The sequence below is a fragment of the Pseudomonas laurylsulfativorans genome (genome assembly GCF_002906155.1).
Classification (GTDB): Bacteria; Pseudomonadota; Gammaproteobacteria; order Pseudomonadales; family Pseudomonadaceae; genus Aquipseudomonas; species Aquipseudomonas laurylsulfativorans.
The window spans coordinates 224109-280414 of sequence record NZ_MUJK01000005.1 but is presented as its reverse complement, the minus strand read 5'-3'; the positions used below and the strand labels follow the sequence as shown (position 1 = coordinate 280414).

Sequence of the window (56306 nt, the reverse complement as noted above, 5' to 3'; positions counted from 1 at the left end):
CATGCAGTTGGGACAACTCGTCGATGGCAAAAGCGCGTGGCGTGTACATGGAGATATTTTCCTTGGCGAATGTCTGCATCCTAGGCAGGCTATTGGTCTGTTGTAAGAGCCATTAACGACCAATTTCATAGGTCCATTGCCATGACGGATACGCCGCTTTCCTTGTCGTTCAACCCGGCCGGTATCGAACTCGATCGTCGTCAGGGGCTGAGCCGTCAGCTCTATCAGGCTTTGCGCCTTCGCGTCCTCGACGGGCGATTGGCCAGTGGTACGCGCCTGCCGGCCAGTCGTGACCTGGCCGCGGCGCTGGCGATTTCCCGTAACAGCGTGGTGCGCGCCTATGATCAGCTGTATGCCGAAGGCTTCATTGAGGGGCGCGTCGGGGATGGCACTTATGTCGCGCAACTGCCTCAGGCAGCGTTGCCGGCAAAAAAACTATCCACAAAAGTATCCACAGGCTTTTCAACAGGGTTATCCACAGCTTTATCCACAAATCGGCTCGATTTACCTGTGGATCCATCCAGCAAAGTTATCCACAGCGACCCGTTGGCACGGGTCAAAAACAACCATTTACCCAGCCCGCCGAGTGGACCGCCCCGGGCATTTCGGGTCGGTGTTCCGGCGTTCGATCTGTTTCCATTCGAGGTCTGGGCCAAGCTGAATGCGGCTTTCTGGCGCAAACCGGATTTGCAGCAGCTGTGCTATGGCGACCCGGCCGGCGATGCGCGCTTGCGCGGGATGATCGCCGCGTATTTGCGCAGTTCCCGTGGCATGCAGTGCACGGCTGAGCAAATTGTGATCACCAGTGGCGCGCAGCAGGGGATCAGCCTTTGTGCACAGTTGCTAGTGGAGCCGGGCGACGGCGTGGCGATCGAGAATCCGGGGTATCGGGCGGCCGGCCATGCGTTCGCCGTGGCGGGTGCACGGCTGCATGGGGTGGCGGTGGACAGCGAGGGCATCGATTGCAGTGAACTGGCAAAGCTCAGTGATTGTCGGCTGACCTACGTCACGCCGTCACACCAGTATCCCACTGGCGTGGTCATGAGTCTGGCTCGACGCCTGGAGTTGTTGGCCTGGGCAGAACGCACCCAGGGCTGGATCGTCGAGGATGATTACGATGGCGAGTACCGCTACAGCGGCGCACCGCTGGCGCCCTTGGCGGCATTGGATCGGCAAGGCCGGGTGCTTTACGTCGGCACGTTTGGCAAGGTGGCGTTTCCAGCATTGCGCCTGGGTTACCTGGTGTTGCCTGCGGGTCTGGTGGAAGCCTTTGCCCAGCGTCGTGCAGTGGATGTCCGACATTCGGAAGTCAGCACCCAAGCAGTGATGGCCGAGTTCATGGCGGCGGGACACTTCCAGCGGCATATTCGCCGGATGCGCCGTGCGGCGCTGAGTCGGCGTAATACCCTGCTCAATGGCTGGCCGCTGGACATGCCTGGCGTCGGCCCATTACCCACAGTCGCGGCCGGGCTGCACATGACCGTGCCGATCGATAGTGTGGCGCGTGAGCAAGAACTGATCGAATTGGCACGTGGCGTCGATGTCGAGATCAATGGTTTGAGCAGTTATTGGCTGCCGGACTCCACCACCCCGGTCGATCAACGCGCCGGGCTGGTGCTGGGCTTTGCGGCAGTGCCTGAGAAATCGATCGAGGCGGCACTGGAGCGATTACGCTCGGTGTGGCGTGCTCGCTGAAGTGGGCGGGTGATCAACCCGTCCGAGTTCACACATCAGGGGTGTGAACTCGGGTTACCGGGTGCTCAGTCCTCGCCATTTTCCTTTTTGACGTTAGAGGCTTTTGAAAAGAACAGTGAATTGGCCAGTTGCGGGCTAATTTCGCTGCGATAGATGGCGATCACCTGGCTGCTGGAGGCCGAACGCAGGTCGGATGCGCCGGCCATCAACCGTTGATCACGCAGTTTCAGGTGGGCGGCGGTAAACGCCTCGACGGGCGTGCCGGGGCCGGTGTAGTGGAAATGCGCGTACCACAACGGTTGCCCGGTGCCTCGCTCGCGAATCTCGTATTCCTCCAGATAATCCTTACGCGGGCCTTTGAGTCGGCGTCGCTCACCGCTGCGCACGATATCGATTTCATTTTTGCTCGACAGCCATTCGACGCGGGCAGCGGTGGGTGGTTGTTGCTTGATCATCTCGACCCGGATCCGGTAGCCCTCGGCATACAGTCGATCACGTGCCACGTTCAAGTCAGCACCCAGTGTTGTCGTGGTGTCGGTTGTATTCGACGCGGTCAGGGTCTGCTCGAGCATCTTCGCGCTTCTGTCGAGCTGTTCGGCTTTTTGCTGAAATAACTCTTCGATTTCCACCGGGATACGGCCCGTTTTTTTCGCGCTCGCTTCGGTTTGCCGAATGAAGTTGTCCACGCCGTCGAGCAGTGTCTGGCCTTGCGCGATTTGGCTGTCGAGGTCAGGCGCCTGGACAGTCGGGCGGCGGCGTCTGGGGGGCACGCGTTCAACCCAGACGCCGGGTGTTTTTTCGTGAAAGGTGGCGATCACTTTGCCGGTCAAGGGCGATTTCACATCCAGCAAGACCGGTTGTCCCGATGCCGAGGGGCGTAATTCACCAACGACCGTGCCCTTGAAGCGCGTCTTGACGACCCGTTTGCGCGATGCCGGCGCGGGCTTTGAAGGCCCGGGGCGGGGTTCCACCGGTCGTTGTTCACGCAGCAATTGCGCCAGATTGGCTTCGGTGTCCTGCTGGAATTCGCTGATTCGCGAACGTAGGTGTTTGAACGGTTGCTCCAGAACCGCTTCGTTGTGGTTGAGGCTGAAGTCTTCGAAGGATTGCTCGATAGCGGCAAACTGTTCGAGCATGCCGTTGAGGCCTTCGATGCGTTCGCCCGCCGCCCATGTACTGTCTTGCAGCATCAGCTCTTGCGAGGTCTGGATAACCAGGTTGGTGGTGTCGAGCAGGCGCTCGAATGCGCTCCGGGCATCGTTCAGCGCGGCACTGTTACCTTCTTTCAGACAGACGTCGCGGGCCAGCGAAACCTGAAGCGCCTTGAGATCGCTAAGGCTGAAAGCGGGCAGTTTTGTCCGGTAGGTGCCCGCCACTTCCGCAGCGCCTCTACCGAGTCGGCTCAACTCATGGAACCGCGATTGGGCGAATTCGATCTTGCCGATCATGCCCTCGGTCAGGTCGACCATTTTCTGGTAAGTCGCGCGGTCACCGGTGCTACTTGCCGTTTCTTCGGCATCGAGCAACGTCAGGGTTTCCCTCAAGGATTGAGCGAAGGTCGCTTGACGCTGATCGAGCCATGTCTGGTTGAAGAACAACTGAGTGCCGATCATCTCGACCATGGCGCTGCGGTAGTTGGGCACGGTGTCGAGCAGGTTCAACGATTTCAGCTGCTCGATGGGCAGGGCGTATTCCTGGGTGCGGCGATCGAGCTTCTCGAGGAACTGCGTTTGCGCGGCAGGCAGTGACTCGTCGCTGGCCGATTTCATGGCGTTGTGAGCGTCGGTCAGTTCTGTACGTGCCCGTTCGCGTTCGCGATCAAACTCGACCAGTTGCCGTTTGAGGTTGGCAATGCGCTCGCGGTTCTGCTGTTTGAGTGCCTTGCGCCGACTCGACAGACCGCCGCCGCGCAGGCGCAGTCGGGTGTCGACGAACCATTCGCCCCGTTGATTGCTGATCAGTGCCGGGCCGGTGCGCGCCGGTTGCTGACGGGAGTCGATGATTGACACTTCGCCCGTGTCCTCGACGGCCACCTCGAACCAGCGTTCGCCCACCGGCGCGTAACAGGTGTTTTCCTTTCGATAGAGGTGGTGATAGATACCGTTGCCACTGTCGGGCGCTGTGAGCGGTTCGGGTGGCGTGACAGTGAAGCGATCCAGGGTTTGGGTCAGGTCCAGGGCCGCGTCGGTGGTCACTGACTGGCGATGTTGCTCCGCAGGGTGCTCGCCGAGGATGTCGGGCAATTGCACCACGGTCACGGGTTGCAGGGCCGGTTTTTCCGGGTGCTCAAGCGCGGTTGCCATCGGTTTTTCCCGGACCCTGCGCACAGGTGGGTTGCGCGTGCTGGCGTGATGGGCAAGCACCATGGCCAGGGTCAGCAGCAGATCGGTCATGGCTGATGTCTGCTGCTGGTGGTCGCCACTGTCGGGCGCGTCGAGGGTTTGCTGCAAGTCATCCAGTACTTGCCAGATCCACGCGGCCGTCCCGACGGTTCTACCGAGAAAGGGCAATGCGGCATTGAGCAGCGTCCAGGCTGCGCGCTTGTAGCTCGCCCAACGATTTTGCGCGTTGGACAACGATTGCCGTTGTGCCAGTTCAATCAGTGCATTGACGTTGGCCTTGTACAGGGTGGCCAGATAATTGCCGCTGAGGACCCGCTGGCCAAGGGAAATCGGGCCGCTCATTTGCAGGGACGTCAGCGGATCGGCCAGCAGTTGAGAAATGCTCCAGACCGAAGGTCGGTCGCCGGTGAACGCATAGTTGGCGTAGTTGGCGCGGGCGTCGTCAGGCAGCCAGGCGAGTACGGATTGGCGCAACGTCGGCGAGTGTTTGATGGCGTAGATCAGGTTGGCGGGCGTCGGATATTGGCTCAGCGGCTGCTCCAGCATTGGCCGGTAAAGCAAGCACGGCCCCTTGTCCATCTGCCGGGGCCCGATGACGAACATGTTGGTCACTTCATCGGTGGCTCCTCCGATGCGCCAGCCGGGCCTGAAGGCCAGTGGGCGAATCACGATTTCCTGGCCATCCACCCAGCGATTGGCGTCGAGCACCTGGACCACGGCGGCGACATAGCGATAACCCGTTTCATCGATGCCGTTCTGCTTGCGAATCTTCAACTGCAAGGCCAGCAGCGGCAACTCGACGCGCAAATGACTGGTGAACAGGTTCTGGCGCCGCAGGCTTGCAATAGGATCGGCAAGCAGCTCGCGCTTGATCAGTGCCGGGTAGTTCTGGCCGATGTCGACGCGGGCGATCAGCGCCTCCAGATAGCTCACTGTCATCCATTGCGGCAGCGCGGCGGCGCTGACACTGCGCACGGATTTGTTGCCCTGCGGCAGGGCAATCAGGTTTTGCAGCGCCAGGTCGACCAGGCTCAGGGTGGTGCGCTCGGGCTCCACCAGAGGCACAAAGCTGCCCCAGACCACCACGCTGTCGACCACGATCTCGATGTCCGCCAGGTTCAGTTGTGTGGCGTCGGCATGCTGCTGGAGCATGGCCTCGCGCAGTTGATCCAGCGCAAACTCGCGGATCGGCTTGACCCCGTCCTGAAAGGATTTGCCGGCGTTCTGATTGCGCACCGTCACCAGATCCATCAGATGACGACTGTAAGCGGTGAGATCGCTGGAAGACGCATCGGCCATCCAGTCTGGCAGCGATTGCTCGACCCGATTGAATCGCGAGGATGATTGCTTGCCTGTCGGGTCGAGCTCGCTGGTCGTACGGCTGATGTGTGGCGCCAGGTCCGGGTTTGCCGCCGCGGGTTCGTTGGCCAGCGCACCGATTGCGTCGGCTTGCAGGGCGATCAGGTTGCACGCCAGGCGGTCGAAGTAATTGCCCAGGGGTTCGATCAGGCGCCAATGCAGAACGTTGCCCGGTACACGCCCATCGGTGTCCGCCAGCAACGACGCGCCCAGCTCCTGCAGGGAGTCGAACGCCTGGAAGCCACGGGTGATGGTGTGAGTGAGGATCAGGGTCCGGGTACCCAGTGTTCCGATCAGTACCGCCATGTCGAGGATGTTGACGTGAGTCGAGGCAGCATCGCTCAGGGCGTCCAGGTCGATCAGGCAGGCGCGCGACTGATAGGGGTCATGCGAACGGCGGGCGCTTTTGTCCGGGTAGGCGAAAAGCTTGCCGGCCATGGCGTGCTGGTCACTGTCCCAGTCGGGGTTGGCCTCGATGTTCCACAGGTCACGCAAGGATTTGGACAGTTCCTGCCAGCGCGGCGCCGAGGCGCGGGTGAACTGATTCCAGTAATCGACCTGCTGTTCTTGGAACGCGACAAACAGCAACGGTGCCAACTCGTTGAGCAGGCGCCCGATGGCGTCGATGCTGACGGGCAGTTGCGTCGGTGTCTGTTCCCGGGGTTGAAGGGTGAGGTAGTGCTCGCCATCGAGGTAGGTCACGGGTGTTTCCGCTACGCCATGGCGCACCAGCGCATCTGTCAGCGACTCGAAATGCCGTGGCCCAGGTTCGACGTGCCCATCGTGCGAGGTCCAGGTCGGCGTCACCACCATGGCCAGTCGAGGGTCGATCTGCACATTCGGGTACAGCGCTTTCAGGGCAGGTTGCAGCGCATGGGTGGCGACTTCCCTGATCGAGGGGCCGGTTACCAATTGGGTGAGCAGGGCGTCCTGGTCGTCGGAAAGGCGATGTAGAACAGGAGGGCTGGTGATATAGGGCATGGTCACATCCTTTGTGAGGGCAGCAGGCACCGTGGAAGGGTCGATGCGCGATCCGTTGCAAGGTAGTGACGGGCGAGGTGGCACTGGCGGTAAATAATTATCGCGGGCAAAAAAAAGACCTGCGCAAGCGCAGGTCCTGGTGACGACGGCAGCGAGGCGGGTGTCAGGTACCGGACTTGATCTTGGTCCAGGCACGGGTCCGTGCACGTTCTGCATCACGCGGCAGCGGTTGCAGGGTGTAGAGCGTGCTCATCGCCGTATCGGTCGGGTACAGGTTCGGGTTGTTGCGAATCGCCGGGTCGACCCGTTCCGTCGCGTCCTTGTTCGGGTTCGGATAGCCCACGAAGTCGCTGACCGGCGCAATCACCTGAGGCTGCAGCAGGTAGTTGATGAAGGTGTAGGCGTCTTCGGTGTTTTTCGCACCCTTCGGAATCGCCAGCATGTCGAACCAGATTGGCGCGCCTTCCTTCGGTAAACGCATGTCGACGATCACACCGTTCTTGGCTTCCTTGGCGCGATTGGCGGCTTGCGAGAAGCTGCCGGAATAACCGACTGCGACGCAGATGTCACCGTTGGCGATGTCGGCCATGTACTTCGACGAATGGAAATAGGTCACGTACGGGCGGATCTTCATCAACAATGCTTCAGCCTTGTCGTAGTCCGCAGGCTTCTTGCTGTTGGGGTCCAGGCCGAGGTGTTGCAGGGCCAGCGGCAGGATTTCCGACGGCGAGTCGAGCAGGGCGACGCCGCACTGCTTGAGCTTGCTGATGTTCTCTTCCTTGAAGATCAAATCCCAACTGTCTACCGGCGCATCGGCACCGAGGGCGGCCTTGACCTTGTCCGGGTTGAAGCCGATCAGGATGGTGCCGTACATGTAGGGCACGGCGAATTTGTTGCCTGGATCGTTGGCCTCGATCAGCTTCATCAGCTTGGGGTCGAGGTGATTCCAGTTCGGCAACTTACTGCGATCCAGGGGCTGGAACACCCCGGCTTCGATCTGCTTGGCGAGGAACACGTTGGACGGCACCACGACGTCGTAGCCGGAGTTGCCGGTCAACAACTTGGCCTCCAGGGCTTCGTTGGTGTCGAAGATGTCGTAGACCAGTTTGGTCAGGGTGTTCTGCGCCTTGAAGTCTTCCAGGGCTTTGGGGGTGATGTAGTCGAACCAGTTGTAGACGCGCAACGTTCGTTCTTCGGCGTGTGCAACACTGCTGAGCACCGTGGCGCACAGCGCAGGCACGACTAAACGCTTAAGACTTTTCATGCTTCTACTTCCTCATCAAGCGCTTTCGAAACCTTCGAGAACGTTCACGGCATTGATGCCGATTTCTTCGACCGCGTAACCACCTTCCATGACGAACAGCGTCGGTACGCCGAGGCCGGCAATGCGCTTGCCCATGGCCAGGTAATCCGGGCTGTCGAGTTTGAATTGCGAGATCGGATCGTCCTTGAAGGTGTCGACGCCCAAAGACACGACGACGATGTCGGCGCCATAGCTTTCGATTTCTTTGCAGGCCTGTTCCAGCGCTGCACTCCAGGTGTCCCAGCCTGAACCGGCGGGCAACGGATAGTTGAAGTTGAAGCCTTCACCGGCGCCTTCGCCCAGCTCATCTTCGTAGCCGAGGAAGAACGGGAACTCGGCTTCCGGATGACCGTGGATCGAGGTGAACAGCACGTCGCTGCGCTCATAGAAAATCGATTGAGTGCCGTTGCCGTGGTGGTAGTCGACGTCGAGGATCGCGACCTTCTTGTGGCCCTGATCAAGGAACGCCTGGGCGGCGATGGCGGCGTTGTTGAGGTAGCAATAACCGCCCATCAAGTCGCTGGCGGCATGGTGTCCCGGTGGGCGGCATAGAGCGAATGCACTGCGGGCACCGCGCTGGATTTCAGCTTGGGCGGTTAGCGCAACTTGTGCTGCGCTGTACGCCGCTTGCCAGGTGCCGGCGGTGATCGGGGCGCCGCCGTCGAAACTGTAGTAGCCGAGCTGGCCGTGCAGGCTGGTGGGTTTGATGCGGCGCAGGGTGCGAGCCGGCCAGGTGTAGGGCAGCAAGTCGCCGTCGGTATTGAACTCGGTCCAACGGGCCCAGGCGCCTTTGAAGAAGTCGAGATAGTCGCGGCTGTGGATGCGCTCGATTGGCCCGAGGCCGAAATCCTTCGGCGCTTCGACGGGACCGAGGTTCTGTTTTTGCACCCGTGAAAGTACGTGGTCGGCACGCGAAGGCATTTCGAAGCAGGGCTTGAGTTGCCCGTCTATCAATTCGCAACGGCCGTGGTGCAGGTGGTGATCGTCCGAGTAGATCGTCAGCATTTCTTGTTCTCCGCAGGCTGATTCGGTTGAACACAGTCTTGCGGTGTAGACGGATTTGGAGAACGGCAGGAAAGGCCAAAAGGGGATCTATATGGCCAAAACATTTGACCGAAATTCGCCCCTTCAAGTTGCGGTAGACCGGCCATGACATGTCCTAAGGTCTAAACTGACTCGGCGCCACACCACTCCAGCGCACAAACGCATGGCGAAAACTCGCGGTCTCGCTGAAGCCCAGCGCCTCGGCGATTTGATAGATCGGCAGTTGATCTTCGCAGAGCATTTGCTTGGCCTGTTCGAAACGCAGTTCGTCGAGCAGCTCTTGGTAGCTGCAGCCCATGTCCTTGAGGTGTCGGCGCAACGTGCGCGCCGAGCAATTCATCTGTTCAGCCAAACCCTCCAGCCCGGGCGCGGCGTTCAATTGCGCGCTGAGCAACTGTCGAATTCGACCCAGCCAGGCCTGGCGACCAGTGAACTCAAGGTTCTGCTTGCGGCAACGTTCGGCCATGGCTTGATGGGTGATCACATCGGCCAGCGGTAATGGCTGGTCCAGCCAGCGTTTGTCGAAGGCGAAGGCATTGTTGCTCGCGCCGAAGTGCAGCGGGCAGTTGAAGTGTTCGGCGTAGCTCGTTTCGTAGTCGGGCGCGGCATGTTCGAAGCGCGCGCCGAGCAAGGGCAGGGGGTGGCCGAGCAGGTCGTCGCAAGTGATTTTCAGCGATACGAGGCAGAACTCGGCGTTGAACACTGCCATGGCTGGACTCTCGCGGTAATCGGCGGCGGCGAACCAGATGCGCTCGCCATCGTCTTCCAGGCTCAGTTCGAAAAGTGTTCCCAGCAGCGCCGGATACCGCATTGCCAGACGCAAAGCGTCACCGAAGGTGGCACTGGTGAGCAGGGCGTAACCGAGTATGCCGTAGCAGGAAACATGCATCCGCCGGCCCAGTTCCAGGCCGATGTCGTGCTTGAGGGCGACGGCGTTGGCACAGACCTGCATTTCCTGATTGGTGGTGATGCGTGTGTCGGCACGGTTCAGATCCGCCGCACTGATGCCGCTTCCGGTCAGCAGCGCCTCGCTGGACAAGCCTTTAGCCTTAAAGGCATCGAGCACCAGGGAGACCGCGTTGAGCGTGGTGAGGTGGGAGTGGAGCATAGGGACTTCCAGCCTTGGGGGTACTGGAATTGGGAGCAAGTAGTGTGCCGGGTGAAGGACTTGTGGGAGCGAGCTTGCTCGCGATAGCGGTTGTTCATTCAACATTTGCGTCGACTGACCTGACGCCATCGCGAGCAAGCTCGCTCCCACAGGTTTGGTGTTTTGTCAGTTCAGCTCGCCACACAGGTCGAGTTCGACCAGGCGCCGCACCTCGGCGACATCAAGCCCTGCACCCAACAACCCATGCAATTTGCCGAACGCCGCTTCACGGGTCATGCCGCCACCGGACAACACGCCGACACCGCGCAAGCGACTGCCGGCTTCATAGACGTCCAGTTCAACCCCGCCTTCGTGGCACTGCGTCACCGCCACCACTACAACGCCGTTATCCCGCGCACGGCCGAGGCTGGCGAGGAACTCAGGGTTGTCGCTCGGGCCGGTGCCGCTGCCGTAACACTCCAACACCAGACCCTGAATGCCACTGTCGAGCAAGCCATCGAGGATCCCGGCGCTGATGCCTGGAAACAGCGGCAGCACAGCGACATTCGCCAATTGTTTAGGTTGGTTGTAATTCAGTTGCGTTGGAATCGAGGTCGCTTTCACGCCACCGCCCTGACGCTCCAGGCGCTTGAACGGATGCCGACCAAAACTGCGTACCTTCGCGCAACGGGTCGGGTCGAGCAATTCGCCGTGGAAGTACAGATGCACACCCGGCGCCAGGCCTTGGCCCAGGGCAACCAGCGCGCCTCCAAGGTTTTCCCAGGCATCGCTATCGGTCACGCCGGCCGGCAGCATAGAGCCGGTAAAACACACGCGGGCATGCAGCCCCAACAGCTGAAAACTCATCGCTGCCGCGCTATAGGCCAGCGTGTCGGTGCCATGCAGGATCAGCACGCTATCGCAGCCCTGAACATCCACCGCATCGACCACCGCTTCGCGCAGTTGCTGCCAATACATCGGAGTCATGTTGGCGCTGTCGATCAGCGGCGACATCTCGCGGAAACGCCACTGCGGCACCACCAACTCGGGTTGGCTGTGCAGATACTCACGCATCCGCGCTTCGAAACCGGACGCCGGGGCCAGGCCATGGGCGCTGGCCTGCATGCCGATGGTGCCGCCGGTGTAGAGCACCATGACGTGCTGGGCTGCAGGGTAGGTCGAGGAATTCATGGGAATCTCCGAAATCGATGACTTCCTTGTGGGAGCGAGCCTGCTCGCGATAGCGGTGTGTCAGTCGACATCAATATTGAATGTCAGTCCGCATTCGCGAGCAGGCTCGCTCCCACATGGGATTGCCGCACTTTAACCGATCAGCGTTGCGCTGCGGTCACGCCTTGCGGCTCGGCTTGCACCTGCACGGCAGCCGGCGGATTGGCCGGCCATGCCTGGCGATCCAGGTCCAGGTCCGGGAACTTGGCGGAGTCGAACACCGGGGTCTTGATGCCTGCGGCGCGTTGGTCATCGTAGTCACGCAGGATGCGCATGCCGACCTTGAACAGCAGGAACAGCGCGATCAGGTTGACGAATGCGAGCATGGTCATGGTGATGTCGGCGAAGGCAAATACGGTGCCGAGGTTTTCGATGGCGCCCCAGAAAATCAGCACCAGCACCAGCGCGCGATAGCCGATCAGCGCCTTGCGGTTTTCGCCGATCAAAAAGCGCAGGTTGCTCTCGCCCAGGTAGTAGTTGTAGAGGATCGAGGTGAACACGAACAACGCCAGCGCCACGGAGATGAACATCCGGCCCCAGTCACCGACCACGGCGGCCAGCGAGTTCTGGGTCAGGGCAATGCCGTCGCCTTCGAAGCCCGGGGTGTAGAAGCCGGAGAGCAGGATCAGCAACGCGGTGCAGGTGCAGATCACGAAAGTATCGAGGAATACGCTGAACGCCTGAACCACACCTTGTGCCACCGGGTGCTCGACCGCCGCTACGGCCGCCACGTTCGGCGCACTGCCCAGACCCGCTTCGTTGGCGAACACGCCGCGCTTCACGCCCATCACAATGGCGCTGCCGATCAGGCCGCCGAAGGCCTGGTCCAGACCGAACGCGCTCTTGACGATGGTCATCAGCATGCCCGGTACGTGATCGAATTGCAGCACGATCACGTAGAGGGTCACGCCGATGTACACCAGGGTTTTGACCGGCACCAACAGGTCGGCGACCTTGGCGATACGCTTGATCCCGCCGATGAACACCAGGCCCAGCAACACGGCCAGGCCGATGCCGGTGTACGTGGTGTCGAGGCCGAACGCGTTGTTCAGCGAGTGCGTCACGGCGTGGGCTTGCAGGCCGTTGAAGGCGAAGCCGAAGGTCACAAGCAACAGGAACGCCATCAACATGCCCAGCCAGCGTTTTTGCAGGCCGTGCTGGATGTAATAGGACGGGCCGCCACGGAAGGTGCCGTCGGAGTCGGTGCGTTTGTAGAGCTGGCCGAGGGAGCATTCGAAGAAGCTGCTGGACATGCCGACCAATGCGGTCACCCACATCCAGAACACGGCACCGGGGCCGCCAAGCGTCACGGCAATGCCGACGCCGGCGATGTTGCCCGCACCGACGCGGCCGGCGAGGCTGAGCATCAGGGCCTGGAACGAACTGAGTTGCCCGGCGCTGCTTTTGAGGCTGTCGCGGAATACCGCGAACATGTGGAAGAAGTGACGCAATTGAACGAAACGCGAGCGGATCGTGAAGTAGCTACCGAGCCCGACAATGAGCACGATCAGTACTTTCCCTGAGAGGAAGTCGTTAATGACTTCGAGCATGGATTATTCCTCGCTGTTTTTTTATGTAGGCAAATGCTGGCCGGACAGACACATCGAGTTACACCAGCTGGCGCATGGCACAACAGGCGGGTCGAAGTTCGTCCCGGTTTCATATCGCGGGTTTGTTATTAGTTCGGGTTTCGCATGGGTTGTGGCCTCGCTACCGACGACCGCTCACGCGAAGAGGGGCGGCACTATACCGATGAGTGTGCCGTCCGTCTGCACGGTCGTGGTGCATTCGGGGAAGCGAAGCCTTTGAAGCGCCTGATATTTTTGTTGTCAGGCTATGTGGGAGCTGCTCCTGGTGGGAGCGGGCTCGCTCGCGAAAGCGGTGTGTCAGACACATCTTTGTTGAATGTGCCGCTGCCTTCGCGAGCAAGCCCGCCTCAACATTGGTCAGTCCCCAGACATACGGTGTTCACTGGCAAACAGTTAAAAAAAAGGGCCTGGAGCGTAATCTCCAAGCCCTCAAAAGGTGAGAGGTGTCTAGTCCCTCGACCTGGTGAGCAGTGCTACAAGTGACGCGTCGGGTTATGCCTTCAGAGGCACCAGGCGCGGAGCAATCATGTTTTCCGGGCGCAGGATGTCGGCGAGCATGGCTTCGTCGAGCAGACCTTCTTCGCGCACCAGTTCCAGCACGCCGCGGCCGCTTTCAAGGGCGAGGCCGGCGATGCGGGTGGCATTTTTGTAGCCGATGTACGGGTTCAACGCGGTGACCAGGCCGATCGAGTGCTCGACCAGTTCACGGCAGCGTGCTTCGTTGGCGGTGATGCCGACGATGCAGTGCTCGCGCAGCATGTCCATGGCGCGTTGCAGCAGGCGGATCGAGTCGAAGATCTTGAAAGCGATCAGCGGCTCCATCACGTTCAATTGCAACTGGCCGCCTTCGGCCGCGATGGTCAGCGCCAGGTCGTTACCAATGATCTGGAACGCCACCTGGTTAACGGCTTCCGGAATAACCGGGTTGACCTTGCCTGGCATGATCGAGCTGCCTGGCTGACGTGCCGGCAGGTTGATCTCGTTGATGCCGGTGCGTGGGCCGCTGGACAGCAGGCGCAGGTCGTTGCAGATCTTCGACAGCTTGACCGCGGTACGCTTGAGCATGCCGGAGAACAGTACGAACGCGCCCATGTCGGAGGTGGCTTCAATCAGGTCGGCGGCCGGTACCAGCGGTTGACCGCTGATCACTGCCAGACGCTGAACGGCCAGGTGCTGGTAACGCGGGTCGGCGTTGATGCCGGTGCCGATCGCGGTGCCACCCAGGTTCACTTCAGTCAGGACTTCCGGTGCCAGAGTCTTCAGGCGTGCCAGGTCTTCGCCCAGAGTAGTGGCGAACGCACGGAATTCTTGACCCAGGGTCATCGGAACGGCGTCTTGCAGCTGGGTGCGGCCCATCTTCAGGACGTGGTTGAATTCTTCACCCTTGGCCGCGAATGCCTGAATCAGGCTATCGAGGCTGGCGAGCAAGGCGTCGTGACCGAGCAACAGACCCAGACGGATCGCCGTCGGGTAGGCGTCGTTGGTCGACTGCGCCATGTTCACGTCGTCGTTCGGGTGCAGGTACTGGTATTCGCCTTTCTGGTGACCCATGGCCTCCAGTGCGATGTTGGCGATGACTTCGTTGGCATTCATGTTGGTCGAAGTGCCAGCGCCGCCTTGAATCATGTCCACCACGAACTCTTCGTGGAAGTCGCCGCGGATCAAACGTGCACAGGCTTCGCTGATGGCAGCGTGCTTGGCTTCGCTCAGGTGACCCAGCTCACGGTTGGCGTCAGCAGCGGCCTGTTTGACCATGGCCAGGCCGACAACCAGTTTCGGGTAGTGCGAAATCGGAACGCCCGAAAGGCGGAAGTTATTCACCGCTCGCAGGGTCTGGATGCCGTAATACGCTTGAGCGGGTACTTCGAGGGCGCCAAGCAGGTCGTTTTCTGTGCGGAATGATGCAGCGGAGGACATGATAGAAATCATCTCAATATGGACCCGGTCTGTGCCGGAACGTTGTGAATGCTAGGCTTGTGCAGAATTTTGGGCCAATGCTGTTAAACACTAGGCTATGCACATTCGGCATAATGCCCGTGTGACGCCGGCCTGACGGCGAGCGTGTGACCTAAATTGGTGCGTGTCCGGGAGGACGTGATGAATCTGGAAAGCAAATGGCTGGAGGACTTCAGTGCCCTGGCCGCCACCCGCAGCTTCTCCCAGGCAGCGGAACGACGCTTTGTGACGCAGCCGGCGTTCAGCCGGCGAATCCGCAGCCTGGAGGCGGCACTGGGGCTGACGCTGGTCAACCGCTCGCGCACACCGATCGAACTGACGGCGGCGGGACAATTGTTTCTGGTCACGGCACGCACTGTGGTCGAGCAGCTCGGCGAAGTGTTGCGCCATCTGCATCACCTGGAAGGCGGACAGGGCGAAGTGATGCAGGTCGCTGCCGCGCACTCCCTGGCGCTGGGTTTTTTTCCGCGCTGGATCGCGCAGTTGCGCAACGAAGGCTTGAACATCGCCACGCGGCTGGTGGCGACCAACGTCGGCGACGCGGTGCATGCGCTGCGTGAAGGCGGCTGCGATCTGATGCTCGCGTTCTACGACCCGGACGCGGCGATGCAGATGGACCCGGAAATTTTCCCCTCGCTACACCTTGGCCACACCGAAATGCTGCCGGTGTGCGCCGCCGATGCCGACGGCAAGCCGTTGTTCGACCTGGAAGGTGAGGCCAGCGTGCCGCTGCTGGCCTACAGCGCCGGCGCGTTTCTTGGCCGTTCGGTGAACATGCTGCTGCGTCAACGGGCACTGCGCTTCACCACTATCTATGAAACCGCCATGGCCGACAGCCTGAAAAGCATGGCCCTGGAGGGACTGGGCATCGCCTGGGTGCCGCAATTGAGCGTGCGCGCCGAACTGGCGCGTGGTGAGTTGGTGGTCTGCGGCGGCCCGCAATGGCATGTGCCGCTGGAAATTCGCCTGTATCGCTGTGCGTTGGTGCGCAAGGCGAACGTGCGGTTGTTGTGGCGCAAACTTGAAGGCGGCGCAGCCCAAACGCCTACAGGACTGTAGGAGCCGGCTGCTGGCGATCCAGACGCCGCCGGTCTGCCTGACACGCCCCGTCGCCTGGTTCGCCAGCAAGCCGGCTCCTACGGGGATTTCGGGTGGATTTGATTGACCTTGCGGTCAATAAAACCGGCGCTTTGCGCCGTATGACAGATGGTCGCCACGGGGGCTGTTTATCTGCTTCTTTGAGGTATACTGCGCGGCCTTCGGCCGGTTACGACCGGCCATAATTCGTACAATCAAGCCACGCATCCTGCGTGGCTTGTTGTTTTTTGATGCGCCTGCGGGCGCCCAGAGAGAAGAGGCACGACGATGAGTGCATTGGTTGGCGTGATCATGGGCTCCAAGTCCGATTGGTCCACCCTTAGCCACACCGCCGATATGCTGGAAAAGCTCGGCATCCCTTACGAGGTGAAAGTGGTTTCTGCCCACCGCACCCCGGACCTGCTGTTCCAGTACGCTGAAGAAGCGGAAGCGCGTGGCATCGAGGTGATCATCGCCGGTGCCGGCGGCGCAGCCCACTTGCCTGGCATGTGTGCGGCCAAGACCCACCTGCCGGTGCTGGGCGTACCGGTGCAGTCGGCAATGCTTTCGGGTGTTGATTCCCTGCTTTCCATTGTGCAGATGCCAGCAGGCATTCCGGTTGCCACTCTGGCCATCGGCAAGGCCGGTGCGATCAACGCAGCGCTGCTGTCGGCAAGTATCCTTGGCGCCAAGCACCCGCAGTTCCACACGGTGCTGAAAACCTTCCGTGCTGAACAGACAGACAGCGTCCTGGAAAATCCAGACCCACGCATCGCCTGAGGTTGTTGACGATGAAGATCGGTGTAATCGGTGGCGGCCAACTGGGTCGCATGTTGGCGCTGGCGGGTACTCCGCTGGGCATGAACTTCGCTTTCCTGGACCCTGCGCCGGATGCTTGCGCAGCCGCGTTGGGCGAACACCTGCGAGCCGATTACGGCGATCAGGATCACCTGCGTCAACTGGCCGATGAAGTCGATCTGGTGACCTTCGAGTTCGAAAGCGTTCCGGCGGAAACCGTTGCGTTCCTGTCGCAATTCGTTCCGGTCTACCCGAGCGCCGAAGCTCTGCGCATCGCCCGCGATCGCTGGTTCGAGAAGAGCATGTTCAAGGACCTGGGGATTCCTACACCGGCGTTCGCCGATATCCAGTCCCAGGCCGACCTCGATGCCGCCGTGGCTTCCATTGGCCTGCCGGCAGTGCTCAAGACCCGAACCCTGGGTTACGACGGCAAGGGCCAGAAAGTCCTGCGTACCCCTGAAGATGTGGTCGGCACCTTCGCCGAGCTGGGCAGCGTGGCCTGCCTGCTGGAAGGCTTCGTGCCGTTCACCGGTGAGGTCTCGCTGATCGCCGTGCGTGCTCGCGACGGTGAAACCCGCTTCTATCCGCTGGTGCACAACACCCACGACAGCGGCATCCTCAAGCTCTCGGTGGCCAGCACCGATCACCCGTTGCAAGCCTTGGCAGAGGACTACTCCAGCCGTGTGCTCAAGCAGCTGGATTACGTCGGTGTGATGGCGTTCGAGTTCTTTGAGGTCGACGGTGGCCTCAAGGCCAACGAAATTGCCCCGCGCGTGCACAACTCCGGACACTGGACCACTGAAGGCGCCGAGTGCAGCCAGTTCGAAAACCACCTGCGGGCGGTTGCCGGTCTGCCGTTGGGTTCGACGGCCAAGGTCGGCGAAAGCGCGATGCTCAACTTCATTGGCAAAGTGCCGGACGCCGAAAAGGTCCTGAACATCGCCGATTGCCACCTGCATCACTATGGCAAGGCGTTCAAGGTCGGCCGCAAGGTCGGTCATGCGAACCTTCGCTGTGCAGATCGCGAGACCCTGGCGGCGCAGATCCTCAAGGTTGAAGCGCTCATCGCCGAATAGTTTTATCTGGCAACGGCGGAACCTTCGGGTTGCGCCGTTCTCTCATGGCAGGTTGCGAAAGTCTGACTAGGCTTTCAACTAGCTACTTCATTGAGAGGGGAATGCCATGGGAATTATCGGAACCATCTTTATCGGTTTGATCGTCGGCTTGCTGGCGCGGTTCCTGAAACCGGGCGATGACAGCATGGGCTGGATCATGACGATCCTGCTCGGTATTGGCGGTTCGCTGGCGGCTACCTATGGCGGTCAGGCACTGGGCATCTATCAGGCCGGTCAAGGCGCCGGCTTCGTCGGTGCGCTGGTGGGCGCGGTTGTATTGTTGGTGATCTACGGACTGATCAAAAAGAACTGATCCAGATGACAACGCCCTCTCCGCCAAAGCGGCCGGGAGGGCTAGAATGCTCGGCGTTTCCTGTTCCTCCCTTTACCGAGCACCTTCATGCGCCGTCTTTTGTTGACTCTTGTTTTATTGGGTTCGGGCCTTGCCCATGCTGGCGAGCTGCCGGAAACCGACTGGCTCGAATTGATGCCCAAGTCGGACCAGAAGGCCCTCGAGGCCATGCCTGAAATCGACCACAACTCCCCTGAGGCCAATGGCACTTTCACCGACAAGGGTGGGATGAAGCAGGCCAAAGGCTTGCCGGCGGTGATGTACTCGACCAAGACCGTTGCATCGATGAACGACAGGAATATCCGCATTGGCGGTTACCCGGTGCCGCTGGAGTCAGACGCCAAGGGCCGCAGTACCTTGTTCTTCCTGGTGCCTTACCCGGGCGCCTGCATCCACGTGCCGCCCCCGCCGCCCAACCAGCTGGTGCTGGTGCGCTATCCAAAAGGCCTGAAGCTCAACGATATCTATACGCCGCTGTGGGTCACCGGCACGCTGAAAGTCGAAAAGGTCAGTAACGACCTGGCCGATGCAGCATATGCGCTGGATGCGGAGAAGGTGCGGGTGGTGAAAGAGTCGGATTTGTAGCGCGCTGCCAAATGGATTGGCACAAAAAACCTGTGGGTTAGAGCGATTTGCTGGCGATGCTCACACCCAGCGTATGGCTGGCGCCCGGTGCCAGGCTCACCACATCGCCCATCACGTTCGCCGTCTCGATGCACAGCATGCGCTGCCAGCCGTTGTCGGCCATGTCGCTGAACGCAGCGGCGCGGTCGATCCACGGGTTCCAGATCACCGCCGTACGCGATCCACAGCTGGTCAGTACGATGCGCCGTTCCCAGGCCGGATCGACGATGCTTAACTGTGGCGGGGCGTCGAGGTAGATGCGATCGGTTTCGCCGGTAAAACGCAGGTCACCAGTCTGGGTGACGGTTTTCCAGTTATCCAGGGTTTCGATGTAGTTGAGGCCATCCACGCCTTCGACATGCACGTCGCGCACATCGCTGACGGCAAAGTAACTGTGCAGTGCCTGGCTGATGCTGACGGCATCAGCGCCCTGGTTGTGGCTGGTCAGGTGGATGTGCAATTGCTCGTCGAGGCGAATGCTCAGCTTCAAATCCACCTGGTGCGGCCAGCCGGGAAAGCCGCCTTCGGGGTAGGGCAGGAGGAATTCAACCTTCAGGCTTTCGCCTTCGGCTTCGATGCCGCCCAGCTCCCAATCCATCGCTCGCACGAAGCCGTGAGCCGACGGCGCTTCTTTGCTGACGCGCATCGCCTGAACGCTTTGCGGATTGCGGTCAAACACGCCGAACCACGGCCAGCACACCGGCACGCCGGCACGGATGCTCTTGCCGGTCTTGAATACGGCCTCGTCGTTGAGCCAGATCAGCGGCGGCTGGCCTGCCAATTGATAGCTGAGGATGTGCGCGCCTTGCTGGGCCACCAGTAATTCGGCCTGACCGTGGCGGATGCGCCAGCAGTTCAGTTCATCCAGTTTTACGGCTTCAACATTGGGCGTGTTCATGGGACAGCTCTCGATCATTAACGTGGACGACTATCGACCGCAAAACGGCTACCAGGTTTAGAAGCTCTTTATCGAGCCCTGGGCGGAACCGAGCGGGTGCGGCCGCTGCCGTCGATGGCAACGAACACAAAGACCGCTTCGGTGACTTTACGCCACTCGCTGGACAGTGGATCGTCGCTCCAGACCTCGACCATCATCTTGATCGAGCTGCGGCCGATTTCCAGGGCCTGTGTATAAAAGGAAAGCTGAGCGCCCACCGCCACCGGAACCAGAAACGCCATACGGTCGATCGCAACGGTGGCAACGCGCCCGCCGGCGACCTTGCTGGCCATCGCGGTGCCTGCCAAGTCCATCTGCGCCACCAGCCAGCCGCCGAAAATATCGCCAAAGCCGTTGGTTTCGCGAGGGAGCGCGGTGATTTGCAGGGCCAGGTCGCCTTGCGGGATCGGATCTTCTTGTTCGAGCTCTATCATGCCGGGGGTGCCTCTGACCCGTGACTCTTCGTTGGTATTGCAGGTGGTAGCCGTCTTCGGGAAAAACGATTCAACACCGAACATACAACGTTCGTCACGTTTTCCATCAGGCGCCTAAAGGGAAACTCTGCGAAATCGCCTATGAACCTGACAGGCGTTTTCGCACAGCAACCCCTGAAAAACCGGAGCAAGGCTGCGAGTATATCGGTCGGTAGACTCCGCGACGACCGTCCGGTTCTCATTTTGACTGTCAAAAATGCACCTCTATGTGCTTTTTCGAACAATTTGCTATCGTGCCGGACCTGCCCAAACCTCCGCCAGCGTTGTTGAGGTTGCAGATCCGACTATAAGAGAAGCCCTTGCCATGACCACAGCGCCCTCGAGCATCGCGCAGCCAGACCAGCCCGCACGTCCGTTGACCCGCAACGACTACAAGACTCTTTCGCTGTCTGCCCTGGGTGGCGCGCTGGAGTTCTACGATTTCATCATTTTCGTGTTCTTCGCCACGGTGGTGGGCAAGCTGTTTTTCCCGGCGGACATGCCTGAATGGCTACGCCTGATGCAGACCTTCGGCATCTTCGCCGCCGGCTACCTCGCACGCCCGCTGGGCGGCATCGTGATGGCGCACTTCGGCGACCTGCTGGGACGCAAGAAAATGTTCACCCTGAGCATTTTCATGATGGCGGTGCCGACCCTGATCATGGGTTTGCTGCCGACCTATGCGCAGATCGGCATGTGGGCGCCGATCCTGCTGCTGTTGATGCGAGTGATCCAGGGCGCCGCCATTGGCGGTGAAGTACCGGGGGCGTGGGTCTTTGTTTCCGAACACGTGCCGCAGCGGCATGTCGGCTACGCCTGCGGCACCCTGACCAGCGGCCTGACGGCGGGCATCTTGCTGGGCTCTCTGGTCGCTACGGCGATCAACAGCCTGTACACCCCGGTTGAAGTGGCGGATTACGCCTGGCGGATCCCGTTCCTGCTGGGTGGTGTGTTCGGTTTGTTCTCGGTGTACCTGCGTCGCTGGCTGCACGAAACTCCAGTTTTCGCCGAACTGCAACAGCGCAAGGCCCTGGCCGAAGAGGTGCCGCTGCGGGCGGTGCTGCGTGACCATCGTGGCGCGATTGCCATTTCGATGCTGCTGACCTGGCTGTTGTCGGCCGCCATCGTGGTGCTGATCCTGATGACCCCGACAGTGTTGCAGACGGTCTATCACTTCTCGCCAACCACGTCCCTGCAGGCGAACAGCGTGGCGATCGTGTTCCTGAGTTTTGGCTGCATCATCGCTGGCGCACTGGCCGATCGCTTCGGTGCGGGGCGAGTCTTCGTGATCGGCTGTACCGCGCTGTTGGCCAGTTCCTGGACCTTCTATCACAGCCTGGCAGACCATCCCGACTGGCTGTTCCCGATGTATGCCCTCACCGGTCTGCTGGTCGGCACCATCGGCGCGGTGCCCTATGTGATGGTCAAGGCCTTCCCTCCAGTGGTGCGTTTCAGCGGCCTGTCGTTCTCGTACAACGTCGCCTACGCGATTTTCGGTGGTCTGACGCCGATGATCGTCAGCTTGTTGCTCAAGGAAAGTCCGATGGGGCCTGCCTATTATGTGGCGGTGCTGTGTGGGGTCGGGATTCTTGTGGGGGCTTATCTCTGGAAGAAGGGGCGCTAGTTTGGCCTCATCGCCAGCAAGCCGGCTCCTACAGAAGTCCGTAGGAGCCGGCTTGCTGGCGATGAGGGCAGCGCGAATTATCCCGCATCAACCAAATACTGGCCTTTCATCCAATTGTCATATTTCAGCCATAGAGTGTTCACACGGCCTGCTGATACTTGGCCCCGAATAACACACCCTATCTGCTAGGAGTAAGGCATGAAACTGAAGCGTTTGATGGCGGCAATGACTTTTGTCGCTGCTGGCGTTGCGACTGCCAACGCGGTTGCCGCTGTTGACCCTGCTATCCCGAGCTACACCAAGACCACTGGTGTGTCGGGCAACCTGTCCAGCGTTGGTTCCGATACCTTGGCCAACCTCATGACCCTCTGGGCTGAGAACTACAAAAAAGAATACCCGAACGTAAACATCCAGATTCAGGCCGCTGGCTCCGCCACTGCGCCACCTGCGCTGACTGAAGGCACCTCCAACCTGGGCCCGATGAGCCGCAAGATGAAGGACACCGAGCTGGCTGCCTTTGAGCAGAAGTACGGCTACAAGCCAACCGCTATCCCGGTTGCCGTGGACGCCCTGGCTGTCTTCGTACACAAGGACAACCCGATCCAGCACCTGACCATGGAACAGGTCGACGCGATCTTCTCGTCCACTCGTCTGTGCGGCGCTAAAGCCGACGTGAAAACCTGGGGCGACCTGGGCGTGACCGGTGACCTGGCCAACAAGCCGGTTCAATTGTTCGGTCGTAACTCGGTATCCGGCACCTACGGCTACTTCAAGGAAGAAGCCCTGTGCAAAGGCGACTACAAGCCTAACGTGAACGAGCAACCAGGTTCGGCTTCCGTCGTGCAGTCGATCAGCTCCTCGCTGAACGGCATCGGTTACTCGGGCATCGGTTACAAGACCGCTAGCGTGAAGACTGTGGCCCTGGCCAAGAAAGGCAGCCAGGACTTCATCGAAGACACCGAAGAAAACGCCCTGAATGGCAAGTACCCGCTGTCGCGCTTCCTGTACGTGTACGTCAACAAAGCCCCGAACAAGCCTCTGGCCCCGCTGGAAGCCGAGTTCGTGAAGCTGGTTCTGTCGAAACAGGGCCAGGAAGTTGTAGTGAAAGACGGCTACATCCCACTGCCGGCCAAAGTAGCTGCCAAAGCTCTGGCTGACCTGGGTCTGGCGGAAGGCGGCGCTGAAGTCGCAAAAAAGTAACAAATTGAGTCCGGGTTAATCCCCGAACTCTGTAGGAGCCGGCTTGCCGGCGATGGCATCACCGCGGTGAAACTGTCGAATGGAATCGACTGCATCGCCAGCAAGCCGGCTCCTACAACCCCCAAATTCTCTATCCACTGCCAGTGACCGCTGGCGGCGGATTTGTTGCGTCACTGCACTGTCATCTTTCTGTCATACAGGATCGCTAGGGTGTGCGAATGAATGATCTGGCCAATTCCACAATGACTACTAATCCCCCCAAGCGAATTGACTTCAATACGCCTGAGCTACAACGCAAGCGTCGCATTCGCGCGCTCAAGGATCGCTTCACCCGCTGGTACGTCCTCATCGGCGGCCTGGCGGTGCTGGCAGCCATCACACTGATCTTCTTCTTCCTCGCCTACGTGGTTGCGCCGTTGTTCCAGGGTGCCAGCCTGACGGCGAAAGATGCGATCGCTCCAGCCTGGATGCAGGATTCCGGCAAGCCGCTGATGATCTCCCTGGAAGAGCAAAACCAGGTGGCGATGCGGGTTTCCGACAAGGGCCAGGCACTGTTCTTCGATATCGACAGTGGCGCCGAACTCAAGCGCGTCGATTTGCCTGTTCCGGCGGGCACCACCGTCACTTCCATCGGCGAGGACCAGCCAGGTCATCCGCTGGTGGCCGTGGGCCTGTCCAACGGCCAGGCCCTGGTGTTCCGTCACACCTATAAAGTCAGCTACCCGGAAGGCAAGAAAACCATCACCCCGGCCATCGAGTACCCGTACGGCGAAACGCCAATCGCGGTCAACGAAGCCGGCGGTGCGCTGGAGCACGTCAGCCTCAACGCCAACGATTCGACCCTGATGCTGGTCGGCTCCACCGGTTCGCAACTCAATGTTCTGTCGCTGACCAGCGAAGAGAACATGATGACCGGCGAAGTTACCAACGAGCAGAAGCGCATCGACCTGCCGCAAATGACCGAGCCGGTGAAGAACATCTTCGTCGACCCGCGCCAGCAGTGGCTGTACGTGGTTAACGGGCGTGCCCAGGCGGACGTGTTCAGCCTGCGCGACAAGAGCCTCAATGGTCGCTACAAACTGCTTGAAGACGGTGAAGCGCAAGTCACCGCCAGCACTCAGTTGGTGGGCGGCATTTCCCTGATCATCGGTGACTCCAAAGGTGGTCTGGCCCAGTGGTTCATGGCTCGCGATCCGGATGGCGAGCAGCGTTTGAAGCAGATCCGTACGTTCCAGATGGGCACCGCGCCTATCGTAGAAATCACTGCTGAGGAACGTCGCAAGGGCTTCGTTGCCCTGGACGCTTCCGGCAAGCTTGGCGTGTTCCACAGCACCGCCCACCGCACCTTGCTGGTTGAGCCGGTCGCTGAAGGCCAGGGCATTTTCGGTCTGTCACCGCGTGCCAACCGCGTGATCGTTGAAGCCGGTGGCAAGCTGCAACCGCTGCTGCTCGACAACCCGCACCCGGAAGTCTCGTGGAGCGCGCTGTGGAGCAAGGTCTGGTACGAGAACTACGACGAACCTAAATACGTCTGGCAATCGACCGCCGCCAACACCGACTTCGAACCTAAGCTGAGTCTGTCTCCACTGACCTTCGGTACCCTGAAAGCCGCGTTCTACGCCATGCTGCTGGCCGCTCCACTGGCCGTTGCCGCTGCGATCTACACCGCGTACTTCATGGCCCCGGGCATGCGTCGCAAGGTCAAGCCGGTGATCGAGCTGATGGAAGCGATGCCGACGGTGATCCTCGGTTTCTTCGCCGGTCTGTTCCTCGCACCCTATGTGGAAGGGCATTTGCCCGGCATCTTCAGCCTGCTGATGTTGCTGCCGATCGGCATCCTGGTCGCTGGTTTCACCTTCAGCCGCCTGCCTGAGTCGATCCGCCTGAAAGTCCCGGATGGCTGGGAAAGTGCGCTGCTGATTCCGGTGATCTTGTTTGTGGGCTGGCTGTCGCTGTACATGAGCCCGTTCATGGAGAACTGGTTCTTCGGCGGCGACATGCGCATGTGGATCTCCCACGACCTGGGCATCACCTACGACCAGCGCAACGCCCTGGTGGTCGGCCTGGCCATGGGCTTCGCGGTCATCCCGAACATCTACTCGATCGCTGAAGACGCTGTGTTCAGCGTACCTCGGGGCCTGACCCTGGGCTCCCTGGCCCTCGGTGCCACGCCGTGGCAGACCATGACCCGCGTGGTGATCCTCACCGCGAGCCCGGGCATCTTCTCGGCACTGATGATCGGCATGGGCCGTGCGGTCGGTGAAACCATGATCGTGCTGATGGCCACCGGTAACACCCCGGTCATGGAAATGAACCTGTTCGAAGGCCTGCGCACCCTGGCCGCCAACGTCGCGGTGGAAATGCCCGAATCGGAAGTCGGCGGCAGCCACTACCGCGTGCTGTTCCTCTCGGCGCTGGTGCTGCTGTTGTTCACCTTCGTCATGAACACCCTCGCAGAACTGATTCGTCAGCGCCTGCGCAAGAAATACTCGTCGCTTTAAGAAAGGTAGAAGTCTGTGAAACAGAACTCCCTGAAAGGATGGTTCAAGAGCGGCGCCCCCGGCGTCTGGATCAGCGGTGGCGCGGTGTCCATCGCGGTCATCATGACCATTGGCCTGCTGGCAGTGATTGCCGTGCGCGGCCTGGGTCACTTCTGGCCGGCGGATCTGGTGCACGCCAGCTACGACGTGCCGGGCCAGGCCAATCACCTGGTGATCGGCGAAATCGTACAGAAGGAAGAAGTGCCGCGCGCCCGCTTGAAGAGCGCTGGCTTGCCGGTACCTGAACAGGGTCCGGAGTTCATGACTCGCGAGCTGATCAAGGTCGGCAACCGCGACCTGAACGGCAATGACTTCACCTGGATCGTCGGCGAGTGGCTGACCAATCAGACCACACCGCCAGAGCTGATGGCCATCGAGCGTCGTGAGTGGGGCAACTTCTACGGTTACCTGGTCAACGTCAAACAGGATGGCAAGGTTGTCGCTGAAGGCGAAGCCGCATGGCCTGAGTTGCAGACCCGTGTCGACCGCGTCAACAAGCTGGCAGCGCAGCTCAAGAGCCTGGAAAAAACCGACATCGGGGCGATCAACGCCGGTCTCGAGCGCATCCGCTTGCACGGTCGCAAGCTTGAGCTGGAAGGCAAACTCGACGCCACCGCACAAGCGGACATGGAATCCGAGCGCGCCGAGCTCAACGCTCGCTATCAGGATATCGAGGCGCGCCTGAGCGACCTGCACGCGCAGTTCAACCGCGACAGCCTGACCGCCCGCGATGCGAACGGTAAGGAAATCGAAATCGGCATCGGCAAAGTGGTTCACGCCTACCAGCCGAATGCCATGAGCACCATGACCAAGATTGGTTTCTACTTCAGCAAGGTCTGGGAGTTCCTGAGCGACGACCCGCGTGAAGCGAACACCGAAGGCGGGATTTTCCCGGCCATCTTCGGCACCGTGATGATGACCCTGATCATGGCGATGATCGTGACCCCGTTCGGCGTACTGGCGGCGGTGTACCTGCGTGAATATGCCAAGCAGAACACCCTGACCCGGGTGATCCGCATCGCGGTGAACAACCTGGCAGGTGTTCCGGCCATCGTTTACGGCGTGTTCGGTCTGGGCTTCTTCGTCTACGTGCTGGGTGGCTCGCTTGACCGTCTGTTCTTCCCGGAAGCCTTGCCGGCGCCGACCTTCGGTACGCCGGGCCTGCTCTGGGCCTCGCTGACCCTGGCTCTGCTGGCAGTGCCGGTAGTGATCGTGGCCACCGAAGAAGGTCTGGCGCGAATTCCTCGCACCGTGCGTGAAGGCTCGTTGGCCCTCGGCGCGACCAAGGCTGAGACCTTGTGGAAGATCGTGCTGCCGATGGCCAGCCCGGCGATGATGACCGGCATGATCCTCGCCGTGGCCCGTGCCGCGGGTGAAGTGGCGCCGTTGATGCTGGTGGGTGTGGTGAAACTGGCGCCGTCGCTGCCGGTGGACGGTAACTACCCGTACCTGCACCTGGACCAGAAGATCATGCACCTGGGCTTCCACATCTATGACGTCGGCTTCCAGAGCCCGAACGTCGAGGCCGCGCGGCCACTGGTGTACGCCACGGCGTTGCTGCTGGTGCTGGTGATCGCGACGTTGAACCTGTCGGCGGTGTACATCCGTAACCACCTGCGCGAGAAGTACAAGGCGCTGGATAGCTGATCAACACCGAACTGTAGGAGCCGGCTTGCTGGCGAAGGCATCACCACGGTGAGCCTGCGGGACCGAGTGGCCTGCATCGCCAGCAAGCCGGCTCCTACAAAAAGAATTGCGTAACCGCAGGCCAGGCCTGCGGCTCACCGAACCGAATTTGTTAGCACAGGGAGCCTCCCATGCAGCACGAAGCACATACCCACGGCATCAACATGTCTGCCCTGGGTCGCGACAAGCAGAGCCTGAACCTCGAACAGGAAACCGTGGCCATCGAAGTGCCGGGCCTGAGCCTGTTCTACGGCGAAAAACAAGCGCTGTACGACGTCAGCATGAACATTCCGAAACAGCGCGTGACCGCCTTCATCGGCCCGTCCGGCTGCGGCAAGTCCACGCTGCTGCGTACCTTCAACCGCATGAACGACCTGGTTGACGGTTGCCGCGTTGAAGGCGAGATCAACCTCTACGGCAACAACATCTACCGCAAGGGCGAGGATGTGGCCGAGCTGCGTCGTCGCGTCGGGATGGTGTTCCAGAAGCCGAACCCGTTCCCGAAAACCATCTACGAGAACGTGGTCTACGGTCTGCGCATCCAGGGGATCAACAAGAAGCGTGTGCTCGACGAGGCCGTCGAGTGGGCATTGAAAGGCGCGGCGTTGTGGGACGAAGTCAAAGACCGTCTGCACGAGTCGGCACTGGGGCTGTCCGGTGGTCAGCAGCAGCGTCTGGTGATTGCTCGCACCATCGCTGTTGAACCGGAAGTGTTGTTGCTCGACGAACCGTGCTCGGCACTCGACCCGATCTCCACGCTGAAAGTCGAAGAGCTGATCTACGAACTTAAATCCAAGTTCACCATCGTCATCGTGACCCACAACATGCAACAGGCGGCGCGGGTTTCCGACTACACGGCGTTCATGTACATGGGCAAACTGGTGGAATTCGGCGACACCGATACCCTGTTCACCAATCCGGCGAAAAAGCAGACCGAAGACTACATCACTGGCCGGTATGGCTAGTTGAGGCTGCCGCGAGCTACACGCTGCAAGCGGCAAGAAAGAAGCGGTGCGATTTCAGGACTTGTACATAACTGCTTGAAGCTTGCAGCTTGAAGCTTGCAACTTTCGCGGAGCGAAAAAGATGATTAGTAAAGAAGGCCTTACCCACCACATTTCCGCGCAATTCAACGCCGAGCTTGAGGAAGTGCGCAGCCACCTCCTGGCCATGGGCGGGCTGGTGGAAAAGCAAGTCAACGACGCAGTGACCGCGCTGATCGAGGCCGACTCCGGCCTGGCCCAGCAGGTGCGCGAGATCGACGACCAGATCAACCAGATGGAACGCAACATCGACGAAGAATGCCTGCGCATTCTGGCCCGTCGTCAGCCGGCGGCGTCCGACTTGCGCCTGATCATCAGCATCTCCAAGTCGGTAATCGACCTGGAGCGCATTGGTGACGAAGCGACCAAGATCGCTCGCCGTGCCATCCAGCTGTGCGAAGAAGGGGAAGCGCCACGCGGTTATGTCGAGGTGCGCCACATCGGTGACCAGGTGCGCAACATGGTCCGCGACGCACTGGACGCCTTCGCCCGTTTCGACGCCGAACTGGCCTTGTCGGTGGCGCAGTACGACAAGATTATCGACCGTGAATACAAGACCGCCTTGCGTGAGCTGGCCACCTACATGATGGAAGATCCGCGCTCTATCTCGCGGGTTCTGAGCATCATCTGGGTACTGCGTTCGCTGGAGCGTATTGGCGACCACGCTCGCAACATCTCGGAGCTGGTGATTTATCTGGTACGCGGCACGGACGTGCGACACTTGGGCCTCAAGCGCATGAAGGAAGAAGTTGAAGGAACCAGTGGCGAAACCGCTAATGTTCCGGGCAAAACTGACGATAAGTAAGGTTGCCCAAGTAAAGCGCCCGGCCTATTGGCCGGGCGTTTTTGTTTGCGGCTGACGAATTCGAAAAGCAGCACCCGCGAACGAAAAGTCCGGCGTGACTGAAGGTTTTTGGCAATGTGCCATCAGCAAGGCGGTATGCTGGCCAGGATTTTTTAAAGGGGTGGTGGATGAGTAAGGTCAGTGTGTTGGTCGTGGACGACGCGTCGTTCATCCGTGACTTGGTGAAAAAGTGCCTGCGCAATTATTTCCCGGGCATGCGCATCGAAGATGCGATCAACGGCAGAAAGGCTCAGGCCATGCTGGCCAAGGAAGACTTCGACCTGGTGCTGTGCGACTGGGAAATGCCGGAAATGTCCGGCCTGGAACTGCTGACCTGGTGTCGTGAGCAAGACAGCCTCAAGGCCATGCCTTTCGTGATGGTGACCAGCCGTGGCGACAAGGAGAACGTTGTCCAGGCGATCCAGGCGGGGGTATCCGGTTACGTCAGCAAGCCGTTCACCAACGAGCAACTGATCACCAAGGTCAAGCAGGCGCTGCACAAGGTCGGCAAACTCGACGCCTTGATCAACGTCGCCGCGACCAAAACTGTGCCGGCATTCGCCAATGACTCCCTGGCCGCCCTCACTGCTGGCAATGCCCCCGTGGTCGCGCCAACGGCCGCTCCCGCGCCGTCCAAAGGCTTGCTCAACAGCCCGCCAGTCAAGGCGCCCGCCGCCTCTTCGGCAGCCGCTGGCGGTCGTGGCCAGGGTCAACTGCGTTTGCCGAACGGCATCCAGCAATGCGTGATCAAGGCCTTGAGCCTCAAGGAAGCCCTGTTGGTGGTCAAGCGCAGCGAGACCCTGCCGCAGATCCTCGACAGCGCCGTGCTGGACCTTGAGCAGGGCGACAATGCCGAAGTCGCCCGCCTCAACGGCTATTTGCACGCGGTCGTGGCCCACGAGCCGAAACCCGATAGTGACTGGCTGCAACTGACCTTCCGCTTTGTCGACCAGGATGCGCAGAAGCTCGATTACATCTCGCGCCTGATTGCGCGGGGTACGGCGCAGAAGCACTACATTCCCGGGGCTTGATCCAGCGTCGTCTGTCAGTCCGCCTTCGCGAGCAAGTCGAGTCGTCGCGAAGGGGCTGTCACTTCTACCGCACATCTGTTGAACAGCCTTTCTGAAACATCTGCCGACTACCCGGGTCCATTGCAGCTGCTAGGCTCAATCCCGGGTCTCACTCGACAGAATCCTTGCTCATGTTCACGCGAATGCTGCTTTTTTGTGGTCTGTGCGTGGCCGCCGCTTCGGCGACGGCCATGACGATCTACAAGTCCACCGATGCCAATGGCGTGGTCTCCTACAGCGACTTCCCCACCAGCAAAAACTCCAAGCTGTTTATTTTTCGCGATGGCATGGTCGAGCACCTTGAGCGCCAGGTGCGTCTGATCATCATGAAGAAGAACGGCGTGCACAGCGTATACGTGCGCAATGACCTGTATGCGCCGGTAGAGGTCGAATTGAGTTTTGCCGGGGTGAAGAACGCCAGTGGAGCGCCGGGGCGGACGATTCGAAGCGTGATTCCGCTACGCAGCAGCGTTCGTCTGGCGCAGCTCAAGGCAAATAACGCCGGACGGCCGCTCGCCTACGTTCCGAAATTCAAGTACTCGCTGGGCGACCCCTCAGGGCCCACAGTGGGCTATCGCTACCCGTTGCCCTGGCGTGGTGGACCGTTCCGGATCAGTCAGGGCGCCAATGGGCCCTACAGTCACTTCGGCCCCAAGGGCCGTTATGCCATCGACATTGCGATGCCCGAAGGCACGCCGATCATTGCAGCACGGGATGGCGTGGTGGTGAAAACCGAAAATCGCCAGAGCGGGCGCGGCACCGATGCATCCGGCAATTTCGTGCGGGTGCTGCACGATGACGGGACCATGGGTGTTTATCTGCACCTGAAGAAAGGTTCGGTCTGCGTTCGGGAAGGTCAACGGGTGAAGGTCGGCAGTGCATTGGCGTTGTCCGGCAACACCGGCAACAGCACCGGGCCGCATTTGCACTTCGTGGTGCAGCGCAATACCGGGCTGGGGCTGGTGTCGATACCGTACCAGTTCAACCAGCCGGTCAGTGCGCTGCCCAACTTTGCGTTGGGCAAGCAGTGAAGTTTTCGGTGATCAACTGTGGCGAGGGGGCTTGCCCCCGTTGGGCTGCGAAGCTGCCCTGAATCCAGTCACCTCGATTATCCATATACCGCGCAGTTGGGTTTACGACTGCTGCGCAGCCGAACGGGGGCAAGCCCCCTCGCCACAAAAGGCCCTTCAGCAGCAGATCAATCCAGCATCAACACCTTGGCCAGTACGATCTTCGGCCCTTTCATCTTCTTGATGATGATCCGCAGGCCTTCAACTTCCAGCACTTCTTCCTCTTCCGGAACGCGCTTGAGGCTCTCGTAGACCAGCCCTGCCAGGGTTTCGGCTTCGACGTGGTCGAGGTCGATGCCCAGCAGTCGCTCAACCTTGAACAGTGGTGTATCGCCTCGCACCAGCAGCTTGCCCGGCTGATACGCGAGGATCCCGCGTTCGGCCTTGCGGTGTTCGTCCTGAATGTCGCCTACCAGCACTTCCAGCACGTCTTCCATAGTCAGGTAGCCGATGATGTTGCCGTCGGCCTCTTCGACCACGGCGAAGTGCGAGCCACCCTTGCGGAACTGCTCCAGCAACTGCGACAGCGGCATGTGCCGCGACACGCGTTCCAGCGGGCGGGTCAGTTCGGCTAGGTTGAACGACTCGGGAATATGGTCAAGCGCCGCCAGCTCCAGCAGCAGATCCTTGATGTGCAGCAGGCCGACGAACTCCTGGCGTTCGCTGTCGTACACAGGGTAGCGGCTGAATTTATGGCGACGGAACATCGCCAGGATCTGCTTGAGCGGTGCGTTGAACTCCAGGGTCACCAGGTCTTCGCGGGAGTTGGCCCAGTCGACCACTTCCAGTTCACCCATTTCCACTGCCGAGGCCAATACACGCATGCCTTGGTCGCTCGGGTCCTGACCGCGGCTGGAGTGCAGAATCAGTTTCAGCTCTTCACGGCTGTAGTGATGCTCGTGATGCGGGCCGGGCTCACCTTGCCCCGCAATGCGCAGGATGGTGTTGGCACTGGCGTTGAGCAGGTAGATGGCCGGGTACATGGCCCAGTAGAACAGGTACAGCGGCACGGCGGTCCACAGCGACAGCAATTCGGGTTTGCGAATCGCCCAGGATTTGGGGGCCAGTTCGCCGACCACGATGTGCAGGTACGAAATGATGAAGAACGCGGTGAAGAACGAGATGCCTTTGACCACTTCGGCCGATTGCACGCCAACCGCGCTCAACAGCGGCTCAAGAATGTGGGCAAACGCGGGTTCACCGACCCAGCCCAAGCCAAGGGAGGCGAGGGTGATACCCAATTGGCAGGCCGACAGGTAAGCATCGAGCTGGCTGTGCACGGTACGCAGGATGTGCCCGCGCCAGCCGTTTTTGTCAGCGATGGCTTCGACCCGGGTCGAGCGCAGTTTGACCATGGCAAATTCCGCCGCAACGAAAAATCCGTTGAGCAAAACCAGGATCAGAGCAAAAAGAATCATGCCGAAGTCGGCGAAAATTGTAGCGAGGGTCAAGCCAGGGGAAGGGTCCATGATGGAGTTTTGCGGGTTCCGTGTATTCGAAAGGGAAGAAAAATCCGCACCTGAAAGGCAGGCACAAGTCAGCCAATGTAGCGGCTGACCGGCCAGTTGCCTAGTGGCGCGTGCTGGCCGGTATCAATCGGCGGTGCTGATAACCCGGGATTTGGTGACCTGAGCGGGGGCAAAGTGGCAGGTAAAGGTACTGCCGTGGCCCGGTACGCTGCTGATTTCCATCCGTGCCCGATGTCGTAACAAAACGTGTTTGACGATCGCGAGCCCCAGGCCGGTGCCGCCGGTGTTGGAGTTGCGGCTGGAGTCGACGCGATAGAAGCGTTCGGTCAGGCGCGGCAAGTGTTTGTTATCGATGCCGATCCCGGAATCCTGCACGCTCAGGTGCGCGCCCTGGTCATCGCCCCACCAGCGAATGCGGATGTTGCCTTCGGCCGGGGTGTATTTCACCGCGTTGAACACCAGGTTGGAAAACGCGCTGCGCAACTCCGCCTCGCTGCCCTTGAGCAGAATCGTTGGGTCGGCTTCCAGAGTGATGCGCTGGTTTTTCTGTCCAGACAACTGCTGAGCATCGCTCTTGATCGATTGCAGCAAGCCGTCGATCGGCACCGGCTGGTTGTCCGACGGATAATCGGTGGCTTCCAGCTTGGCCAGCAGCAACAGGTCGTTGAGCAAGGTTTGCATGCGTCCGCCTTGTTGCTGCATCTGCTGCAAGGCCCGGCTCCAGCGCGGGTTCACCTCGTCGACGTTATCGAGCAGGGTTTCCAGGTACCCGCAGATCACCGTCAGCGGTGTGCGCAGTTCATGGGAAACGTTGGCGATGAAATCTTTGCGCATTTGTTCAAGCTGATGGATGCGCGTCACATCGCGCACCAGCATCAAGTGTTCGTTGTTGCCATAACGGGTGATGTACAGCTGGATGCGCACGCGGTCGTTGGTCGGCGAAGGGATTTCCAGCGGCTCGGCGTAACTGTCTTGCTCGAAGTATTCCTTGAAGCGCGGATGGCGCACCAGGTTGGTCACCGGTTGGCCGCTGTCCTGTGGCGTCTTGAGGCCCAGCAGGGTTTCAGCGGCACGGTTCCACCATTCCAGATTGCCGTCGCTGTCGAGCATGATCACCGCGTCTTTCAGTGCGGCGGTGGACTCCTGAACCCGGTCGATCACCGCTTGCAGGCGCCCGCGTACCCGTTGGTCGCGGCGTTGCAGGTGATAGATGCTGTCGAACACCTCGCCCCACAGGCCGTAGCCGTCGGGTGGTGCTTCATCGGGTTTGTGCAGGCGCAGCCACTCGTGCAGACGCAGCAATTGCTTGAGGGTCCAGGCCAGGTAAAGAGCCAGGCCTGCGGCGAGGCTCCAGCCGTAGTAGCCGGTGATCAGGCCGATCACCAGGCAGGCGGTGACCAGCAGCAGCATGTGGCGAATCAAGGTGCCATGCCAGTTTTGGTTCACGAGTCGTCCTTAACGCAGCTTCAAGATTCAAGCTGCAAGCCGCAAGTCAGAGCGGCGGTGTTTCTGCTCGCCGCTTTTAAGCTTGTAGCTTGCCGCTGCATTCATGCCTTGGTAGAAAAGCGGTAACCGGTGCCGCGCACGGTTTGTACCAGATTTTCGTATGCATCGCCGAGGGCTTTGCGCAGGCGTCGAATGTGTACGTCAACGGTGCGCTCCTCGACATAGACGTTGCCGCCCCAGACCTGATCCAGCAACTGGCCACGCGTGTAGGCGCGCTCCTGGTGGGTCATGAAGAATTGCAGCAGGCGGTATTCGGTCGGGCCCATCTCGGCAGGACGGCCGTCGATGGTCACGCGGTGGCTGATCGGGTCCAGCAACAGGCCGCCGACTTCGATCGGCGCTTCGCCATCGGTCGGGCCTGTGCGGCGCAGCACGGCTTTCAAGCGCGCCACCAGCTCGCGGGGGGAAAACGGCTTGGTGATGTAGTCATCGGCGCCGACTTCCAGGCCCTGGATCTTGTTGTCCTCTTCACCCTTGGCGGTGAGCATGATGATCGGGATGTCCCCGGTCAGCTCATCACGCTTGAGACGACGGGCCAGTTCGATGCCGGACGTGCCGGGCAGCATCCAGTCGAGCAGGATGAGGTCCGGTTTGCGGTCGACGATAATGGCGTGGGCCTGCTGGGAGTTTTCAGCCTCCAGGCAGTCATAGCCGGCCATTTCCAATGCAACGGCGATCATTTCGCGAATAGGCGCTTCGTCGTCGACGATCAGAATGCTCCTGCCAACCATGCCCTTAATCCTCTTGTCATTTAACTGTCTTGCGCCGCATTAGATAACGGAATTATTGCAGTCGTGTGACAGTATTTTAGTTGGCCGGCGATTGGCTGGATCCTGGACTAAGCTCTAAGTCCGAATCCTGACAACCGCAAAAGGAAGGTTTCCATGAACTGCATTGCTCAATCCTGGAAGGCTTTGCTGGTCACTGCTGCGTTAACGCTGCCGACGCTGGCTTTTGCCGCCGACCCGGCGATGATGAAAGACGGCATGATGGTCGATCACAAGGGCATGACTGTGTACACGTTCGACAAGGACGCGAGCGGCAAGTCGATGTGCAACGGCGACTGCGCCAAATACTGGCCGCCAATGATGGCGCCGGAAGGTGCCAAGGCCGAAGGTAAATGGACAGTCATCAAGCGTGACGATGGCAAGATGCAATGGGCCTATGACGGCAAGCCGCTGTACTACTACGAGGACGATAAAAAACCCGGAGACATGACGGGTGACAAGAAAAAAGATGTCTGGCATGTCGTTCGCGAGCATATGTAGGCCACTACAACGATCGTCCGAATGCCTTTTAGCCTTCGGACGACCCTTTCAATCCTCAGCGCAACGCGTAATCCAGCACAATCCCGACAAAAATCGCCAACCCGGCCCAGTGGTTGTGCAAAAACGCCTTGAAGCAACGCATCCGGTCCTTTCCTCGGGTGTACCAGAACTCCCACGCAAAGCAGCCCGCCGCCACCAGTAATCCGAGGTGGAACCAGCCACCAAGGCCGAACTTCGACCCCGCCAGCAACAGGCAGCCCAGCGCCAGCCCTTGCAGGGTCAGGATGATCGCCCGATCCGCGTCGCCGAACAGGATTGCCGTGGATTTGACGCCGATCTTCAGGTCGTCATCGCGGTCGGTCATCGCGTAATACGTGTCGTAACCCACGGTCCACATCAGGTTGGCGATCCACAGTAGCCATGCGGCAGCCGGCAACTCACCGGTTTCTGCGGTGAATGCCATCGGCATCCCCCATGAAAACGCGGCGCCCAACACCACTTGCGGGTAATAGGTATAGCGCTTCATGAAGGGATAACTGAACGCCAGCGCCAAGCCACCCAATGACAACCAGATCGTCGCGGCATTAGTGCACAGCACCAGCAGGAAGCTCACGCCCATCAGCAACGCGAAGAACACCAGGGCTTCTTTCGAACTGATCTTGCCGCTGACCAATGGCCGCTGCTCGGTACGCTTCACATGACCATCGACCTTGCGGTCCGCCCAGTCGTTGATCACGCAGCCACCAGCGCGGGTCAGCACCACGCCGAGGACGAAAATCACGATATTGGCCAGTGACGGTGAACCCTTGCCGGCAATCCACAGCGCCCACAGCGTCGGCCACAGCAGCAGGTAAATGCCGATCGGCTTGTCCATGCGGGTCAACTGAATGAAGTCCCAGGCCCGAGGGTTCAAGCGGTTCAAAGACTTGAGCAGGCTTTGGTACATCAGCGGTTCTCCGATTGGGCGCGGACGGCATTCCATAGGGTCGGCAGGAAAATTTCGGCCACCAGCACGCTCAGTGCACCGCGGTCAAAGCGTGAACGGCGGCCCCATAACTCCGGCGCCTGCACCTCGTCCGGCAGCCACGCTTGAGGGTAATGACACACCTCGATGGCCCGGCGCTGAAAGGCTTGATCGCAAAACAGCAATTCACCCAACGAGCGGCTGCCCAATTCGTCCATGTGCAAGCCGTCACCCTGCAATGCACTGCGTGCCGCGACGCTGCGGGCAAACACCAAGGCTTCACCATGGCCGCGCAAGTAGACCTCGCGGACCCAGCCTTCGCTGCCTTCGGCCAGATCCAGCGCTGCACATTCGTCGGCGCGCAAGGGCTGCCAGCCTTCGAACAACGGCGTGACGCTGAAAGCATCATTCGTCAGATGAATAAGGCGTCTGGTCAGCGAGCCATTATCGAACAACCAGTCGAGGATAGACGTGTCGGGGAGGGGCGTCAGCTGGCTTTGAGGGAGCCAGAGCGGGGGCATGGAGGGGGATTCTGTGTGTTGCACAATGAGTCATTATTGGCAGCAAATGAGGCGGCGAGCTTAACATGTCAGCCACCGATATTGATTGAAATGGCCCGCCGTTACGCCGAACAGACTTGCATCTGCCCGGCCCCATCAGTACAAAACGCCCTGAGCCGGACGGCAGCGCTGCAACCATCGACCGTTCGCGCCGGCAAAACGCCTGAACCCTGAGGAAGTACCTGTATGAAAAAGTGGCAATGTATCGTCTGCGGCCTGATCTACAACGAAGCCGACGGTTGGCCGGATGACGGCATTGCGCCGGGCACTCGTTGGGAAGACGTCCCGGCAGACTGGCTGTGCCCGGACTGTGGTGTGGGAAAAATGGATTTCGAAATGATCGAAATCAACTAATCCAGAACAAGAGGAGTCAGGAATGAACGCACCTGTGGTCATCGTGGGAACCGGGCTGGCTGGCTACAACGCCGCCCGCGAGTTTCGCAAACTCGACAGCGAAACTCCGCTGCTGCTGATTACCGCCGATGACGGGCGTTCCTACTCCAAGCCGATGCTCTCCACCGGTTTCGGTAAAAACAAGGATGCCGACGGCCTGAGCATGGCCGAACCCGGCGCCATGGCCGAGCAACTCAAGGCCGAAATACGCACCCACACTCGCATCAGCGGCATCGATCCGGGCCACAAACGCTTGTGGATCGGCGAAGAAGCGGTGGTCTATCGCGACCTGATCCTGGCCTGGGGCGCCGAAACCGTGCGCGTGCCCATTGAAGGCGACGCGGCGGATTGCGTGTTCCCCATCAACGACCTGGAAGACTACGCACGTTTTCGCGCGGCAGCCGCCGGCAAGCGCCGCGTGCTGTTGCTCGGCGCCGGCCTGATCGGCTGCGAGTTCGCCAACGACCTGACCCTGGGCGGCTACGAAGTGCAGCTGGTTGCGCCGTGCGAACAAGTCATGCCGACCCTGCTGCACCCGGCGGCAGCGGCGGCGGTGCAGGCTGGCCTTGAAAGCCTCGGCGCACGCTTCCACCTCGGGCCGGTGCTCAATCGCCTGCAGCGCGTGGTGGACGGCCTCGAAGCGCACCTGTCCGATGGCCAGGTGATCCCGTGCGATGTGGTGGTCTCGGCCATTGGCCTGCGTCCACGCATTGACCTCGCGGCTGCGGCCGGTCTGCAGGTCAATCGCGGCATCGTGGTCGACAGGCACCTGAAAACCTCTCACGCCAACATCTACGCCCTTGGCGACTGTGCCGAAGTCGACGGGCTGAATCTGCTGTACGTGATGCCCCTGATGAGCTGTGCGCGAGCGCTGGCGCAAACCCTCGCCGGCAACCCGACCGCCGTCACCTATGGCCCGATGCCGATCACCGTCAAAACTCCGGTCTGCCCGTTGGTGGTGTCCCCGCCGCCACGAGGCACAGAGGGCATCTGGACCGTCGAAGGGCAGGGTGCCGACATCAAGGTTTTATGCCGTGATGCCGCGGGCAAGCTGCTCGGTTATGCCCTCACCGGTGCCGCCGTGATGGAAAAACTGGCCCTGAACAAAGAGCTTCCGGCCCTGCTGGCATAAATACCGGTCGTTCTGTCGGAATCACCCCCCTTTTGCCCTAACAAAGGCCGCGCCGATACTGGCGCGGGGCCTCACTGCGTGCCATCCTCACTCCCGTCTGCCGCAGAGTAGAGCATCTGCGGCGCTTTTGGCGCTGCTCCGCAGAGGGCAGCACGGACATAACAACAACAAACCGTCAAAGGGGCTTCACTCACATGCGTAAACCAGACCTCGCTGCAGCCATTGCTGAAAAAGCAGACCTCACCAAAGAACAAGCCAACCGCGTTCTCAACGCCGTTCTTGAAGAAATCACCGGTGCCCTGCACCGCAAAGACAGCGTGACGCTGGTGGGCTTCGGCACCTTCCTGCAACGCCATCGCGGTGCCCGCACCGGCAAAAACCCGCAAACCGGTGAACCCGTCAAAATCAAGGCCAGCAACACCGTTGCGTTCAAGCCAGGTAAGTCGTTGAAAGACAGCGTTAATCCGTAATACGTATTCACCTCCCGCTTAGCGGGGGAGTGAAATAAAAAATGGGCACGCCAACCAGGGTTGGGTGCCCATTTTTTGTGGATGACGAATCAGCCGAGCCCGCATTGTTGCTTGGCGAGAATCGCCGCCATTTCCGGTTCATCCAGATGATCCGATTTGTTTTTTCAGGTGCAGAACTGGCATGTGGAGAGGCTGAAGTGATTTGCGGATAATTGTGACCTGGTAGTCATCGTGCAGGTAATGGTAATGATCTTCTTCTAATGCAGCTGGATACTGGTGTTCTCCTCTGAAGCCGTTAAACTGCCAAAGCCGTTCATTTTCCTCTTGAGGCTGTGCGCATGAAATTTCGTTTTCTGCTGTGGATGCTGGGTTTGTTGATGGGCAAGGCCAGCCGGACCAATCCGGCTTTTCAGCAGCAGTTGGGTGACAAGGACCTGGTGTTTCAGCTGCAGACCCTGGACGGGAAAGTGGCGCGGAATTTCCGCGTGAAGGACCAGCGCATCACCAGTCAATCGGGTGTGCATGCCGAGCCTGCATTTGCGATTGCCTTTAAGGACGCGGCTTATGGCTTTGCCACGATGCAGGCGAAGAACAAGCAGTTGGCATTCATGACGGGGATTCAGGACAAGTCGATCCAGATCAAGGGCAACCCGGCGCTGGTGATCTGGTTCCAGGGGCTGACCAAGTATTTGAAGCCGAAGAAGGCGTAGGAGCGGGCTTGCTCCGGGCGGCGTTCCGACGAGAAACTCAAGTACCTCCGGGTTTATCCAGGATGCACGCGTCATCGTTGACGACTTTCGCGAGCGAGCTCGCTCCTACAGGGTTTTGGTGATCCTTGTGGGAGCGAGTCTGCTCGCGATTGCTTTTCAGCCTTGAGTGAATTGCGAGGCAAGTTCGCGCAGCAGCACTTCGGCTTCCAGAACTTTGCTGACCACGTCGTTGGCTTTTTCGCGGCTCAGGCCGAGGCGTTCCAGCAGTACGTCAGGGATGTCTTCGTCCGGACCGGAGCCGATGCCGCGGCTGCGCAGCAGGCGCACCGACAGGCACACCAGGTTCGGGTATTCGGCGTAGGCGCCGTCGTAGGCCGGGTCGTGCTGGAAGCGCAGGGCGGTGGCCAGTTCTTCGGGCATGTCCCAGTAGCGCATCAGCCACGATCCGATCTGTTCACGGCTGATGCCCAGTAGGTGCTGTTCCACGAAGCTGTGGCACAGGTGCGGGTTGACCTCCAGGTGGCGGCAGATCAGCGAGAAGTGCGGCGGGAACACGTGGGCCAGCAGCAGGTAGCCGAAATTGTGCAGTAGGCCGGCCAGGTAGGTCAGGCCGGCTTCCGGACGCTGGGCGCGCGGCATGGCGCGGGTCAGGCCTTCGATGACGGCGGCGGTGTAGATCGATTGCTGCCAGTACGGCGTGGAGTGCTGCGGGTGGTCCTTGGGCAGGCTCAGGGTTTTGCCCAGGGCCAGGCCCAGCGCCAGGTTGATCACCAGGTCGAAGCCCAGCACGCGAACGATGGCGTCTTCCACTGAACGTATTTTGCCCGGTGAGGCGTAGTACGGGGATGCCGCCCAGCTCACGACTTGTGCAGCCAGCGCCGGGTCGGTTTCGACCACGCCGGTGATGTCATCGATGGTGGCGTTGGGGTCGACGCGCAGCTTGATGATTTTCTGTGCGGTTTCAGCCAGCGGCGGAATTTCGATGGTCGCTTCCAGTCGTTGCTGGATGCGTCGTGCGGTGAATGCTTGAACGGCCTGGCTGATTTCCTGGCGGTCATCATCAGGGCGATCAAGGTTCGGACGAATGCTGCTCAGGTTTTCGCCGAAATTGGCGGCACTGGCCTTGGTCAGCATGGTCGTCTTGAAGTCTTCGCTGGAGATTTCCAGCAGCACGCCCGGCTCACCGGAGTTGATCAGCAACTTCGGCTCGCGCAGCAGGCTTTCGTCGTACAGGCACGGTGAGCTGGTCAGCGCCGGCAGGCCCGGCAGCAAGCTGAGATTGTGCTTGCCGAGCATTTTTGTCAGGCGTTCGGTCGGTACGGCGGTGAGGCGGCGACCGGTGAGTTCAGTGAGACGATTGAGGTCCAGCAATTGGCTCTGCGGGAACAGCACCATCAACGCGCCCACGCTGTCATCCAGCAGAACGGCCTGCACTTTGCGTGCGGCATTGAGGCCGTGATGGTCCAGCACTTCTTCGTAGGCGATGCCAAACTTGCCCAGCATCAGCCGAATAACCGACGGAGCGTGCGGGGTGTCGGGTGCGAAGGCAACTTCGGTCATGGTCTGTATCCGGACTAAAACAGTTGCAGGAGTATAACCAGCTTGTTTGGGGCCACGCCTCTGAAACTGTGACGGTTGTCACACTTGGCCGTATTGTTGGCCATGACGCAGCCAACGGTCGAGTAGCGGGCTGACATGAGTTGGCCAGCGCTCGAGTAATGCCTGGGCGGCATCCCGTACGGCGGGCAGCAAATCGGCATCGCGCATCAGGTCAGCGACCTTGAACTGAAGCAGGCCGGTTTGCCGGGTACCGAGCATCTCACCGGGACCACGCAGTTCCAGATCCTTTTCGGCGATGACGAAACCATCGTTGGTTTCGCGCATGATGCCCAGGCGCTGACGGCCGATCTGTGACAGTGGTGGATGGTAGAGCAGCACGCAATGGCTGGCGGCGCTGCCCCGGCCGACCCGGCCACGCAACTGGTGCAGTTGCGCCAAGCCCAGGCGCTCGGGGTTCTCGATGATCATCAGGCTGGCGTTGGGCACGTCCACGCCCACTTCGATCACCGTGGTAGCAACCAGCAGTTGCAGGTTGCCGGCCTTGAATTCGGCCATCACCGCGGCTTTTTCCACAGGTTTCATGCGGCCGTGGATCAACCCGACCTTCAATTCGCCGAGGGCGGCCGTGAGGTCTTCAAAGGTGGTTTCGGCGGCCTGGCAGGTCAGCTCTTCCGACTCTTCGATCAGCGTGCACACCCAATAGGCCTGACGCCCTTCGGCGCAAGCACTGCGCACTCGCTCAATGACTTCGACCCGCCGGGTGTCGGTGATCAGCACGGTGTTGACCGGGGTTCGGCCGGGGGGCAATTCATCGAGGATGGAGGTGTCGAGGTCGGCGTAGGCGCTCATGGCCAGCGTGCGCGGAATCGGCGTGGCGGTCATGATCAGCTGATGCGGGCACATGCGCCCGCCAACGCCTTTCTGCCGCAAGGCCAGGCGTTGCTGTACGCCGAAACGGTGCTGTTCGTCGATGATCACCAACGCCAGGTTCTTGAATTGCACTTCATCCTGGAACAGCGCGTGGGTGCCGACCACCATCGGTGTGCCGTTGGCGATTTGCTCCAGCGCGGCCACGCGGTTCTTGCCCTTGAGCTTGCCGGCCAGCCATGCGACTTCGATGCCCAGCGGTTCGAGCCAGCGTTTGAAGGTGATGAAATGCTGCTCGGCGAGAATCTCGGTGGGCGCCATCAGGGCAACCTGATAACCGGCCTCCAACGCTTGCAGCGCGGCAAGGGCGGCGACCACGGTTTTACCGGCGCCGACGTCACCCTGGATCAGCCGCAGCATTGGTTCGTGCTGGCTGAGATCGTAAGCGATTTCGTTGCCTACCCGTTGCTGGGCGCCGGTGGGGTTGAAGCCGAGGTTGGCCAGGTACTTGGCCGGCAGCTTCGAGGCTTTGGGCATTGCCGGTGCGCGCAGGGAGCGCATGCTTTCGCGCAGGCGCTGTTGTGACAGTTGATGGGTCAGCAGTTCTTCGAAGGCCAGGCGGTGCTGCGCCCAGTGGTGACCGAGGGCCAGCTCATCGACGTCGGCATCGGCGGGCGGGTTGTGCAAATAGCGGATCGCATCCGCCAGCGGCGCCAGCTGGTAGTCCCGGGCCAGTTCGTTCGGCAGCCAGTCGGGCAGGCTGCTGGGGCCGAGCAAGGTGAGGGTCTGCATGCACAGCTGGCGCAAACGCTGTTGGGTCAGGCCTTCGGTGAGCGGGTACACCGGTGTCAGGGTTTCATCCACGGGCGGCGGTTCGTCGCCGGTGATGGCGCGGTATTCCGGGTGGTAGATCTCAAGCCCCGAAGCACCAGGCCGCGCCTCGCCGTAGCAGCGAATCCGCGTACCGCGTTTGAGGCCTTCTTTCTGCGCGTTGCTGAAATGGTAGAAGCGCAAGCTGAGTCCGCCGGTGCCGTCCTGCAAGCGCACCACGAGGCTGCGACGACGACCCATGACCACATCGGCACCGCTGACGGTGCCTTCGATGACCGCGTCCTGTCCGGGCCGCAATGCGCCAATCGGGACCACGCGGGTGCGGTCCTGGTATCGCAGCGGCAGGTGAAACAACACGTCCTGGAGATTCTCCAGGCCGACCTTGGCCAGTTTCTCGGCCATGGCTTCACCGACACCCTTGAGTGCCGTCACCGACACTTGCGACAACTCGCTCATGACCGTTTCTTAGCCCGCAGCGACCTGTGCCGCTGGCTTGGCCACCGAGCACAGGCGAATGGAGTCGGCGAGGATTTCAATCGCCTTCGGGCGTGGGAAGCTGGCGCGCCAGGCAATGGCCACGGTGCGGAAAGGTACTGGTGCCGAGAGTGGACGCACTTCAATTACGCCAGGGGCGTAGTGATGGCTGTCGACTGCCGACAACGGCAGGATCGATATCCCAAGGCCAGAGGCGACCATGTGGCGGATGGTTTCCAGGGAACTGGATTCCACCGTGGTGTGCTTAGCGCCGTCGTTGCCTTTGGTCAGGGTCGGGCAGGCTTCCAGTACCTGATCGCGGAAGCAGTGACCTTCGCCGAGCAGCAGCAGGCTCTTGTCGTTGAGCAGGCTGGCGTCGATGGACTCTTTTTGCGTCCATGGGTGCTGGGCCGGCATCAGCACGTAGAACGGCTCGTCGTAGAGTTGCAGGGTCAGCACGTCGGCTTCGCTGAACGGCAGGGCGATGATGATCGCATCGAGTTCGCCGTTACGCAGTTTGTCGCGTAGCACGTGGGTGAAGTTTTCTTCGATGTACAACGGCATCTGCGGGGCGACCCGGTGCAATTGTGGAATCAGGTGCGGGAACAGGTATGGCCCGACGGTATAGATCGCGCCGACTTTCAGCGGGGCGGTCAGTTGGTTCTTGCCGGCTTGGGCCAGTTCGCGGATGCCCTGGGCTTGTTCGAGCACTTTTTGAGCCTGGGCGACGATGCCTTCGCCGACCGGAGTCAGGCGCACGGCGCTTTTGCTGCGCTCGAAAATCAGCACACCGAGTTCGTCTTCAAGCTTTTTCACGCCCACCGAAAGGGTCGGCTGACTGACGTGGCAACGCTCGGCCGCGTGGCCGAAGTGCTGCTCTTGGGCGAGGGTAACGATGTAGCGTAATTCTGTGAGGGTCATAGCAAGCGTCCATGAAGTTGCGGGCCAAGCATACCGGCTGCAATCGATAGACGCACGTTATCAGACTGGGTGCTTGTAGGGGCGAGCTTGCTCGCGATAAACCTGACACCACCGCGGGGTGTCAGACTCGCCGCATTATCGTTGGCGACCATCGCGAGCAAGCTCGCTCCTACAAAGGGCTGCGCGACGTTTTTAGCGTCGGCGCTTTTCCAGCGAATACACAAAGGGTGCAACGATTTCGATAGAGCCATTGGTCAGCATATCGGCTGGTGGCTTGGGCAGAGGTTGGGCGCGGCGGATCATTTCCAGGGTGGCCCGGTCCAGATCGGCAGTGCCCGAGGCACCTACCAGCTCAAACGACAGCACATTGCCTTCGGCGTCCACGACGAAACGCAAACGGTTCATGCCTTCCTTGCCCCGCGCCTGTGCACTGGCCGGGTACTTCTTGTACTTCTGCAGGTGCGCCAGCAGTGTGCCTTGCCAACTGGCCTTGGCCGCCAGTTGAGCCGGCGAAGGGCCTGGCGCAGGCTGGGCGGATTTCTCCGTTGGCGCCTGAGTCTGCTGCGTTTCGGCAGGTTTCTCTTCGGCCGGTTTTTCCTTCGGTGGATCAGGTTTCTTCTCTACCGGTTTGGGCGGCTGCGGCTTCGGCTTGGGTTTGACTGGCTTGGGCACGGCAATTTCAGCTTTAGGCGCTTCAGCGAGCTTGGGTATCGGCAGTTCTTCAACCGGGGCCGGTGGCTGCGGCGGAGTGACGACCTTCGGCGGAGCAGGCGGTGGCGGGGCAGGAACCGGTGCCAGTTCGACCAGCATTGCCTGGGGAGGCAATTCGATGGGCGGACGGGCGGACCAGTTCAGCGCCAGCGCGATGGCCAGCGCGTGAACACCCAGCACCACGGCCAGGCTACCGCTGTAACGCGTCAGCTTATGGCGCGTCGTGATCATTTCTTGACTGCCGACTCGAGACCGACCAGACCCACTTTCAGGTAGCCGGCAGAACGCAGGTTATCCATCACGCTCATCAGGTCACCGTAATCCACGCCTTTGTCAGCCTGGAAGAAGATCGTCGTGTCTTTCTTGCCCTGGGTCCTGGCGTCGAGCGTGGCGCCGAGTGCTTCGGCCTTCACTTCGTCTTCGCCGAGGAACAGGCGCTGGTCAGCCTTGACGCTGAGGAACACCGGTTTCTCTGGCCGCGGCGCCGGTTTGGCGGTGGAGGCGGGCAGGTCGACCTTGATGTCCACGGTGGCCAGCGGGGCCGCCACCATGAAGATGATCAGCAGCACCAGCATCACGTCGATGAACGGCGTGACGTTGATTTCGTGGTTTTCGGACAGATCGTCGTCTGCCCCTTCTTTCAAATGCAGGCCCATGGCCGATTACCCCACTTTCACCATGTGCGGTTGCGAGCTGCGCTCAGGCTGGTGGTCGAGGTCGCGGCTGACCAGCAGCAGTACCTGTGCCGACGCGTCAGACACCTGAGCCTTGTAACCGGCGATGGAGCGGGCAAAGACGTTGTAGATCACGACCGCAGGGATCGCTGCAACCAGGCCCAGCGCGGTGGCCAGCAGGGCTTCGGCGATGCCGGGAGCGACGACGGCGAGGTTGGTGGTCTGGGTTTTGGCAATGCCGATGAAGCTGTTCATGATGCCCCACACGGTGCCGAACAGGCCGACGAACGGTGCGGTGGAACCAATGGTCGCCAGTACGCCGGTGCCGCTGCTCATGTTGCGACCGCAGGCCGCGACCAAGCGCTCAAGACGGAAGCTGACGCGTTCCTTGATGCCTTCTTTTTCACGGCTGTTGACCGACAGGCGCATCTCTTCGAGCGCATCATGTACCAGCAGGTTGGCCAGGGTACCTTCCTTCGCCGCGGTGGCGCTGGCTTCCTTGAGGGAGGCGGATTTTTTCAGTTGGGCGATTTCACCGCGCAGACGACGCTTGGCGCCCATCAGCTCAAGACCCTTGGCGATCCAGATGGTCCAGGTGATGATCGAGGCGATGGCCAGGCCGATCATCACGATTTTCACAATGATGTCGGCATTCTGGTACATGCCCCACGGCGACAGGTCATGGGCCATGCCCAGGGTGTTGTCGGCTTCGAGGACTTCAGGGACGTCTTCACCCAGCGCTTCTACCGGTGCGGCCTGGGCCGGATCGGCGGCCGGGGCAGCGTGATCGGCTGGAGCCGGTGCGGTGGCGGCCGGTGTGGCTGGCGCCTGGGCATCAGCGAAAGCGGCGACTGGCGCGAGCATCAGGCTGAGGAGCAGGGCGGCCACTGCGCTCCAGGCGCGAGGTCGTTTGGTTGGCGAAGCGGGGAATTGATTGCGTGTCATGCTGGCCGGACCTGAGAGAATAAACGGGTGATGTTCTTCCAGGCCTCGAAGGGCCGAGAACAAAAGTGGCGCGTATTATTGCAAGTAATTCTTGTTAACAGAAGTAATAGAGTCTCTTTTTTTCCTGCATTGCTAGCCGCCTGTCTATTGCCGGCGCTAGTCTGTGGCTTTGCGATGGGAGTTTTCTGATGTCTGCGCCTACTGTTTTGATCGCCGGCTGCGGTGATGTCGGCAGCCGCCTTGCCACACAATTGCTGGCGGCGGGATGGGAGGTACATGGCCTGCGACGCGATGTTTCTCGCCTGCCCGAAGGCGTCATCGGCGTTGCCGGTGATTTGTTCAACAAAGACTGCCCGGCCACTTGGCCAATCGGTGCCGTGGATTACCTGGTGTACTGCGCGGCGGCCACCGATCACGACGAAGCCGGTTACCGTGCTGCCTATGTCCAGGGCCTGGAGCATGTGCTGGAGTGGCTTAACGACTATGGGCAGGTGCCCAATCGCCTGCTGTTCGTCTCCAGCAGCAGTGTTTACGGGCAGCAGGAAGGCGAGTGGGTCGACGAAGCTTCGCCGACGGTGGCGGCGGGCTATTCCGGACGTGTGATGCTAGAAGCCGAGCAACTCGCGCTCAAGAGCAGTATCCCGGCCAGTGTGGTGCGTTTGACCGGCATTTACGGCCCTGGCCGTGAATGGCTGCTGACGCAGGTGCGCCGGGGTTATCGTGTGGCGGTCGAGCCACCGTTGTATGCCAACCGGATTCATGCGGACGATGCCGCAGGGTTGATGGCGTGCCTGCTTGAGGCGGATCGACGTGGCGTGGCGCTGGATGATGTCTACATCGGCGTCGATGACGAGCCGGCAGCGCTGGCGGATGTGGTGGGCTGGTTGCGCGGGTATCTGGGTGTGACCGAATGGGACGACGACGCCACCGTACGTCGCACTGGCAGCAAGCGCTGCAGCAATGCGCGCGCAAAAGCCTTGGGCTGGACGCCGAAGTATCCGAGTTTTCGCGAGGGGTATGCGGCGATTCTGGAAGGTCGCTGCTGACGTTCAGGCACTCTGAAACAACTGTGGGAGCAAGCTCGCTCCCACACTGTTTTGTGGTGCTTTTAACGGGCGCTTATTGCTTTTCCAGCAGCCACTTGCGCTCGCCCGGCGTAAACGAAGGCATCTCGTCCGCCTGCGCTGTGTTCACGGCCTGGAAAATCTCCAGCTCCTTGCCCTTGCGCGCAAAGATCCAGGCGTTGCCCTGGCCATTGAGTTGCAGCCACATGTTGTCGTTGCCGCCGCTCATGGATGCGCAATCGCCCGCCAGGCACAGCGCATAGCGATCGCTACCCGGCAAGCCGGTCACCTGGCCGTCGGCCTGGAATTGAACCGTGCTGCCTTCGCCGGGGCCGCTGGCGATAGTCCAGCCGCCGCCCAGGTAGGCTGAATACAGTGCACGTTCGAAACTGGCACCGATCGGAGCGCCCTCCGGCACCGGGACCTGAGTGCGGTCGAAGACCTGTTCGGGCTCGTTGTCGCTGGCGGACTGGCTCAGTTGCTTGCCGTCGCGCTTCAGCTCACTGGCCGAGCTGCCATAAAAGTCGACTTTCCAGGTGCCGGATTCTTCACCCAGCAGCTTGCCGTCGACGTTTTCAAAACCGTTGGTGTAGCGGGCCTGACCGGCCTTGGTGTTGATATCCCATTCCAGGTTCGGGCCATAGGCCTGGAGCGCTTCGCGCAGGGGGACACCTTTGGCGGCAGCATCGATCGCCACCTGGTTGATCCAGGTGCCGCTGATATCACGGTCGGCAGGGTTGCTGGCACATCCGCCCAGGAACAGGGCGAGCAGCGAGAGAACAAGCGCGTTGCGCATGGTGGAATCCTTTCAAGCTTTCTTTACAGCAGAGCAGTCGGCGCAGCCCGGGGCTGCGCCGTACGCATTACTCGATGACCAGGATGGCATCCATTTCAACCTGCGAACCCTTTGGCAGGGCTGCTACGCCGATGGCGGCGCGAGCAGGGTAAGGCTGGTCGAAGTACTTGCCCATGATCTCGTTGACCTTGGCGAAGTGGCTCAGATCGGTGAGGAAGATGTTCAGCTTGACGATGTCCTTGAACGAACCACCAGCGGCTTCAGCTACGGCCTTGAGGTTCTCGAACACCTGGACGGTCTGGGCTTCGAAGCCTTCAACCAGTTCCATGGTTTTTGGGTCCAGGGGAATCTGACCCGACATGTAAACGGTGTTGCCAGCCTTGATCGCCTGGGAGTAAGTACCGATGGCGGCCGGGGCCTTGTCGCTGGTGATAACAGTCTTGGTCATGTATGACTCCTTGTAAGGACGGGCTTAGGCGCGCATGCGGGTGATGCGGATCACCCCGGTCAGGGCGCGCAGTTTCTTGATCACGCGGGCCAGGTGCACACGGTCGTGTACGCTGACCACCAGTTGGACCACGCTGATGCGACCATCGCGTTCGTCCATGCTGATTTTCTCGATGTTGCCGTCGGCGGCGTTGACGCTGCTGGCCAGCAGGGCGATCAGGCCACGCTGGTGCTCCAGCTCGACGCGTAGCTCGACGTTGAATTCGCCGGTGACATCCTTGGCCCACGAGAGCTGAATGCATTTTTCCGGGTTGTGGCGGATCTCGCTGATATTGCGGCAGTTGTCCAGGTGCACGACCATGCCTTTGCCGGCGGACAAGTGGCCGACAATCGGGTCGCCCGGGATCGGCGTGCAACACTTGGCGTAGCTGAGCACCAGGCCTTCGGTGCCGCGAATCGCCAGCGGGCCTTCAGGGCTTGGCAGCTGTTCGCCTTCGCCCAGCAACCGGCGGGCCACCACATAGGCCATGCGATTGCCCAGGCCGATGTCTTCCAGTAAGTCTTCGATCAGTTCCAGGCGGTACTCGACGAGCATGGCCTTGACGCGCTCGGCCGGGATTTTCTCCAGCGCGCTGTCGAAACCGTTGAGGACCTTGTTCAGCAGGCGCTCGCCGAGGCTGATGGATTCGGAGCGGCGTTGCAGTTTCAGTGCGTGGCGAATGTGCGTGCGCGCCTTGCCGGTGACCACGAAATTGAGCCAGGCCGGGTTCGGCCGAGCGCCGGGGGCACTGACGATCTCGACCGTGGAACCGCTTTGCAGTGGCTCGGACAGCGGCGCGAGTCGACGATTGATCCGGCAGGCAATGCAGCTGTTGCCCACGTCGGTGTGCACCGCGTAAGCGAAGTCGACCGCCGTGGAGCCTTTGGGCAGCTCCATGATCCGGCCTTTTGGCGTGAAGACGTAGACCTCGTCCGGGAACAGGTCGATCTTCACACTCTCGATGAATTCCAGCGAGTTGCCAGCGCGTTGCTGCATTTCCAGCACGCCTTTGACCCACTGGCGGGCGCGGGCATGAGTGCCTTTGGGCTGTTCGTCACCGCTGGACTTGTAGAGCCAATGGGCGGCGATGCCGTTGTTGGCCATTTCTTCCATTTCGCGGGTGCGGATCTGGATCTCGATCGGCACGCCGTGCATGCCGAACAGCGTGGTGTGCAGCGACTGATAGCCGTTGGCCTTGGGGATCGCGATGTAATCCTTGAAGCGTCCCGGCAATGGTTTGTACAAATTATGTACAGCACCCAGCACGCGGTAGCAGGTATCGACCTTGTCGACGATAATCCGGAACGCATAGACGTCCATGATCTCGTTGAAGGCTCGACGCTTGCCGCGCATTTTCTTGTAGATGCCGTAGAGGTGTTTCTGGCGACCGCTGACCTCGCCCTGGATGCCGTCGATGGCCAGGCAGTGGCTCAAGGACTCTTCGATCTTGTTGACGATTTCCTTGCGATTGCCCCGGGCGCGCTTGACGGCCTGGTAGATGCGCGCGGAACGCATTGGGTGCATGGCCTTGAAGCCGAGGTCTTCGAATTCTATGCGGATGGCGTGCATGCCCAGCCGGTTGGCGATGGGTGCATAGATTTCCAGGGTTTCCTTGGCGATGCGGCGGCGTTTTTCGCCGGACAACACTTCCAGGGTGCGCATGTTGTGCAGGCGGTCGGCCAGCTTGACCAGGATCACACGAATGTCGCGTGCCATGGCCATGGCCATTTTCTGGAAGTTTTCGGCCTGGGCTTCGGCCTTGGTCTCGAAGTTCATCTGGGTCAGTTTGCTGACCCCGTCGACCAATTCGGCCACGGTTTCGCCGAACTGCGCTTGCAGCGCTTCCTTGGCAATCCCGGTGTCTTCGATCACGTCATGCAGCATCGCGGCCATCAGGCTCTGATGGTCCATGTGCATGTCGGCAAGAATGTTCGCAACCGCGAGTGGGTGCGTTACGTACGCCTCGCCGCTACGGCGGCGTTGGCCGTCGTGGGCTTGTTCGGCGTAGAAATACGCTCGGCGGACCAGGTTGACCTGGTCTTTGCCGAGGTAGGTCGATAAGCGATCGGCGAGGGCGTCTATGCTCGGCATGATATCTCCTGCCGTAAGCTTTTATCCCGCGCCGTGCTACGTCGACCAGGCATAGGCTTAGACGGCCTCGTTGGACTCGTCCTCGAATGCAGCAAAAAGCGGTTCATCTTCAACGATTTCGGCTTCGGCGATAGCTGCGTAGTCGATCAGGCCTTCAGCGATTTCGCGCAGGGCGACAACGGTAGGCTTGTCATTTTCCCATGCTACTTTCGGCTCTTTGCCGCCGGTGGCCAGTTGACGGGCACGCTTGGTAGAGAGCATGACCAGCTCAAAGCGGTTATCCACGTGTTCTAGGCAGTCTTCAACGGTTACGCGGGCCATGGTCTTCCTCGTAGCAAATGCAATATGCGCGCTGCCCGGATGGGCGAGCGGACTCAACAGTTTAAAAAATCACCAGCGATTAGGGAAGCGCTGATTTTTTGACCAAGCCCTTCAACGCGCTGCAAGTGCCAATGTAAAGCCCTTGCAGCAGTTTTGGGAAGAGCTGATTAACCGAGCAATTCAGCGAGCAATTTGCCGTGACGCTGCTGCTGGCGCTTCTGGATCAGCTGATTGGCGCGGAAAATCGCCTTCAGATCGTGCAGCGCGTGGGCGAAATCGTCGTTGATGATCAGGTAGTCGTAGTCGACATAGTGGCTCATCTCGCTGACGGCTTCACGCATGCGACCGTCGATGATCTCGTCGCTGTCCTGGCCGCGATTGGTCAGGCGCTGGTGCAGGGCCTGCAATGACGGCGGCAGAATGAAGACCGAGCGGGCCTGAGGCATCAGCTTGCGCACTTGCTCGGCACCTTGCCAGTCGATTTCCAGAATCAGGTCGTGGCCTTCGTCCAGGGTTTGCTGCAGGTGGCTTTGCGAGGTGCCGTAGAGGTTGCCGAACACTTCGGCGCGCTCGAGGAAGTCCCCGTGCTCGATCATCTTCACGAACTCGCTGCGGTCGACGAAGTGATAGTTCACGCCATTCACTTCACCGGGGCGCATGGCGCGGGTGGTGTGGGAGACCGAGACGCGGATCTCCGGATTGGCGTCGGTCAGGGCCTTGACCAGGCTGCTCTTGCCCGCGCCCGAAGGGGCGGAAATGATGTACAGGGTGCCAGTGCTGTGGGTCATGTCGGGGTTGCCTTACTCAATATTCTGCACTTGTTCGCGCATCTGCTCGATCAACACCTTGAGGTTGACCGCAGCCTGGGTGCTGCGCGGGTCGAAGGCTTTGGAGCCCAGTGTGTTGGCTTCGCGGTTGAGTTCCTGCATCAGGAAGTCCAGGCGTCTGCCGGCAGCGCCAGCGGATTTGAGTACCCGGCGAACTTCGATGATGTGGGTGCTCAGGCGATCCAGTTCTTCGGCGACGTCGCTTTTTTGCGCGAGCATGACCATTTCCTGCTCCAGGCGCTGCGGGTCCATCTCGGCCTTCATGTCGGCGAAGCGGTCGAGGACTTTCTGGCGCTGGGTGGCGAGCATTTGCGGGACCAGTTCGCGCAGGGTCACCACGTCTTCTTCGATGGAGCTCAGGCGCTCGTTGATCAGCCGCGCCAGCTCCGCGCCTTCGCGCTCACGGCCGGCCTTCAGTTCCTTGAGGCCCTGATTGAACAGTGCCAGCGCTTCGGCGTTCAGGGCTTGCGGGTCGGTGGCATCGCCTACCAGTACGCCGGGCCAGGCCAGAACTTCCAGAGGGTTCAGCGCGGCCGGGCTTTTGATCAGGCTGGCGATGGTCTCGGCGGCGGCGACCAGTTGCGCGGCGCGCTCCTGATCGATTTGCAGCGCTTTACCGGTGTTCTCTTCGGTGAAGCGCAGGGTGCATTCGAGTTTGCCCCGCGATACGCCCTGGCGCAGGGCTTCACGCACAGCGCCCTCGAGGTCGCGAAAGGACTCCGGCAGGCGCAGGTGGGGTTCCAGGTAGCGGCTGTTGACCGACCGCAGTTCCCAGCTCAGGGTGCCCTGGACGCCGGCTTTTTCGACGCGGGCGAAGGCGGTCATGCTGTGCACCATGGCGGTACCTCGCAAGGCAGATCGGCACAGAACTGTGGTTCCGGGAATCCGATATCAATGAATTAAAGCCGACTGGCAGCAAAGGCGCAGGATTGTAGCGCAGTGGTGCGGATGCGCCCAAACACACGGTATGACAAACAGCAGCAGGCCTGCTCCGGCGTGCGGTGCAGAGCCTTCGGTCGTCGGCGGATTTTTTTAGAAGTGCCCAGTGACGGCCGGCGGCTCTATAATGCTCCGCAGTTTTCCGTCCCCAGTACAGGTACTCCCTATGATACGTCCAAGTGGTCGCGCTGCCGATCAGCTCCGCTCGATCCGCATCACCCGCAACTACACCAAACACGCCGAGGGTTCTGTGCTGGTCGAGTTCGGCGATACCAAGGTCATCTGCACCGTCAGCGTTGAACCGGGCGTACCGCGTTTCCTGAAAGGCCAGGGCCAGGGTTGGTTGACTGCCGAGTACGGCATGCTGCCGCGCGCTACCGGCGAGCGTAACCAGCGGGAAGCCAGTCGTGGCAAGCAAGGCGGGCGCACCCTGGAAATCCAGCGTCTGATCGGTCGCTCCCTGCGCGCGGCGCTGGACATGTCCAAGCTGGGCGACGTCACCCTGTACGTTGACTGCGATGTAATCCAGGCCGATGGCGGCACCCGCACTGCTTCGATCACCGGCTCCATGGTTGCGCTGATCGATGCCCTGAAAGTCATCAAGAAGCGTGGCGGCCTGAAGGGCGGCGACCCGGTCAAGCAAATGATCGCTGCTGTTTCCGTGGGCATGTACAAGGGTGAGCCAGTGCTCGACCTCGACTACCTGGAGGACTCGGCTGCCGAGACCGACCTGAACGTGGTGATGACCAGCGCTGGCGGTTTCATCGAAGTCCAGGGCACTGCCGAAGGCGCGCCGTTCCAGCCTGAAGAGCTGAACGCCATGCTGGAGTTGGCGAAGAAAGGCATGAACGAAATCTTCGAACTGCAAAAGGCCGCTTTGGCCGACTGACCGGACTGCTCCAGGCAAGGAGGACACCATGAGTGACGAGCAACTGCCGCTGCCAACGCCGAGCCAAGAGGTGCGTCAGTGGGCGATGTTCTGCCACTTGTCCGCCTTGTTGGGTATCTGGATTCCGTTCGGCACGATCATCGGCCCGCTGATTCTCTGGCAAATGAAGCGCGAGATGGACCCGTTCATCGATGCCCAGGGCAAGGAAGCGCTGAATTTTCAGATCACCGTCGCGATCGCCTCGGCTATCTGCTTCCTGCTGATGCTGTTGATTATCGGGTTCTTCTTGTTTGGCCTGATCGCGATCGGTGCGCTGGTGCTGACGATCATAGCCGGGGTGAAGGCCAATGAAGGTCAGCCTTATCGGTATCCGTTCACTTGGCGGTTGATCAAGTAATCCAAGGCGCTGGATGCTGTTTCAAATGTAGTTCGCTGCAACTCAAAACAAATGCCCAGACATGTCGGGGCATTTGTTTTTCTGGAATCAGATTAATCTCTATTATTACGTGTTTGGTCGCTCGCTATTCAAACTAAGTTAATTCTTGCACATAATATTTTTTACACGTTTAGACACAAACTGCAAAGCTCAGTGCCGCTTGTATGCTTGGCATTTGGACTTGGCGGTTGATAAGGTTGCCCCCAGTAATATTCATCAAGAAATATTTCGATATATTCAGACCATTGACGGCCTCTGAATCTAATACCAATCAGTGTTGAGATCCATCAACCTGTTCAAGAGGCGTGTCCAGGTAAAAAGTTCGCCCCTGAATATATAAGCAAGAATATCAAGAATGCTTCAGCTCGATTTTTATGGAACATTAGTAGCGGCCTCTTTAGTACTTTTGCTGGGGCGTGGGCTTGTCACACGTGTCGGCTTTTTACGCGCCTACAATATCCCCGAACCTGTAGCGGGCGGCCTGGTAGTTGCCTTGGTTCTCTTGGCTTTGCGCGGCTTTGATGTTGAGGTCCGGTTCGACACTTCGTTGCAGACACCCCTGATGTTGGCGTTTTTCGCCACCATTGGCTTGAGTGCAGACTTCGCCAGCCTGAAGAAGGGCGGACGGGTAGTGGGTGTTTTCATACTGGCGGTCACCGGGCTTTTACTGGTCCAGAATGCCATGGGTATCGGTCTTGCGAGTCTCTTGGGGCTCGATCCCTTGATGGGCCTGCTGACAGGCTCGGTTACGTTGGCCGGCGGTCACGGTACGGGGGCTGCGTGGGGGGCTACGTTCAGTGAGAAGTACGGTCTGGCATCTGCCTCCGAGCTTGCGATGGCCTCTGCGACGTTTGGATTGGTGCTGGGCGGATTGATCGGTGGGCCAGTTGCTCGCCACCTCATCAAGCGCGTACAAGTACCGGGATGCGTTGATCAAGAAAAGCCACGGGTGCCAAAAGGCTTTGAACAGCCGAACAAAGAGCGCTCGATCACACCTTTTTCGTTTATCGAGACGCTCGCGCTGATCGCCGTCAGCCTGCTGGCAGGTACTCTTCTGAACGAGATGCTCCACGGAAGCGCATTCGAGTTGCCGACGTTCGTTTGTGTCTTGTTCGTGGGGGTGCTTTTGCGAAACGGGCTTTCAGCGCTTGGCTTGTATCAAGTGTTTGAGCGTGAAGTCTCCGTGCTTGGGAACGTCAGTTTGTCACTGTTTCTGGCAATTGCTCTCATGTCACTCAAACTCTGGGATCTGGCCGCATTGGCTTTGCCGATCTTCATTATCCTGGCGGCGCAAACGCTGGTCATGGCGCTGTTTGCAATGTTCGTGACGTTCAGGGTCATGGGTAGTAACTACGATGCGGCTGTACTGGCGGCAGGACACTGCGGTTTTGGACTGGGGGCCACGCCAACTGCCATCGCTAACATGCAAGCGGTGACGCAACGCTACGGGCCTTCGCAGATAGCGTTCCTGGTGGTGCCCATGGTGGGCGCTTTCTTCATCGACATCATTAATGTCATTGTGATCAAGTTGTATCTCGCTCTGCCGTTTTTCACCGCGGCTTGAAGTTCAGGTCGATGGGAACCTCTGGATAGAGCGCATAAAAAAATGCCCGTATCTTGCGATACGGGCTTTTTTCGACCATCTGTCTGACTGTTCAGTGAAAAATCACTTAGATCGTCAGCGTCCAGTCGTAGTCCACGATCAGCGGCGCGTGTTGCGAGAACCGCGGCTGGCGTGGCAGACGTGCGCTGCGTACGAAGCGGCGCAGGCCCGGCGTCAGCAGTTGATAGTCGAAGCGCCAACCGAGGTTGAGCATCTCCGCCTGTTCGTTATCCGGCCACCAACTGTACTGGTCGCCTTCCCGGCTGACTTCCCGCAGGGCGTCGACATAACCCATGTTGCCGACAATCTCGTCCATCCAGGCACGTTCAGGTGCCAGGAAGCCCGGAGATTGCTGGCTG

General features: G+C 60.3%; 51 protein-coding genes (2 of these 51 cut by a window edge). 23 read left to right on the top strand and 28 right to left on the bottom strand.

The features are described 5' to 3' along the window. On the bottom strand, positions 1-49 hold the start of the coding sequence (locus B0D71_RS18105) for an FMN-binding negative transcriptional regulator (RefSeq protein WP_103395978.1). It extends 575 nt beyond the left edge of the window; only the first 49 of its 624 coding nucleotides appear in the window; the start codon lies at positions 47-49; its stop codon lies off the left edge, out of view. Between the two features lie 92 nt (positions 50-141). Between B0D71_RS18105 and pdxR the strand changes: the two genes are divergently transcribed. After that, positions 142-1695 (top strand): MocR-like pyridoxine biosynthesis transcription factor PdxR, encoded by a 1554-nt coding sequence (pdxR, locus tag B0D71_RS18100; RefSeq protein WP_103395977.1) that lies wholly within the window; start codon positions 142-144, stop codon positions 1693-1695. 65 nt (positions 1696-1760) lie between these two features. Here pdxR and B0D71_RS18095 read toward each other — a convergent pair whose 3' ends face one another. The 7 genes from B0D71_RS18095 to B0D71_RS18060 form a co-directional block, all read right to left on the bottom strand. Next, the gene (locus B0D71_RS18095; protein ID WP_103395976.1) at positions 1761-6377 is read right to left on the bottom strand and encodes a coiled-coil domain-containing protein; all 4617 of its coding nucleotides are present in this window, start codon (positions 6375-6377) and stop codon (positions 1761-1763) included. 163 nt (positions 6378-6540) lie between these two features. Continuing rightward, on the bottom strand, positions 6541-7641 hold the full coding sequence (locus B0D71_RS18090; protein ID WP_103395975.1) for a polyamine ABC transporter substrate-binding protein: 1101 nt from the start codon (positions 7639-7641) through the stop codon (positions 6541-6543). Positions 7642-7656: 15 nt separating this feature from the next. Further along, complete coding sequence (locus tag B0D71_RS18085; RefSeq protein ID WP_103395974.1) at positions 7657-8685, bottom strand: histone deacetylase family protein; 1029 nt, start codon at positions 8683-8685, stop codon at positions 7657-7659. A gap of 154 nt (positions 8686-8839) precedes the next feature. Continuing rightward, positions 8840-9832: an AraC family transcriptional regulator gene (locus B0D71_RS18080; RefSeq protein WP_103395973.1), complete on the bottom strand. Its 993-nt coding sequence runs from the start codon at positions 9830-9832 to the stop codon at positions 8840-8842. A gap of 165 nt (positions 9833-9997) precedes the next feature. Continuing rightward, positions 9998-11002: an asparaginase gene (locus B0D71_RS18070; protein WP_103395972.1), complete on the bottom strand. Its 1005-nt coding sequence runs from the start codon at positions 11000-11002 to the stop codon at positions 9998-10000. Positions 11003-11142: 140 nt separating this feature from the next. Then, a complete protein-coding gene (locus B0D71_RS18065; RefSeq protein WP_103395971.1) occupies positions 11143-12591 on the bottom strand; it encodes an alanine/glycine:cation symporter family protein in 1449 nt (482 codons plus the stop codon). Between the two features lie 531 nt (positions 12592-13122). Further along, positions 13123-14547: an aspartate ammonia-lyase gene (locus B0D71_RS18060; RefSeq protein ID WP_046038891.1), complete on the bottom strand. Its 1425-nt coding sequence runs from the start codon at positions 14545-14547 to the stop codon at positions 13123-13125. 180 nt (positions 14548-14727) lie between these two features. On the opposite strand from B0D71_RS18060, the gene B0D71_RS18055 reads away from it, so the two are divergent. The 5 genes from B0D71_RS18055 (at position 14728) to B0D71_RS18035 (ending at position 18513) form a co-directional block, all read left to right on the top strand. Beyond that, positions 14728-15645 carry a LysR substrate-binding domain-containing protein gene (locus B0D71_RS18055; protein WP_103395970.1) on the top strand — a complete coding sequence of 306 codons (918 nt, stop codon included), beginning with the start codon at positions 14728-14730 and terminating at the stop codon, positions 15643-15645. Positions 15646-15951: 306 nt separating this feature from the next. After that, entirely contained in the window at positions 15952-16443 is a 492-nt protein-coding gene (gene purE / locus B0D71_RS18050) for a 5-(carboxyamino)imidazole ribonucleotide mutase (protein WP_103395969.1), read from the top strand. Between the two features lie 11 nt (positions 16444-16454). After that, on the top strand, positions 16455-17537 hold the full coding sequence (locus B0D71_RS18045; RefSeq protein WP_103395968.1) for a 5-(carboxyamino)imidazole ribonucleotide synthase: 1083 nt from the start codon (positions 16455-16457) through the stop codon (positions 17535-17537). A gap of 106 nt (positions 17538-17643) precedes the next feature. Continuing rightward, positions 17644-17889 carry a GlsB/YeaQ/YmgE family stress response membrane protein gene (locus B0D71_RS18040; RefSeq protein ID WP_103395967.1) on the top strand — a complete coding sequence of 82 codons (246 nt, stop codon included), beginning with the start codon at positions 17644-17646 and terminating at the stop codon, positions 17887-17889. Between the two features lie 87 nt (positions 17890-17976). Further along, positions 17977-18513: a DUF3299 domain-containing protein gene (locus B0D71_RS18035; RefSeq protein ID WP_103395966.1), complete on the top strand. Its 537-nt coding sequence runs from the start codon at positions 17977-17979 to the stop codon at positions 18511-18513. Between the two features lie 37 nt (positions 18514-18550). Here B0D71_RS18035 and B0D71_RS18030 read toward each other — a convergent pair whose 3' ends face one another. Both B0D71_RS18030 and B0D71_RS18025 read right to left on the bottom strand, forming a co-directional pair. After that, on the bottom strand, positions 18551-19450 hold the full coding sequence (locus B0D71_RS18030; RefSeq protein WP_103395965.1) for a D-hexose-6-phosphate mutarotase: 900 nt from the start codon (positions 19448-19450) through the stop codon (positions 18551-18553). A 68-nt stretch (positions 19451-19518) separates the two neighbouring features. Beyond that, positions 19519-19923 (bottom strand): acyl-CoA thioesterase, encoded by a 405-nt coding sequence (locus tag B0D71_RS18025; protein WP_007942704.1) that lies wholly within the window; start codon positions 19921-19923, stop codon positions 19519-19521. Between the two features lie 364 nt (positions 19924-20287). Between B0D71_RS18025 and B0D71_RS18020 the strand changes: the two genes are divergently transcribed. The 8 genes from B0D71_RS18020 (at position 20288) to B0D71_RS17985 (ending at position 31000) form a co-directional block, all read left to right on the top strand. Further along, complete coding sequence (locus B0D71_RS18020) at positions 20288-21586, top strand: MFS transporter (protein ID WP_103395964.1); 1299 nt, start codon at positions 20288-20290, stop codon at positions 21584-21586. 198 nt (positions 21587-21784) lie between these two features. Further along, positions 21785-22786: a phosphate ABC transporter substrate-binding protein PstS gene (locus tag B0D71_RS18015; RefSeq protein WP_056726832.1), complete on the top strand. Its 1002-nt coding sequence runs from the start codon at positions 21785-21787 to the stop codon at positions 22784-22786. Positions 22787-23004: 218 nt separating this feature from the next. Then, positions 23005-25287 (top strand): ABC transporter permease subunit, encoded by a 2283-nt coding sequence (locus B0D71_RS18010; RefSeq protein ID WP_103395963.1) that lies wholly within the window; start codon positions 23005-23007, stop codon positions 25285-25287. 15 nt (positions 25288-25302) lie between these two features. After that, positions 25303-26973, top strand: a complete 1671-nt coding sequence (pstA, locus tag B0D71_RS18005; protein WP_103395962.1) for a phosphate ABC transporter permease PstA — start codon at positions 25303-25305, stop codon at positions 26971-26973. A 170-nt stretch (positions 26974-27143) separates the two neighbouring features. Then, positions 27144-27977 carry a phosphate ABC transporter ATP-binding protein PstB gene (pstB, locus tag B0D71_RS18000; protein ID WP_007971742.1) on the top strand — a complete coding sequence of 278 codons (834 nt, stop codon included), beginning with the start codon at positions 27144-27146 and terminating at the stop codon, positions 27975-27977. A 121-nt stretch (positions 27978-28098) separates the two neighbouring features. After that, positions 28099-28860, top strand: coding sequence for a phosphate signaling complex protein PhoU (gene phoU / locus B0D71_RS17995; RefSeq protein ID WP_085723630.1), 762 nt, complete (start codon positions 28099-28101; stop codon positions 28858-28860). Between the two features lie 167 nt (positions 28861-29027). Next, on the top strand, positions 29028-29930 hold the full coding sequence (locus B0D71_RS17990) for a response regulator (RefSeq protein WP_103395961.1): 903 nt from the start codon (positions 29028-29030) through the stop codon (positions 29928-29930). Between the two features lie 170 nt (positions 29931-30100). After that, the gene (locus B0D71_RS17985; protein WP_103395960.1) at positions 30101-31000 is read left to right on the top strand and encodes a peptidoglycan DD-metalloendopeptidase family protein; all 900 of its coding nucleotides are present in this window, start codon (positions 30101-30103) and stop codon (positions 30998-31000) included. Between the two features lie 167 nt (positions 31001-31167). On the opposite strand, the gene B0D71_RS17980 is transcribed toward B0D71_RS17985, so the two are convergent. From B0D71_RS17980 to phoB, 3 genes are all read right to left on the bottom strand, one after another. Next, the gene (locus B0D71_RS17980; protein WP_103395959.1) at positions 31168-32508 is read right to left on the bottom strand and encodes a hemolysin family protein; all 1341 of its coding nucleotides are present in this window, start codon (positions 32506-32508) and stop codon (positions 31168-31170) included. 123 nt (positions 32509-32631) lie between these two features. Beyond that, positions 32632-33918, bottom strand: a complete 1287-nt coding sequence (gene phoR, locus B0D71_RS17975) for a phosphate regulon sensor histidine kinase PhoR (protein ID WP_240635717.1) — start codon at positions 33916-33918, stop codon at positions 32632-32634. 137 nt (positions 33919-34055) lie between these two features. Beyond that, a complete protein-coding gene (phoB, locus tag B0D71_RS17970) occupies positions 34056-34745 on the bottom strand; it encodes a phosphate regulon transcriptional regulator PhoB (protein ID WP_015097384.1) in 690 nt (229 codons plus the stop codon). A gap of 153 nt (positions 34746-34898) precedes the next feature. On the opposite strand from phoB, the gene B0D71_RS17965 reads away from it, so the two are divergent. Next, entirely contained in the window at positions 34899-35282 is a 384-nt protein-coding gene (locus tag B0D71_RS17965) for a COG4315 family predicted lipoprotein (RefSeq protein WP_103395957.1), read from the top strand. A gap of 55 nt (positions 35283-35337) precedes the next feature. Here the strand turns inward: B0D71_RS17965 and ubiA are convergent, their stop codons facing one another. Both ubiA and B0D71_RS17955 read right to left on the bottom strand, forming a co-directional pair. Beyond that, positions 35338-36228, bottom strand: a complete 891-nt coding sequence (ubiA, locus tag B0D71_RS17960) for a 4-hydroxybenzoate octaprenyltransferase (protein WP_103395956.1) — start codon at positions 36226-36228, stop codon at positions 35338-35340. Beyond that, complete coding sequence (locus B0D71_RS17955; protein ID WP_420825139.1) at positions 36228-36767, bottom strand: chorismate--pyruvate lyase family protein; 540 nt, start codon at positions 36765-36767, stop codon at positions 36228-36230. Before B0D71_RS17955 ends, ubiA begins: the two co-directional genes overlap by 1 nt. Before the next feature lie 225 nt (positions 36768-36992). Between B0D71_RS17955 and B0D71_RS17950 the strand changes: the two genes are divergently transcribed. The 4 genes from B0D71_RS17950 (at position 36993) to B0D71_RS17935 (ending at position 39511) form a co-directional block, all read left to right on the top strand. Further along, on the top strand, positions 36993-37160 hold the full coding sequence (locus B0D71_RS17950) for a rubredoxin (RefSeq protein ID WP_003177199.1): 168 nt from the start codon (positions 36993-36995) through the stop codon (positions 37158-37160). A 22-nt stretch (positions 37161-37182) separates the two neighbouring features. After that, entirely contained in the window at positions 37183-38331 is a 1149-nt protein-coding gene (locus tag B0D71_RS17945) for an NAD(P)/FAD-dependent oxidoreductase (protein WP_103395954.1), read from the top strand. 194 nt (positions 38332-38525) lie between these two features. Next, on the top strand, positions 38526-38801 hold the full coding sequence (locus tag B0D71_RS17940) for an HU family DNA-binding protein (protein WP_003195589.1): 276 nt from the start codon (positions 38526-38528) through the stop codon (positions 38799-38801). Positions 38802-39139: 338 nt separating this feature from the next. After that, a complete protein-coding gene (locus tag B0D71_RS17935; protein ID WP_103395953.1) occupies positions 39140-39511 on the top strand; it encodes a helicase in 372 nt (123 codons plus the stop codon). A 156-nt stretch (positions 39512-39667) separates the two neighbouring features. Here the strand turns inward: B0D71_RS17935 and B0D71_RS17930 are convergent, their stop codons facing one another. The 6 genes from B0D71_RS17930 to exbB form a co-directional block, all read right to left on the bottom strand. Further along, on the bottom strand, positions 39668-41071 hold the full coding sequence (locus tag B0D71_RS17930) for an aminoacyl-tRNA deacylase and HDOD domain-containing protein (RefSeq protein ID WP_103395952.1): 1404 nt from the start codon (positions 41069-41071) through the stop codon (positions 39668-39670). Between the two features lie 78 nt (positions 41072-41149). Next, complete coding sequence (gene recG, locus B0D71_RS17925) at positions 41150-43225, bottom strand: ATP-dependent DNA helicase RecG (protein WP_103395951.1); 2076 nt, start codon at positions 43223-43225, stop codon at positions 41150-41152. Positions 43226-43234: 9 nt separating this feature from the next. Continuing rightward, positions 43235-44164, bottom strand: a complete 930-nt coding sequence (locus B0D71_RS17920) for a hydrogen peroxide-inducible genes activator (protein WP_007975189.1) — start codon at positions 44162-44164, stop codon at positions 43235-43237. Between the two features lie 192 nt (positions 44165-44356). Beyond that, complete coding sequence (locus B0D71_RS17910) at positions 44357-45106, bottom strand: TonB family protein (RefSeq protein ID WP_103395950.1); 750 nt, start codon at positions 45104-45106, stop codon at positions 44357-44359. Further along, positions 45103-45531, bottom strand: coding sequence for a TonB system transport protein ExbD (exbD, locus tag B0D71_RS17905; RefSeq protein ID WP_103395949.1), 429 nt, complete (start codon positions 45529-45531; stop codon positions 45103-45105). Before exbD ends, B0D71_RS17910 begins: the two co-directional genes overlap by 4 nt. Positions 45532-45537: 6 nt before the next feature. Further along, on the bottom strand, positions 45538-46494 hold the full coding sequence (gene exbB, locus B0D71_RS17900; RefSeq protein ID WP_103395948.1) for a tonB-system energizer ExbB: 957 nt from the start codon (positions 46492-46494) through the stop codon (positions 45538-45540). A gap of 188 nt (positions 46495-46682) precedes the next feature. Between exbB and B0D71_RS17895 the strand changes: the two genes are divergently transcribed. Then, entirely contained in the window at positions 46683-47540 is an 858-nt protein-coding gene (locus B0D71_RS17895; RefSeq protein ID WP_103395947.1) for an SDR family oxidoreductase, read from the top strand. A gap of 73 nt (positions 47541-47613) precedes the next feature. Here B0D71_RS17895 and B0D71_RS17890 read toward each other — a convergent pair whose 3' ends face one another. From B0D71_RS17890 to B0D71_RS17865, 6 genes are all read right to left on the bottom strand, one after another. Continuing rightward, positions 47614-48354: a hypothetical protein gene (locus B0D71_RS17890; protein WP_103395946.1), complete on the bottom strand. Its 741-nt coding sequence runs from the start codon at positions 48352-48354 to the stop codon at positions 47614-47616. Positions 48355-48421: 67 nt separating this feature from the next. Next, positions 48422-48802 (bottom strand): RidA family protein, encoded by a 381-nt coding sequence (locus tag B0D71_RS17885; RefSeq protein WP_003229509.1) that lies wholly within the window; start codon positions 48800-48802, stop codon positions 48422-48424. A 24-nt stretch (positions 48803-48826) separates the two neighbouring features. After that, positions 48827-50932, bottom strand: a complete 2106-nt coding sequence (spoT, locus tag B0D71_RS17880) for a bifunctional GTP diphosphokinase/guanosine-3',5'-bis pyrophosphate 3'-pyrophosphohydrolase (protein ID WP_103395945.1) — start codon at positions 50930-50932, stop codon at positions 48827-48829. 57 nt (positions 50933-50989) lie between these two features. After that, positions 50990-51253 carry a DNA-directed RNA polymerase subunit omega gene (rpoZ, locus tag B0D71_RS17875; RefSeq protein ID WP_007921129.1) on the bottom strand — a complete coding sequence of 88 codons (264 nt, stop codon included), beginning with the start codon at positions 51251-51253 and terminating at the stop codon, positions 50990-50992. A 167-nt stretch (positions 51254-51420) separates the two neighbouring features. Then, entirely contained in the window at positions 51421-52041 is a 621-nt protein-coding gene (gene gmk / locus B0D71_RS17870; protein WP_095964337.1) for a guanylate kinase, read from the bottom strand. A 12-nt stretch (positions 52042-52053) separates the two neighbouring features. Next, complete coding sequence (locus tag B0D71_RS17865; RefSeq protein WP_103395944.1) at positions 52054-52917, bottom strand: YicC/YloC family endoribonuclease; 864 nt, start codon at positions 52915-52917, stop codon at positions 52054-52056. Positions 52918-53185: 268 nt separating this feature from the next. Between B0D71_RS17865 and rph the strand changes: the two genes are divergently transcribed. From rph to gltS, 3 genes are all read left to right on the top strand, one after another. Next, positions 53186-53908, top strand: coding sequence for a ribonuclease PH (gene rph, locus B0D71_RS17860; protein WP_007989575.1), 723 nt, complete (start codon positions 53186-53188; stop codon positions 53906-53908). A 28-nt stretch (positions 53909-53936) separates the two neighbouring features. Then, entirely contained in the window at positions 53937-54305 is a 369-nt protein-coding gene (locus B0D71_RS17855; protein ID WP_103395943.1) for a DUF4870 domain-containing protein, read from the top strand. Between the two features lie 394 nt (positions 54306-54699). Then, positions 54700-55908 (top strand): sodium/glutamate symporter, encoded by a 1209-nt coding sequence (gene gltS, locus B0D71_RS17850; RefSeq protein ID WP_103395942.1) that lies wholly within the window; start codon positions 54700-54702, stop codon positions 55906-55908. Between the two features lie 106 nt (positions 55909-56014). Here the strand turns inward: gltS and B0D71_RS17845 are convergent, their stop codons facing one another. Beyond that, positions 56015-56306: the final stretch of an exodeoxyribonuclease III gene (locus B0D71_RS17845; RefSeq protein ID WP_003176915.1), read on the bottom strand. It continues 488 nt past the right edge of the window; 292 of the gene's 780 nt are visible here — the last part of the coding sequence; its start codon lies off the right edge, out of view; it ends in the stop codon at positions 56015-56017.

Bases quoted from the DNA above. Each gene is read 5' to 3' on its own strand.
- B0D71_RS18025 (WP_007942704.1), bottom strand. From the start codon at position 19,923: ATGATAGAGCTCGAACAAGAAGATCCGATCCCGCAAGGCGACCTGGCC.
- gmk (WP_095964337.1), bottom strand. From the start codon at position 52,041: ATGACCCACAGCACTGGCACCCTGTACATCATTTCCGCCCCTTCGGGC.
- phoB (WP_015097384.1), bottom strand. From the start codon at position 34,745: ATGGTTGGCAGGAGCATTCTGATCGTCGACGACGAAGCGCCTATTCGC.
- phoR (WP_240635717.1), bottom strand. From the start codon at position 33,918: ATGCTGCTGCTGGTCACCGCCTGCCTGGTGATCGGCCTGATCACCGGC.
- B0D71_RS17930 (WP_103395952.1), bottom strand. From the start codon at position 41,071: ATGACCGAAGTTGCCTTCGCACCCGACACCCCGCACGCTCCGTCGGTT.
- B0D71_RS17910 (WP_103395950.1), bottom strand. From the start codon at position 45,106: ATGATCACGACGCGCCATAAGCTGACGCGTTACAGCGGTAGCCTGGCC.
- exbD (WP_103395949.1), bottom strand. From the start codon at position 45,531: ATGGGCCTGCATTTGAAAGAAGGGGCAGACGACGATCTGTCCGAAAAC.
- B0D71_RS17990 (WP_103395961.1), top strand. From the start codon at position 29,028: ATGAGTAAGGTCAGTGTGTTGGTCGTGGACGACGCGTCGTTCATCCGT.
- B0D71_RS18020 (WP_103395964.1), top strand. From the start codon at position 20,288: ATGACCACAGCGCCCTCGAGCATCGCGCAGCCAGACCAGCCCGCACGT.
- phoU (WP_085723630.1), top strand. From the start codon at position 28,099: ATGATTAGTAAAGAAGGCCTTACCCACCACATTTCCGCGCAATTCAAC.
- B0D71_RS18040 (WP_103395967.1), top strand. From the start codon at position 17,644: ATGGGAATTATCGGAACCATCTTTATCGGTTTGATCGTCGGCTTGCTG.
- B0D71_RS17955 (WP_420825139.1), bottom strand. From the start codon at position 36,767: ATGCCCCCGCTCTGGCTCCCTCAAAGCCAGCTGACGCCCCTCCCCGAC.
- B0D71_RS17935 (WP_103395953.1), top strand. From the start codon at position 39,140: ATGAAATTTCGTTTTCTGCTGTGGATGCTGGGTTTGTTGATGGGCAAG.
- pdxR (WP_103395977.1), top strand. From the start codon at position 142: ATGACGGATACGCCGCTTTCCTTGTCGTTCAACCCGGCCGGTATCGAA.
- B0D71_RS17945 (WP_103395954.1), top strand. From the start codon at position 37,183: ATGAACGCACCTGTGGTCATCGTGGGAACCGGGCTGGCTGGCTACAAC.
- gltS (WP_103395942.1), top strand. From the start codon at position 54,700: ATGCTTCAGCTCGATTTTTATGGAACATTAGTAGCGGCCTCTTTAGTA.
- B0D71_RS17950 (WP_003177199.1), top strand. From the start codon at position 36,993: ATGAAAAAGTGGCAATGTATCGTCTGCGGCCTGATCTACAACGAAGCC.
- B0D71_RS18030 (WP_103395965.1), bottom strand. From the start codon at position 19,450: ATGAACACGCCCAATGTTGAAGCCGTAAAACTGGATGAACTGAACTGC.
- B0D71_RS17965 (WP_103395957.1), top strand. From the start codon at position 34,899: ATGAACTGCATTGCTCAATCCTGGAAGGCTTTGCTGGTCACTGCTGCG.
- spoT (WP_103395945.1), bottom strand. From the start codon at position 50,932: ATGCCGAGCATAGACGCCCTCGCCGATCGCTTATCGACCTACCTCGGC.
- B0D71_RS18070 (WP_103395972.1), bottom strand. From the start codon at position 11,002: ATGAATTCCTCGACCTACCCTGCAGCCCAGCACGTCATGGTGCTCTAC.
- B0D71_RS18090 (WP_103395975.1), bottom strand. From the start codon at position 7,641: ATGAAAAGTCTTAAGCGTTTAGTCGTGCCTGCGCTGTGCGCCACGGTG.
- purE (WP_103395969.1), top strand. From the start codon at position 15,952: ATGAGTGCATTGGTTGGCGTGATCATGGGCTCCAAGTCCGATTGGTCC.
- B0D71_RS17885 (WP_003229509.1), bottom strand. From the start codon at position 48,802: ATGACCAAGACTGTTATCACCAGCGACAAGGCCCCGGCCGCCATCGGT.
- B0D71_RS17920 (WP_007975189.1), bottom strand. From the start codon at position 44,164: ATGACCCTCACAGAATTACGCTACATCGTTACCCTCGCCCAAGAGCAG.
- B0D71_RS18045 (WP_103395968.1), top strand. From the start codon at position 16,455: ATGAAGATCGGTGTAATCGGTGGCGGCCAACTGGGTCGCATGTTGGCG.
- B0D71_RS17895 (WP_103395947.1), top strand. From the start codon at position 46,683: ATGTCTGCGCCTACTGTTTTGATCGCCGGCTGCGGTGATGTCGGCAGC.
- B0D71_RS17855 (WP_103395943.1), top strand. From the start codon at position 53,937: ATGAGTGACGAGCAACTGCCGCTGCCAACGCCGAGCCAAGAGGTGCGT.
- exbB (WP_103395948.1), bottom strand. From the start codon at position 46,494: ATGACACGCAATCAATTCCCCGCTTCGCCAACCAAACGACCTCGCGCC.
- B0D71_RS17865 (WP_103395944.1), bottom strand. From the start codon at position 52,917: ATGGTGCACAGCATGACCGCCTTCGCCCGCGTCGAAAAAGCCGGCGTC.
- B0D71_RS17985 (WP_103395960.1), top strand. From the start codon at position 30,101: ATGTTCACGCGAATGCTGCTTTTTTGTGGTCTGTGCGTGGCCGCCGCT.
- ubiA (WP_103395956.1), bottom strand. From the start codon at position 36,228: ATGTACCAAAGCCTGCTCAAGTCTTTGAACCGCTTGAACCCTCGGGCC.
- B0D71_RS17890 (WP_103395946.1), bottom strand. From the start codon at position 48,354: ATGCGCAACGCGCTTGTTCTCTCGCTGCTCGCCCTGTTCCTGGGCGGA.
- B0D71_RS18065 (WP_103395971.1), bottom strand. From the start codon at position 12,591: ATGCTCGAAGTCATTAACGACTTCCTCTCAGGGAAAGTACTGATCGTG.
- B0D71_RS18035 (WP_103395966.1), top strand. From the start codon at position 17,977: ATGCGCCGTCTTTTGTTGACTCTTGTTTTATTGGGTTCGGGCCTTGCC.
- B0D71_RS18055 (WP_103395970.1), top strand. From the start codon at position 14,728: ATGAATCTGGAAAGCAAATGGCTGGAGGACTTCAGTGCCCTGGCCGCC.
- B0D71_RS18060 (WP_046038891.1), bottom strand. From the start codon at position 14,547: ATGTCCTCCGCTGCATCATTCCGCACAGAAAACGACCTGCTTGGCGCC.
- B0D71_RS18095 (WP_103395976.1), bottom strand. From the start codon at position 6,377: ATGCCCTATATCACCAGCCCTCCTGTTCTACATCGCCTTTCCGACGAC.
- pstB (WP_007971742.1), top strand. From the start codon at position 27,144: ATGCAGCACGAAGCACATACCCACGGCATCAACATGTCTGCCCTGGGT.
- B0D71_RS18010 (WP_103395963.1), top strand. From the start codon at position 23,005: ATGAATGATCTGGCCAATTCCACAATGACTACTAATCCCCCCAAGCGA.
- B0D71_RS18085 (WP_103395974.1), bottom strand. From the start codon at position 8,685: ATGCTGACGATCTACTCGGACGATCACCACCTGCACCACGGCCGTTGC.
- rph (WP_007989575.1), top strand. From the start codon at position 53,186: ATGATACGTCCAAGTGGTCGCGCTGCCGATCAGCTCCGCTCGATCCGC.
- B0D71_RS18080 (WP_103395973.1), bottom strand. From the start codon at position 9,832: ATGCTCCACTCCCACCTCACCACGCTCAACGCGGTCTCCCTGGTGCTC.
- B0D71_RS17980 (WP_103395959.1), bottom strand. From the start codon at position 32,508: ATGGACCCTTCCCCTGGCTTGACCCTCGCTACAATTTTCGCCGACTTC.
- B0D71_RS17940 (WP_003195589.1), top strand. From the start codon at position 38,526: ATGCGTAAACCAGACCTCGCTGCAGCCATTGCTGAAAAAGCAGACCTC.
- recG (WP_103395951.1), bottom strand. From the start codon at position 43,225: ATGAGCGAGTTGTCGCAAGTGTCGGTGACGGCACTCAAGGGTGTCGGT.
- rpoZ (WP_007921129.1), bottom strand. From the start codon at position 51,253: ATGGCCCGCGTAACCGTTGAAGACTGCCTAGAACACGTGGATAACCGC.
- B0D71_RS18015 (WP_056726832.1), top strand. From the start codon at position 21,785: ATGAAACTGAAGCGTTTGATGGCGGCAATGACTTTTGTCGCTGCTGGC.